The organism is Vreelandella sp. 2A-K22 (genome assembly GCF_054065485.1).
In genome coordinates this window covers 113,029-169,883 of the sequence record NZ_JBSUGC010000014.1, presented here as the reverse complement: position 1 = coordinate 169,883, position 56,855 = coordinate 113,029, and the positions used below count along the sequence as shown (strand labels likewise).

The window sequence follows — 56,855 nt, the reverse complement described above, 5'->3', positions numbered from 1 at the left end:
ACCATCGTCTAATATACTGATTTAAATAAGAAATATTCTGCCTTTCGCTACCCTGACACTGTTACCTTCCCACACAACGCCGCGCACAAACGGGCGCGAAAGGGGTAACACTTCTCGCGCCGTAAAGTTCCGCAGCGACTTAAAAAACTCCAACCTTCTGAAATTTATAATTTATTAAATAGGTGGCACAGGGTCTGCAGTATTACTGGGTAAGAAAAACAAACTGGGCATAGCGCCAGGTCACCAACAAAAACAACATGACCTCGCCACAACCTGAGCCACAACAAAAACAACAGGGTCAGGTAGAGATAACGGTACTAACAAGAACAACAGGCTTGAATCTCATTACTTGCTTGCGCAGGCAACACAGGCGCAGCGAACAACAACAAAAGTTAGCAAGTGGCCCGAAAGGACGCGACGTACAATGTGACTTGGCATCCTAACAACAACAATAGCTGTCAGTGTGTACACCCCGGCGCCAATAATAATACCCTGGGGGGAGAAAAGTTCGCGGTTGGATTATTGTTTTGAATACGAGGCGGTCGGAACCATCGTGATCCTTACGCCTACCGACTGCGGTGCGTATTCAGGGCGATGTGCCATCATGAAGAAAAATAGCAGCACGGACGCTGATTAATTGCTTGATAGGGGAGGCTCTTTTAGCCTCCCCTTTCCGTGTTTGGAGCCTGGGTTTAAAACCTGTGTTAGCCCCCGCCAGCGTCAAGTGCTTTGCAAGCCGCTACTTTGCAAGCCGCTCTTTGCAAGCCATGAAGGGTCGGCTACACTCAGCCACTCGTGGTTTATGTTCAGTACTCGTTTGAAGTGTTTTCTAACGACTATTTTTACGACCATTTTTTCGTACCTGCGAGTTGAAATCGTCGCATGTTTAAAGGATTTACCCGTTTCCTACACAGCCCGGGGGAGCAATTGAAAACCTTGCTTGATCCCCAAGAGAGCACCACCAGCGCCCTCACTCCGCGCAACATCCCTCGGTCAGAGCACCCTGTTTCTCGCCAGCATATTAGCGATGCCGCGTTAAAAGTGCTTTATCGCCTTAGCGGCGCGGGTTTCGACGCCTATTTGGTGGGCGGCTGCATTCGTGATGCGCTGCTGGGCAAGATGCCCAAAGATTTTGATGTCGCCACCAACGCCACGCCAGAGCAGGTTCGCGATCTATTTCGTAACTCGCGCCTGATCGGCCGCCGTTTTCGGATTGTCCATGTTCGCTTTGGCCGCGAGGTCATTGAGGTCACCACCTTCCGTGGCAAACCCCAAGACGAGCATGGCGACCACATTGCCCATCAGTCCGATGAAGGGTTACTGCTACGCGACAATGTATGGGGCAATATCGAAGAAGACGCGCTGCGCCGCGACTTTACCGTTAATGCGCTCTACTACAATATCGCCGACTTCAGCATCACCGATTTTGCCAATGGTGCCGAGGACATTAAGACCCGCACCCTGCGCCTGATTGGCGACCCGGCGACACGCTACCGCGAAGACCCGGTACGGATGCTGCGGGCGGTGCGTTTTGCGGCTAAGCTGGATTTCACGCTAGACCCCGCCACTGAAGCGCCGATGTACGATCAGGCGCCGCTGCTGCTGCAGATTCCCCCAGCGCGGCTATTCGATGAAGTGCTCAAGCTGTTTATGTCGGGCCACGGCTTGGTTACCTTCCGGCTGCTCAGCCACTACGGCCTGTTCGGTATGCTGTTCCCCGAGGCCGAAGAAGCCATGGCCGATGCCGCCTGGGCCGAAGAGCTGATTGAGCAGGCGCTGACCAATACCGATAAACGTATCGCCGAAGAGCGCCCCGTCACCCCCGCGTTTCTGCTGGCTGCGTTTTTATGGGCACCGGTCAAACATCGTCAGGAAGCGTTGGAGCAAGAAGGCATGCCGCCTATTCCCGCGCTTCAAGCAGCCGCCCAACAGGTGGTATCTCGTCAGTTAGAGTTCACATCGATTCCCAAGCGCTTTGGCATCCCGATGCGGGAAATTTGGGAATTACAGCAGCGCCTACCCCAGCGGCGCGGTAAAAAAGCCTTTCAAACCCGCGAACATTCGCGTTTCAGAGCTGGCTATGACCTGCTGCTGCTGCGCGAACAGGCGGGCGAGATACCGAGTGGTTTAGGCGAATGGTGGACGGCGTTTCAGCGCGGCGATGAGCACGAACAGCGTCGCCTGCTGCAAAAAGTTGGCGGCGACCCCGCCAGCCAGGGCGATCGTCGTCGCAAACGGCGCCGTAAGCCGAGCGCGCCAGAGTAGTGGGTGCTCCTCCCCAGCTCGCCTATATTGGCTTGGGTAGCAATCTAGAGTCACCTATCGTGCAGGTTCGCGAGGCCCTCAACGAGCTGGCAATGCTACCGCTAAGTCGATTAGTGGCAGCATCATCGCTTTACGCCAGCCACCCGGTGGGGCCGCAGGATCAGCCGGACTTTATCAACGCGGTGGCCGCGCTGGAGACACGGCTCTCCCCGCTGGCGCTACTCGACCAGCTTCAGGCGTTAGAGCAGCAGCATCGCCGCCGCCGCCAGCGCCACTGGGGGCCCCGCACGCTCGATCTTGACCTGCTGCTCTACGCTGATGACCATATCAACTCCCCGCGTTTACGAGTACCGCACCCGCAAATGACTGCCCGGGCCTTTGTACTGCTCCCCCTCGCAGAGATCGCCCCCTCTCTAGACCTTCTCCAACAGCCGCTATCCACCTGGCTTGAAGGTGTTGAGTCACAAGACTTGCTCAGGGTTTAGTGCGCTTATCCCATCTGACACTTAGAGCTTGAGGTTACTGCTTTCAGTACCTAGCCAGCGTTTCAAACTCATGACTGTAGAAGTGCAACTAAAGTGCGAAAAGGCACGTTTTCAGCCCTATGTTTAGGCTTATAGAACCTTTGCCCTTAGGTTCATCGCAGGCTAAGCTTACTTAAAGTAGCTGTGATTAATTTAGCGGGCTCTAGAGCTTGCTTAAACACCTCATGCTCACTAACTCATTAGCTACTTGATTTTCCAGAACAAATCAATTCATGAGGCATCAAGAAATGAGTGTATCAGGCATTAACAGCCAACTGTCATACGCGGTAACTGGAAACGTTAATTCATTCAAGGAGATGACACCCCACGCAAGAAAAATGACGGAATCTGAGATGGCGGAGATGAAGAATCTTCCTTCTATACATGAACACGCTGCTCAACAAGCTGGGCGTCCCGACAATTCGCCAGAGAATTTATTTGCTGAAATAACGGTTCACGGCAAGGTGGTAGCCAAAGTATGGGATACCGGATTGGCGCAAACGCCCAGAGACCTACAGCTAAATATGGATGGCGGGGGTTTGTCATTTGCTCAGGAACGTGCCGAGGAAATAGCAAAAAAGCTAGGTGGTGAGATAAATTACGCCACAAAGGCAAGTTCTGACACTACGCAGCCAAACTCTTATAGCTTTTCGGATTCACTAGCTCGCATTCTTAACAGCTACCGTTGAGAGATAAAAATCTTCACCCACAGATAACCGTGCATCACCTCTACTATGCTGGCATCGCTGGCAGAGTTTACACTCTCTAGCTCGTGGCCAGCATTCGCTGTCATTTGACGACAGACTAAAATACCCTCCCCAGACACCGAGTGTGCGGCTAACGCTACCATTTGACACAAATCTCGACACCGACACCCCATTCAGGTAACAATTGCCGGTTACGCCACTTCGCGTATGCAGGGATGCAGCATCAATAATGGTCGGCTGCCTATGTCGCAGCGGCCTCACGTAAAACATGAGAGCACGCCATGAAAACAGTCACCCTAAGCACGCTGCAGGCCTATAAGCAGGCTGGCGAGACGTTCAGTTGCCTAACCGCTTACGACGCCTCCTTTGCCCATGCGGCAAGCCAGGCAGGCATTGATGTCCTGCTCGTCGGTGATTCGCTGGGCATGGTGCTACAGGGCCATAACAGCACCCTACCCGTCACCATTGACGATATCGTTTACCACACCCGCTGCGCGGCGCGTGGTAAAGGCCATAGCCTGCTGATGGTAGACCTCCCCTTTATGAGCAACGCCACCACCGAGCGCCTGTTGGAAGATGCCGGTGCCGTGATGCGCGCGGGCGCGGAGCTGGTCAAACTGGAAGGCGAAGCGTGGATGGCCGATGGCATTCGTGAACTTACCCGCCGCGGCGTACCGGTATGTGCCCACCTGGGCTTAACCCCGCAAACTGTGCACCAGCTAGGTGGCTATAAAGTTCAAGGGCGCGACGCCGCTCAAGCGGAACGCATCATTAACGACGCAAAAGTACTTGTCGAGGCGGGCGCTTCGGTGATTCTGCTTGAGTGCGTCCCTGCCAGCCTGGGCAAAGCGGTCACCGCAGCGCTGGATGTGCCGGTGATTGGCATTGGCGCAGGACCGGATACCGATGGCCAGATTCTGGTGATGCACGATGTGCTGGGCGTCACCCACGGACGCACACCGCGCTTTGTGAAAAACTTTATGGTTGAGGCGGACAGTATTCAAACTGCGTTTCAGCGCTACCATGAAGCGGTCAAAACACGCACTTTCCCAGCCCAAGAGCACTGCTTTTAAAGATGACGGTTAAGACATCTAGTCTATCGACCACCTTTTGTCACTAATACGAAACGACTATGCGCACTTTGCGAGACATTGATCAGCTACGCAGCACGCTGCGAGATTACCGCCAACGCGGCCAGCGTATTGCCCTGGTACCCACCATGGGCAACCTACATGCCGGGCACCTAGCGCTGGTCGCCTGCGCGCGCCAGCACGCCGATATCGTGGTCGCAAGCCTGTTTGTCAATCCGATGCAGTTTGGCCCAGGCGAAGATTTAGACGGTTACCCGCGTACCTTTGATGCCGACCAAGCGCAGCTTATCGAGGCTGGCTGCGACGTGCTGTTCGCCCCGGCGGTGAGCTCGCTCTACCCCAACGGCTTGGACGCCCAGACCCGCGTGCATGTGCCCGTGGTGGGTGAGGGTCTGTGTGGTGGCTCACGCCCCGGCCATTTTGACGGTGTCTCCACCGTGGTTAGCATGCTGTTTAATTTGGTGCAGCCCGACGTCGCCTGCTTTGGGGAGAAGGATTACCAACAGCTTGCGGTGATTCGTAAGCTGGTGTGCGATCTGCACATGCCGATCGAGATTATCGGCGTGCCCATCGTGCGCGCAGAAGATGGCCTGGCACTGTCATCACGCAATGGCTATTTAAGTAGCGAGGAGCGTGCAATCGCCCCTGCGCTTTACCGCACGCTGTGTACGCTTCGCGATGCGCTAGAGCGCGGAGAACCTATCGAAAAGGTACTACACCAGGGCAACACCGCGCTGTATGATGCGGGCTTTACGCTGGACTATTTGGAACTGCGCGATGTCACGCTAGGCCCCATTAACCTAGCGACCCGCCATGCGGTACTGCTGGCCGCCGCCAAGCTGGGCCCGGCGCGATTAATCGACAACCTCACTGTTCAACTCCCGGCCAGCGCTGCCACTACTGGCAGAGAATAAACAAACAACGGGTAAAAATAGGAACTCACATGCATACTATTATGCTCAAAGCCAAGCTGCACATGGCTCGCGTCACTCACGCGGTGCTTAACTACGAAGGCTCCTGCGCCATCGACGGCGACCTGCTGGATATGGCGGGTATTCGTGAAAATGAGCAGATCCAGATTTACAACGTCGAGAATGGCGAACGCTTTACCACTTACGCCATTCGCGGTGAGGAAGGCTCCAAGCTCATTTCGATCAACGGCGCTGCGGCCCACCTCGCCGCCCCTGGCCACCGGATCATTATCTGCAGCTATGCCCACTACTCCGAAGCCGAACTGGAAAACCACCAGCCTGCTCTGGTGTATCTCCAGGAAGGCAACCACGTCAGCCACACCAGCAATATTATCCCGGTACAGTTGGCCTGATCACAACTGGCCTAATCTTAGCGCCTCTAATGCTTTCTTCTGACGGGCCACATGTTGGCCCGTTTTTATTTGCCCATAAAGGTTTATTGCCGCAACGCACCACCTTCCCCTATGCTGAAGAGACGGCTGACAGAGTACGAATAAAAGAGTACGGCTGACAGAGCACGCCTATCGGGCATCTGGTATCAGACTGTCTGTTAATTACTCCAGGAGTCATCTTATGCAAGAAGTAGTCATTGTTGCGGCACGCCGCACCGCTGTGGGCGCTTTCGGCGGCTCCCTCGCAGGTATTCCAGCGAGCGACCTAGGCGCTTTGGTGATCAAGGATATCCTTGCCTCAACCGGCGTTTCTCCCGATCAGGTTGACGAAGTACTGCTGGGCCAGGTGCTCACCGCGGGCGTTGGTCAAAACCCGGCGCGCCAAGCGGCTATCAAAGGCGGCCTACCGGACTCGGTACCGGCCATGACCATCAACAAAGTGTGTGGCTCAGGCCTTAAGGCACTGCATCTCGCTACGCAGGCCATTCGCTGCGGCGATGCCGAGCTGATTCTGGCCGGCGGCCAGGAGAATATGTCCGCTTCCCCCCATGTACTGCCCAATTCTCGCAACGGCCAGCGCATGGGCGATTGGAAGGCAATTGATTCCATGGTGCACGACGGCCTGTGGGATGCGTTCAACAACTACCATATGGGCATTACCGCCGAGAATTTAGCCGAGAAGTACGGCATCACTCGCGAAGCGATGGATGAGTTCGCCGCAGCCTCGCAGCAGAAAGCAGCTGCCGCCATCAAAGAAGGTAAGTTCAAAGGCCAAATCGTGCCGGTGGAAATTCCCCAGCGCAAAGGCGACCCGGTGGTGTTTGATACCGACGAGAATCCACGGGAAGTGACCGCGGAGAAGCTTGGCGGCATGCGCCCTGCGTTTAAGAAAGACGGCACCGTTACCGCCGGTAACGCCTCGGCGCTCAACGACGGCGCGGCGGTGGTTATGCTCTGCTCCGCCGAAAAAGCTAAGCAGTTGGGGCTAGAGCCACTGGCACGCATAGCGGCTTACTCCAACGCAGGCGTTGACCCTGCCATTATGGGTATCGGCCCCGCACCGGCCACTCGCCGCTGCTTGGAAAAAGCCGGCTGGAGCCTGGACGACCTGGACTTGGTCGAAGCCAACGAAGCGTTTGCCGCCCAGGCGCTATCCGTCAACAAAGAGCTCGGCTGGGATACGTCTAAAGTGAACGTCAACGGTGGTGCGATTGCCCTAGGCCACCCCATCGGTGCCTCCGGCTGCCGCGTACTGGTCACGCTGCTTCACGAAATGATCGCCCGCGACGCCAAGAAAGGCCTCGCGACGCTGTGTATCGGCGGCGGTCAGGGCGTAGCCTTGGCTATCGAGCGGCCTTAAAAACCTACCCTTCGCTCGCTTAGCTAAGAACTAATATAAGCCCTTGTCAATTGATGAGGGCTTTTTCCGTTCGGGATGCACAAACCTCTTTATCTTGTTCTACTAACATCATCATTACCGAGCTAAATGGCACTAGTCGCCATTGGCCTCTGACGCGACAAGAGAAAATCGTTGTTGAGTCACCCATCTCCCCTCAGTATTCACGATCAACGCAAAACTGTTGCAGTAACACTGAATCGCCCTCTGTTTCGCCATCAACAAACGCACCTCATCTTCTATTCGTTCGAGTGCCTCTGGCCCACTCTCTCTGGCGACGGTGAGGTGAGGTATGCTGCCCGTATGGAGACCACCGTAGGGTGGGTAGTCTGGGAAGGCATCGACGAATGCTTTAATCAGCGAGATAAAAGGAGCGCTAGGGCTTGGCTGAAGATACACCGTGTCCGTGAATCGTCCCACACCCGATAGCCAAAACTCAAAAGCCGTGGTTTGTTTAGCAATCGCTTTAAGCTTGCGAAGATCTTTCTCGACAATCTCGTTAGGTGATACAAAGGGATAAAGTAGCGTTATGTGCGCGGGCACGCCTATAGCCGCTGTGGCATCATAGCGCTGACGAAGCTCGCCAACCACGGGTTCGGCTTCGCGAACAGGAACGATCAAGGCCGCTTGCAGTGCCACTCGGGTCATGACTGCATCGTCCAGTTCGGCGCATCCGTGCCAGGTGGCATCGAGGGCCGTGCGTAGCCTGCTGGCGTGCGCAGCAGTTGCGCGCTGGGACGCACCGCGCGTAACAGGCCGAAGCCAGAAATATCACTTGTCAGCCAGGGCGCAAAGTCGGGCCTAGCAGAGTCAAGACCTCCCTCGACGCGCCCCAACCCGCGCAGCCAGTGACCAGTCTGCGCCAACGAAACCTGCACATGCCAGCTCCCCCCTTCGTGCTGCTGATGCCACAGGGCGGCAGCTACCCCGAAGGCCATCAGGAAGCCACTGGCCTGGTCGAGAATCTGCATCGGCAACGCGCGTGGCTTGCCGTCATCGGCCGCTTCACCCTCAGCATGATTGAATCCCATCGCCGTCTGCACCAGCGAGTCAAAACCGCGGCGATTGGCCCAGGGGCCCTGAGTACCGTAGGCGGTGAGCGACACGCTGACAATGCCGGGCCTACGAGCAGCCAGGGCCTCAGGAGAAAAACCGAGTGCGGCCAGCCCGCCAGGGCGGTAGCCCTGAGAGAATACCTGGGCATCCTCAATGAGCCGCCATAGTAACTTTCGCCCGGCAGCGGTGCGTAAATCGATATGCGCCGAGCGTTTGCCCCGGCTGGTCTCGGCGATGGCAGCGATATTGGGAAGGTTAGGTGAGTTCACCAGCATCACATCCGCACCCAATGAAGCTAACGCCCGCCCTCCCACCGGCCCAGCCAGGATGCGAGTGAGGTCGAGCACCCGCACTCCTGTGAGCGGACGGGCGTTATTTGCCAGAGTTGGCAGCGCGCGAGGCGGCGCATCGCCGATGCGGGTGATCGTCATCAGGGGCTGCGATGCGATGGCCTGGCCCTGGGGCGTTACATCCCACTCATCGAAGCGACGCAGCGCCGTGGCCACTAGGCCACGCTCAGTGCTCGCCTGCTCGAACGCCAGCGCCTGCCAGCTCAACAGTGCTTGCGCTGCATCTTCGCGTGTCGCCGATCTCTTATCCAGGCCCAGTAATCGGAGCGCGCCATCGCGATGGTGACGAAAGTTGGTGTGTACACGAACGTGCCCGTCGGCGCAGCGATATAAGCCGGAGAACGGATCCCAGAGGCTGGGTTCCTGGTCATCCAGGCTGAACCACCCCAAGCACTCAGCGGCAGCGTGCGCCATCTCCACCGCGACTGGCTGGCGGGAAGCCCCGCGTGAATGCCCCAGCTCGCAGGCGGCAAGCGCCGCGGCAGCGATCGTCGTTTGCGCGGCGGCGCCAACGGCAAACGACGATGGGAAAACGGGATCATGGCCGGTCAACGTGATCTTGTCCAAAGCCTCCGCCGGCAAACCACCCAGTGACCAGAGCGCAGTCAGTGCATCGCGTGCTGTCATCGTATGAAAACTCATGCTAATGCCTCCAACAACGCCCACCCCTGAGGCCACTCCCCCAACTGACTTGCGGCGTTGATATGCCCGCAGGCGCCCACGTCAACAAAGTCGGCTTGCCATGTCGCAGCCTGCTGCCGGGCATAGTCCGTCGTCGCATAGGGGTCGTCACTGCTGGCTACAACCAGCGCTGGAAATGGCAGAGGCCGAGCAGGAGCGTTGCGGAAATCGCTCGCTTCGGGTGGGAAAGCCTTTGCGCCAGGGTCAGGTACTGCCACCAGCAACGCGCCGCTTACCTGCGCCAATCGATGAGCTCTTTCATCGCTGCTATTGGCCTCCTGTACCCAGTGCGCCACCAGCAGGCACGCAAGACTGTGAGCAACGAGCAACACCGGTGCCTCAGCTTCATCAATGGCGGTATCCAATGCCTGCAGCCAATCGTTGAGATTCGGCTCATCCCAGGAGCCAGGCTGAAAACGGAGACTATTAGGCCGCTTTAGCCCCCATAGTGACTGCCAGTGGTCGGCATCAGAATTGCCGAGACCGGGCAGAAATAGCAGCTGGGTCGCTGGCTTGTTAGTTGTCATTGCAGGTCTCCTTACGCGGTCGATAGCGCAGCTCGCCAGGAAAAGTCGTGGGCGGATTACCGGTGCGCAGCCACTCCATGGCAAGTGGCCAGAGCACGTCGCGAAAGCGCTTATGGAAAAAAGCGAAATGACCGATGCTTGGCTGGCCCACCGCAGTTGGCGCTAGCCGCAGGTGATAGCGTTCGCTACTACTGTAATACTCTAGAAGGCGATCAAGCGCGGGACGAGTGCCGAAAGGGTCATCATCGATGCCCAGCGCCAAAATCGGTGCCTGCACACGCGTGAAGCCCCGCACCAGCATCTCAGCTTCGGGCTCACCCTCAGGTGTTTCACGTTTACGCCGCACGTTGTGCTCAAAGCGCGGCCCCATTCGCGCCCAATCCAGTGCTACGCCTTTGGGTGTATCTTCCATCCACCCCAGACGCTTGGCGGGTACGTAGCCGACCAAAAGTGCCAACAGTGGCATCGCTAGATGCCAACGCAAGAACATAGATCGCCGAGCCTCGGGTGCGTAGTCCCGCCAGTAGGCATACTGTGCGCCCATGGTGAAGATGCGACGCACGCGATGGGCGGACTGGGCAAAGCCAATCACGAAACCGCCCGCAGAGTGACCCACCACATCGACAGGCTGACCAGGAAAACGTCTGGCGACGTAGCGTAGAACGCCTTCAAAATCATGCTGCCCCCAGTCGATCCAGTCGGCCTTGAGTTTGCGCAGCGAATGGTGGCGCGAATCGCCGATTCCCCGGTAGTCGTAGGTCACTACGTCCCACCCTTGCTGATACAAATAATCAGCAAAGGGCATGTAATAGCGGCAGCGCACCGAGGTGGCGGTGTTAATGATCACCACGGGGCCAGGGTGAGACGACGAAACACAAGGTCGGCGCCATACCCACCCGCGCAGCGCATAACTATCCGCCGCGCTGATATAGACGGGCTCAGGCATCAATGTTCTGTCGCCTTGCAGCTATACCGTTCTTAGCCCCAGTGACCGTAGCATGAAAGTCCGCAATCAGTTGCTGGGTGACAGGGCCCACGGGCCATTCGGTCTTCGCCTTATCTTCCACCAATGCCACCACCGGCTGAAGCTCGACCGAGGTGCCGGCAGTCAACACTTCGGTTGCAGCACGCAGCTCCTCGAGTGTAACCGCTCGCTCCTCTACCGACAGGCCTCTCTGACGTGCCAAACCCAACACATGGCGCTTGGTGATGCCATCAAGAAAACAGGTCGGCAGTGGGGTTACCAGTACGCCATCACTGACCAAAAGCAGATTAGTGGCTGTCGTTTCAGCGACTAAGCCGTCGCTATCGAGCAGTAACGCATCATCACAGCCTACTGCCAAGGCCGCATGGCGGGCTAGCGTGCCGATCATATACAGTCCAGAACACTTAGAGGCAGTAGGCGCCGTATTAGGGGGCGGGCGTCGCCAGTTGGCCAACTGCAGCCGAATACCTACCTCTGCCCGCCCCTGGGACGCCGCCGTAGGCCAATCCCAAGCGGCAATCGCCACATGGACACGTGCTTGAGGCGCCGCGATAGACACACTATCCGCGCCACGCCAGGCGATAGGGCGGATATACGCATCGGTTAGCTGATTGGCCCATAGCACCGCGTCAATCGCTTGGCTGAGCTCGCGGTGCGACCAGGGCAGCCGATAGTCCAGTAGTGCGGCGGAACGCTCTAAACGCTCCAAATGCGCGTCACCCAGAAAAACACGCCGCCCGTAGGCACGCATGCCTTCGAATACCGCTCCCCCCATGTGTAACGCATGACTAAGCACGTGCAGGCGCGCCTCACGCCAAGGAAGCAGCTCACCATCGAGCCAGATCAACCCATCTCGGTCATCAAGAGCGTTTAGCATGGCACCCACCCAGTAGCAGATTATCGATATCGTCAGTCTGTCCTCTATATGTTTTAAAAACGAGTGAGTAAATCTCAAACTGGGCTGAATTTTGCTCAGCGATTTTTACAGCGTGGTCAGCGCGGCTTCTTGTATGATCTGTTTATCAACCTTCGAGGGTGGGGGTAGCGATTATGCGGATTCCTGTGCCATTAAATGCTCTACGCGCTTTTGAGGCGACGGCGCGGCATCTTTCAATCAAGGAAGCGGCCATGGAGCTTTCGGTCACTCCTTCGGCCGTCAGTCACCAACTGCGCATACTGGAGGAGTTGTTTGGCGTCGTGCTTCTGCGCCGAACAGGAACGCGTCTTGAGCTTACCGACGCGGGACACAAGCTAACACCTTACCTGCAACAAGGCTTTACGCAGATTGCCAAAGGGGTTGACTCACTTCGCCAAAAACGCCGTGACGGGCCGCTACGTCTCAACATGTTGCCTACTTTTGCAACCAACTGGCTGTCGCCACGGTTAAGCCTGTATCCCTTCGAGCGGCGTGGATTCTCGCTTGAGATATCCACTACGCAGGATGAGGTAGACCTTGCCGCGGGGGTGGCCGATGTGGGCATCTGGTACGGCAACGGGCATTGGCCGGAATTACAGGCCGATCTCCTCTTTGAAGCAACCATCGACCTTTATGCCCGTCCAGGCTTTGCTACCGGCTCCCATCGCGATCGCCTTGACCGTGTCAGCCAGGCCAATCTGTTTGTCTCCCGCCACTGCCTGACATGGCAACGCTGGATGGAGAGCCTTCCCGACGGCCCCTTCAAACCCGCTGTGGTCACGCAGGTGGATTCCGGAGGATTAACCCTGCAGGCCGCCGCCGATGGGGTGGGTGTATCGATAGTGGTCTGCGAGCTGGCCGATAGCGCCGTGCGATTGGGGCGGCTAACGTCGGTATTCGAACATCCAGTCAACGCAGACGTTGGTTTCTGGTTAGTCTACCCAGATGCACTGCGCGAGGATCGCCGTTTGGATAATTTGCGTAGTTGGCTGCGCGAGCAGCCAACATAGCCAGATACTTGCGCATTATTTATCGCTTACTTAACGACGCTTCTCCCCCACGATGCGTGACGGTGTTCGCCAGACCAACAGCGCCCCCAACAGGAATAATCCGGATGCGGCCCACATGGCAATGGGAAGGCTAGTGCCATCGACGATACGCCCACCCAACATGGCACCCAAACCAATCGACATATTGAAGGTAAACGCCATCAACGCTGTGGCGGCTTCGGTGTTGGGTGCTGTGCGTATAATCCAAGTTTGAATGCTGACTGATACGCTGCCAAACACCGCGCCCCACATCATAAGCAACATGACACCGCTGCTCGGCTGAACACCCAGCAGCGGGAACACGGCGACGACGATAAGCAACAGGCTGGGAATCGCCAGCACAGCGCGGTAGGGGTGGCGCCCGGCAAACATGCCTGCCGCAATATTGCCCACAATGCCTGCCGCCCCGTAAAGCAGCAGCAGACTGCTCACATGGCGCTGGGAAATACCGCTGATCTCTTGCAGGATGGGGCTAATAAAGGTGTAGGCGGCAAAGTGGCCAACCACTACAAAGGCGGTGGTTAACACCGCGACTCGCACACCGCGATTGCTAAACTGCTGCGCCAATACCCGCAAACGCACAGGTTCTCGCGGTGGTAGCGGCGGTAGCCAAAACCACAGCGCAGCTGCCGTTAACAGGCTTAGCCCTCCCAGCGCCCCAAAGGCGACCCGCCAGTTGCTTAGATCCCCCAGCAGCGTGCCCAGTGGCACACCCAGCACCGAGGCCGCCGCGACACCACCAAAAATCATCGTCATCGCTTTTGGCACCTGAGCCTCTGGCACTAGGCGTGGGGCAATGCTGCCCGCCACCGCCCAAAAGCCACCAATACTAAGCCCCACAAGCACGCGGGCGGCAAGCAACAGGATAAAGCTGCTGGCCAATGCCGATAGCACACTCCCGGCCACCATTACGGCCATCAATGCCGTGAGCATAATGCGCCTGTCCAAGCGCCCCACCGCTACCGGCAGCAGCGGGGCTGAAAAGGCAGCGACCACGCCGGGCACGGTGACCATTAAGCCCGCCATGCCGGGGGTAACGCCCATGCTAGATGCCACCTGGGAAAGCAACCCAATCGGCAGCTGCTCTGCGGTCACCAGTAAAAAAATGCCGATCATCACGGCCACCACCGCCCACCAGCGCGGCGTTTGTTCCAGCTCCATCTGCAGCTCCTTGATTTTCTCTAAATCCCGGCTAACAAATCTATATCTGATACAAAGCCGATACCCCGCAAAAACAACGCCCCCGTAGCCAGAGGCTACGAGGGCGTTCTCAGAAACCTAGCTAGCGATTTAAATCGCCGCTTCAGTTTCCGCTGCTTCCGCGGTAAAAGCGGCTTTCTCTTCTTCGCTGATCTCTTTCATCGACAGCTTCACGCGGTTGCGGTTGTCGATATCCAGCACCTTAACGACCACGTCATCGCCTTCGTTCAAGAAGTCGCGCACGTTGTTAACCCGCTCGGCAACGATTTGCGAGATGTGAACCAGGCCATCGGTGCCGGGCATGATGTTAACGAACGCACCGAAGTCAGCAATACGCACGACCTTGCCGTGATACAGCTTGCCGATTTCCGCTTCAGCGGTAATCGCCAGTACGGTGTCGATGGCGCGCTTGGCGGCGGCTTTATCTTCCGCGTAAATACGCACGGTGCCATCGTCGTCGAGATCAATAGAGGCGCCGGTGTCTTCGCAGATTTTGCGAATGGTTGCGCCACCTTTACCGATAACGTCACGGATCTTGTCCGGATCGATTTTGATCGTTGCCATGGACGGCGCGTTGTCGGAGACATCGCTACGGCTCTGGCTGATCACGACATTCATTTGCTCGAGAATACTCAGTCGCGCGGTCAGTGCTTGCTGCAGCGCGAGCTCCATAATCTCTTCGTTGATGCCTTCGATCTTGATGTCCATCTGCAGGGCGGTGACGCCCTCTTCGGAACCGGCAACTTTAAAGTCCATATCGCCAAGGTGATCTTCGTCACCCAGAATATCGGTCAATACCGCAAAACCGTCCGGGTCTTTTACCAAGCCCATGGCAATACCGGCGACCGGTGCTTTTAACGGCACGCCTGCGTCCATCAGGGCCAGCGAAGAGCCACATACAGAGGCCATGGAGCTGGAGCCGTTAGACTCGGTAATTTCAGACACCACACGAATGGTGTAGGGGAAGACGTCTTCTGACGGCAGCATTGCCTGCACACCACGACGCGCTAAGCGGCCATGGCCGATTTCGCGACGCTTCGGGCCACCCATAAAGCCAGCTTCACCCACCGAGTAGGGAGGGAAGTTGTAGTGCAGCATAAAGCGGTCTTTACGCTCACCTTCCAGTGATTCGATTAGCTGTGAATCACGCAGCGTGCCCAGTGTTGCTACGGCAATCGCCTGGGTCTCACCACGCGTAAAGATGGCAGAACCATGAGCTTTCGGCAGCACACCGACTTCAATCGCCAGCGGGCGAACGGTTTGATTGTCACGACCGTCAATACGCGGTTCACCTTTTACCACCCGTGAACGCACAACGCGTTTTTCCAGGCTAGCAAAGGCACCTTTGACGTCATCTTTACTGAACTTGTCGTTAACCGGTTCGCCTTCATCGGCTGCCAGTTGTTCAATCGCTTGGTCTTTCAACTCAGCCAATGCATCCTGACGCTGCATTTTGTCGGTGATGCGGTAAGCATCGCCCACTTTAGCTTCAAACGCATCGGCCATGGCGGCTTTGAGCGCCTGGTTCTCTTCGGCGGCCTGCCACTCCCAGCGCGGCTTGCCCGCTTCAGCAACCAGTTCGTTAATGGCACTGATCGCGACCTGCATTTCCTGGTGACCGAACAGAACGGCTCCCAGCATTTCGTCTTCGAGCAGCTCTTTGGCTTCAGACTCAACCATCAGCACGGCTTTTTCAGTACCGGCGACGACCATGTCGAGCTCAGAGGTGGCCAGTTCTTCAACCGTTGGGTTGAGGAAGTAGCCTTTCTCTTCGTTAAAACCAACGCGGGCTGCGCCAATCGGGCCACTAAACGGCACGCCAGAGATGCTCAGCGCTGCGGAAGTACCCAGCAGTGCGGCAATATCCGGATCGTGGTTACGGTCGGTGGAGAGAACGGTACAGACGACCTGCACTTCGTTCATAAAGCCTTTAGGGAACAGCGGACGGATTGGGCGATCAATCAGACGCGAGGTCAGCGTCTCTTTTTCAGTGGGACGACCTTCGCGCTTGAAGAAGCCGCCAGGAATCTTGCCCACTGCGTAGGTTTTCTCTTGGTAGTGTACCGAGAGAGGGAAAAAGGGTTGGCTCGGGTTTGCCTCTTTGCGAGCGACAACGGTACACAGCACGACGGTGTCATCCATGGTAACCATGACAGCGCCGGTAGCTTGGCGAGCAATACGCCCGGTTTCGAGCGTGACGGTGCTACGACCGTACTGGAACGTTTTCTTTACCGGATTCACAGCGACTTCCTTCAGCATTATCAATATCTACTTGTCTATTCGTTTAGGTCGTTTTGACTCGTTACCATTCTAGGCGCTGGAGCGCGATAGGGCTACCAGTTCCCTACTTGCCGTAAACACGAAACATAAAAAAACGGGCAGCTCACAAGGAGCTGCCCGTTTCTAATCGTTGTCGTTAACGTTTAACGACGCAGACCCAGACGCTGAATCAGGGACTGATAGCGTTCGAAATCTTTACGCTTTAGGTAGTCCAGCAGCTTACGACGCTGGTTAACCATGCGGATCAGACCACGACGCGAGTGGTGATCCTGTTTGTTGGTCTTGAAGTGATCCTGCAGGCCATTAATGTTGGCGCTCAGCAGTGCAACCTGCACTTCAGGGGAACCGGTATCGTTATCGCCGCGGCCGTATTCAGTGACGATCTCGGCCTTCTTCTCAGCGGTTAAAGCCATCTGTCTCTCCAGTAAGCAATATGCCTAAAAATGAATGGGTGAGACCACGCATATTTGCAGTCTCAAGCTACTGTTTTCTACGTACACGTTTCGACGTGTACGTCGGATCTTGCAATTTTCACGTAGACGGTCGCCTCCTTGCAACGCTGTTTACGAGATAGCGACAGTACTTAACAGTCGCTTAGGCGCCACTTCCTGAGCACCTTTCACTACGCCAAGGCCGATAAACGTCTCGGCGTAATAAAGTCGGGCTACTTCGTCCGCGGCTAATGCGCCGGTTTCGAGAGCAGCGGGCTGGCCATGGGCCAAACGAGAATGCGCGGTGTCGTCTACCGTCAGTAACGGTAAATGGTCCACCAACACATCCACGGGCATGAGCTCAGCTTCCAGTGCCGCTTGGTCGGCCAATGCTTCCAAGGCCTCTAGCGTCCACATCGCGTCGGCTAAAAAGGGCCCCGTTTTGAGCCTCCTTAGTTGACTGATGTGCGCACCACAGCCAAGCGCTTGGCCAATATCTTCGGCTAACGTGCGGATGTAAGTGCCTTTACTGCAGCTTACTTCCAGCTCAAAAGCAGTGCCTTCAAACGATAGCAGGCGCGCATCATACACGCTTACGCGCCGGGCTGCACGCTCTACCTGCTTGCCTTCACGGGCCAACTCGTAAAGTTTTTTGCCCTGATGCTTGAGGGCCGAATACATCGGCGGCACTTGGTCGATCTCACCGCGAAAACAGGTGAGCACAGCTTCCACGTCATCGACGCTTAGGCTGGGAACCTCATGCTGCTCAATAATCGTGCCTTCTGCATCGCCGGTATCGGTGATCACCCCTAGCTCTACCCGGGTGCGATACACCTTGTCGGCTTCCAGCAAGTGCGATGAAAACTTGGTCGCTTCACCTAGGCAAATCGGCAATAAGCCGGTTGCCATCGGGTCTAGCGTGCCGGTGTGCCCGGCTTTTTGAGCCTGGAACAGCCGACGTACACGCTGCAGCGCATGGTTGCTGGAAACGCCCTTGGGCTTATCCAGCAGCAGTACGCCATTAACCGGTAAACCGCGACGTTGACGCGCCACTAGCGAGTTTCCTCACTTTGCTGGGCGTCGCCGTCTGGGTCACTGTCTTGGCCAGCGTCTTGATAATCGTCATCATCGTTTTGATAGCGTGCACGATCCGTCGTCACCGCTTCATCAATCAATGAAGAAAGCTGCTGACCGCGCACCACGCTCTCATCGAAATGAAAACGCAGCTCCGGTACGTGACGTAGCTTGATGCGCTTGGCAATCTGGCTTCTTAGAAAACCAGCAGCACGCTTAAGCACCTGCAGATTCTCTTTAATACGCTCGGGCTCTTGCTCACCCAACAGAGTGACGTAGACGTCGGAGTAGCCAAGGTCACGGCTAACGGTGACACCGCTAACCGTGACCATGCCCAAACGCGGGTCTTTCACTTCTCGTTGGATCAGCACCGCCAGCTCCTTTTGGAGCTGGTCGGCTACCCGGTCGGTACGCTTAAATTCGCGCATGTTTAGCTCCTCGCAGCCTTACAGGCTACGCTCGACCTTCACTTGGTCGAAGACTTCGATCTTATCGCCGACTTGGACATCGTTGTAGTTCTTCACGCCGATGCCACACTCCATGCCGTTGCGCACTTCCTGCACATCGTCTTTGAAGCGGCGCAGCGATTCGAGCTCACCTTCGTAGATCACCACGTCATCACGCAACACGCGGATCTTCTTATTACGATGCACGCTGCCTTCAACCACCATACAGCCGGCGATGGCACCAATCTTCGGCGCACGGAAGACATCGCGCACTTCGGCAATACCGACGATTTCTTCTTTCCACTCAGGTGCGAGCATACCGCTCATCGCCTGTTTGACCTCGTCGATCAGCTGGTAAATAACGCTGTAGTAACGCAGATCCAAGCCTTCGCGCTCAACGATCTCGCGGGCAGCGGCGTCAGCACGGACGTTAAAGCCGACTACGATGGCTTCCGACGCAAGCGCCAGGTTGGCATCGGTACCGGTGATACCACCGACACCCGAAGAGACCACGGCGACTTCAACTTCACCGGTGGAGAGCTCTTCCAGGGCGCCTTTGATCGCTTCCAGAGAACCTTGAACGTCGGCTTTGAGGACGATGTTGACCTTGGCCACTTCGTCTTGGCCCATCTGGCTGAACATGTTCTCCAGCTTGGCCTTCTGCTGACGCGCCAGGCGCACTTCGCGGTATTTGCCTTGACGGAAGTTAGCCACTTCGCGGGCTTTCTTCTCGTCTGCAACGACCATAAAGTCATCACCGGCATCCGGCGTGCCGCCCAAGCCTTGAATCTCTACCGGCATGGCCGGGCCAACCGCATCGACTTGCTGGGCAAGTTCGTTGGTCAGCGCACGTACACGACCGTAGTGCAGACCAGCCAGGACGATATCGCCCTTTTTCAGCGTACCGTTCTGAACCAGTACGGTAGCGACTGGACCACGACCTTTATCAAGGCGCGATTCAACCACCACGCCTTTACCCGGCGCAGAAGGAACGGCTTTAAGCTCAAGCACTTCAGAGACCAGTTGGATTGCTTCCAACAGTTCTTCAATACCTTCACCGGTCTTGGCGGAAACGTGAACAAACTGAGTATCACCGCCCCATTCTTCGGAGATCACGCCGTGCTGCGAAAGCTCATTCTTGATGCGATCAAGATCGATACCATCTTTATCGATCTTGTTGACCGCTACCACCATGGGCACTTCAGCGGCTTTGGAATGTTCAATCGCCTCAATCGTCTGAGGCATCACGCCATCGTCGGCAGCCACAACCAGAATAACCACATCTGTCGCCTTGGCACCACGGGCACGCATGGCGGTAAACGCCGCGTGGCCTGGGGTATCCAGGAAGGTCACGCCACCGTGGTTATCTTCCACGTGGTAGGCACCGATATGCTGGGTAATACCACCGGCTTCACCGGTCGCCACTTTCGCTTTACGGATGTAATCCAGCAGCGAGGTTTTACCGTGGTCAACGTGGCCCATAACCGTAACAACGGGTGAACGCGTGATCTCTTCGCCTTCATAGGAGATGCCTTCTAGCATTTCCGTTTCCAGCGCGTCATCTTTAACCAGCTTCGGTGTATGGCCCATCTCTTCCACCACGATCGCAGCCGTATCCTGATCGATGGTTTGGTTGATGGTAACCGCCGCGCCCATGTTAAACATGGCCTTGATCACTTCATTGGCCTTGATCGACATCTTGTCGGCCAATTCCGCCACGCTGATCGATTCAGGGATCGATACTTCACGCACGATCGGCTGAGTCGGCTTCTGGAAAGCGTGCTTGCCATTGCCGGTCTGGTTGCCACCACGGCGACCACCACGACGCTGTTCGGCACGTTTTACCTTCTTACCGCCGCCACCGCGCTTGCGCTCTTCGCGATCACCACGATCTTCATCGTCACGGCGACCTTTGTTCTTCGCCGCCGTCTTCTTGGGCGGAGCGGTACGACGGTCAGTGCGGCCCTCTTTCGGTGGCGCTGGCGGCATATCCTCACCGGACGGCGTATCGTCGATTTCAAGATTCGGCACAGGAATGTCTGGCGTAGCCGGTGCTTTGGCTGCTGCAGACGCTTTCGGCTTGGCTTCAGTCTCTTTATTGCTACGCGCCGTGTTACTTTGCGCCGTCGCTTCAGCCTCTTTATTGCTACGCGCGGTGGCTTCCGCTACCTGTGCAGCGCGGGCTTTCTTAGCAGCGGCTTTTTCTTCGGCTTCACGCGCATCAGACACTTTGCGCTCAGCTTCGGCTTCCGCCATATCGCCCACTAGCTGGCGCGGGCCGGTATAGCTAGGCTCCGGCGCTTTCGGCTTCTCATCTTCAGCGCTTTTGACGTAGGTCTTTTTCTTACGTACCTGCACTTCAATGGTTTTGCCGCGCTCGCCGGTATTGATACGGCTACGGGTTTTGCGTGTCAGCGTGATGCGGTTTTTGCCCGCTTCAGGGGTGTCGCTACCGCCGTGGCTCTTCTTCAAGAAACTCAGTAGCTTCTGCTTGTCTTCTTCAGACACAGCATCGCTTTCAGAAGCGTGCTTTAAACCCGCTTCTTTCATTTGCTCTAGTAGGCGAGGCACATCACGGCCCACCTTTCCTGCGAAATCTTTAACTGTCATATCTGACATATTGACCCTCCTCAGCCCGTGACCTGTTTACTGTGTGTTCGAATCCGATGCGTCATCGACTTCAAACCAGGGCGCACGGGCAGTCATGATCAGTGCCGCTGCGCGCGCTTCGTCCAACTCCTCGATATCGACCAGATCGTCGACAGACTGCTCGGCGAGATCTTCCATGGTAACGATGCCGCGACTGGCCAGAATGAAGGCCAGGTGGCGCTCCATGCCATCCATCTCCAGCAGATCTGCTGCAGGCTGGGCACCGTCTAGCGCTTCTTCCGTGGCAATTGCCATCGTCAGCAGCTCGTCTTTCGCACGTGCACGAAGCGCTTCGACTAAATCTTCATCGAACTCTTCGATTTCGAGCATCTCTTCCATCGGCACGTAGGCGACTTCTTCCAGGGTAGTGAACCCCTCATCCACCAACAGGCGAGCGACATCTTCATCCACATCGAGGTGCTGGATAAAAGAGTCCACCAGGCTATCAATCTCTTGATCGCGCTTAGACTCCGCTTCCTCTTCGGTCATGACATTAATGCGCCAGCCGGTAAGTTCAGAAGCCAAACGCACGTTCTGACCGCTCCGGCCAATCGCCTGAGCAAGGTTATCCTGCGCCACGGCCACGTCCATTGCGTGGGCGTCCTCGTCCACAAGGATAGACCCAACATCGGCAGGTGCCATGGCGTTAATCACCAATTGGGCGGGATTGTCATCCCACAGCACGATATCAACGCGTTCGTTTTGCAGCTCCGAAGAGACCGCCTGAACGCGCGAACCGCGCATACCCACACAGGCACCGACCGGGTCGATGCGGCGATCATTGGTTTTTACCGCAATTTTGGCCCGTGAACCGGGGTCACGCGCAGCACCTTTGATCTCAATCAACTGCTCTGCGATCTCTGGCACTTCAATTTTGAACAGCTCGATGATCAGCTCGGGACACGTCCGCGATAGCTGAAGCTGGGCACCGCGTGCATCGGGATCCACTTTGACCAACAGGGCGCGCACCCGCTCGTTCATGCGGTAACGCTCGCCGTGAATCATTTCATTGCGCGGCAAAAACGCCTCAGCGTTTTCGCCCAAATCAATGATCAGGCCATCACGTGTGGTCTTTTTAACGATGCCCGCAACCAGTTCACCTTCGCGATCGGCATATTGGCGCACGACTTCAGCCCGCTCGGCTTCGCGTACTTTCTGTACGATCACCTGTTTGGCGGTTTGTGCAGCAATACGGCCAAACGACGCATTTTCGATGCTTTTTTCGACCACATCGCCTAATTTCAGCGGCGGATCGCGCTGCTCGGCGATGCTCTCTTTAATTTCATAATCTGGCGTTTCGAATTCGTCATCTTCCACAACGGTCCAGGTGCGGAAGGTTTCGTATTCACCAGTGCGGCGGTCAATATGCACGCGCACATTGGCTTCTTCTCTTTCAAAACGCTTGCGTGACGCACTCGCAAGAGCGGCTTCTACCGCCTCGAAGATGACATCACGTGGGACGCCCTTCTCATTGGAGATCGCGTCAACGACCATTAAAATTTCTTTACTCATGCGTATGCCTCGCCAGAAAACCTATCCTTATGTGCATCACCCCGGCAGCCTGCCGGCAGCGCCGCCACCCGGTCAATCGTCGAACTGCGGTACAATGTGAGCAGAATCAATACTCTCAATTGGAAAGCAGTACTCTTCGCCATCCAGTTGTAGCAGTACTTCATCCCCCTCAACACCGACCAAAAGCCCTTGATACTTGCGCCGCCCGTCAAAGGCAGTGCGCAATTTCAGCGCGACGTGATGACCTTGAAAGCGGGTAAACTGATCCAGGGAATACAAGGGACGTGCCATGCCTGGCGAGGAGACTTCCAACCGGTACTCACCGGGAATGGGGTCTTCTACATCCATAACGGCACTGACTTGGCGGCTAATATCTGCGCAGTCTTCCACGCTGACACCACTCTCGCGCTCGATATAGATCACCAGCCGCGAATTTTTGCCCTGGGAAAGATGGTCGATGCCCCATAGCTCAAAGCCCATGGCAGCAACAACAGGTTCGATCAGCGCGTGAAGCGCAGCGTGTTTAGTGGCCACAGACAAAGCTCCTATAGCCGTTGCATCAGGCACCTGGCCAGGAGTTATTAGAAAAGCTAGGTGGCTGATTGGCGTTACTCGGGAATGTGTCTCCGGTTTTCCGGACGACATCCGCTATTAAGATATTCGTGCTAACGATATTCTGGCTAACAAAGCGGGGGGCGCCAATAAAACAGCGACCAGGCGCGCTTGCTAGCCAAAAGCTGCTAACAAAAAGCCCCTTCACTGGAAGGGGCTTTTTGAAAGAAACCTTGTGTACCATTTCTTAAGTACTACTTCCAGTACCGTCTTAGCAACATGTAACAGGCTGTACCTGAAATGACCGTTATTTCCAATACGTCTTAAAAATAACAATCTAGAACATGCTACTAGAAAATGGTAGCGGGGACCGGATTTGAACCGATGACCTTCGGGTTATGAGCCCGACGAGCTACCAGACTGCTCCACCCCGCATCAATCTAGGTCGACGATAATAGACACTAAAGCCACTTACGTCAAGAACTACTTGCTTCAAGAACCACTTACTTAAAGCTGTCTTTTTCGCCTCAGGTGCCAATGGGCATTCTGGTAACAAAAGAAACGTTCTGGGAAGCTGGCGTGCCAGCAAAACAGATGGTGCCGAAGGCGGGACTTGAACCCGCACGACCATACGGTCACTACCCCCTCAAGATAGCGTGTCTACCAATTCCACCACTTCGGCATCAGGGGAGGCCAAAAAACAGCAGCTGCTTACTCGCTGCTTTCCTCTAGCACTGGCGCGGTATTATCCACGTCCGCAGGCCTGTCGTCAAGCGTCGGGACGCTTTGCTGCTGCTCGATCAAGCGCGAATCGGGAATACCTGCTTCCGGTGCCTGGCCCGCCTGGGTGGCAAAGTAAGCTAGCGCCATTGAGGTGACGAAGAAACCCGCCGCCAAAATAGCCGTTGTGCGCGACAGGAAGTTACCACTACCCCGCGAACCGAATACCGTTTGTGATGCACCGCCCCCGAAAGCTGCACCGGCTTCGGCACCTTTACCCTGCTGAAGCAGAATGAGTACCACCAGGGCGACCGCAATCACCACATGAATCATAAGAATTGCAACTTGCATGGCGTTATCCTGCTGACTGACAAATGGCATAAAAATCATCGATCTTGAGTGAGGCTCCGCCCACTAGACCGCCGTCGATATCTGGCTGAGCAAGCAGCTCAGCCGCATTGCTTGCGTTCATACTGCCGCCGTAAAGCAAACGCAGTTGCTCGGCGAGGCCCTTATCGAAACCCGCCTGGTAGGCACGGATGCCTGCCATAACGTCCTGGGCTTGCTCAGGCGTTGCCGTGCGCCCAGTGCCAATGGCCCAAACAGGCTCATAGGCAATCACGACCTGCTTACGCTGGTCGGGCTCTAAGCGGGACATTACATAGCCCACTTGACGAAGCACCACATCCATCGTGCGCCCTGCGTCGCGCTCCTCCAGGGACTCACCCACACAGAGGATCGGCGTGATATCCACGCTCAATGCTGCTAGCAGGCGTGCAAAGATCTGTTCATCGCTCTCTTTGTAGAGCTGACGTCGTTCAGAGTGCCCCACCAATACGTAAGAGACCGCAAACTCTTTTAGCATGCGGCCACTTACTTCGCCGGTATGCGCCCCAGAGTGAATAGGGTTCAACGTTTGCGCGCCCAATGAAAGCACCGTACCTTCAAACGCGTGGCGCGCCGCATCCAAATAGGGGAACGGCGGAATGATAACGACATCCACGCTCGTTGGCGATACGGCGGCGGAGAAGGCCTGGCCGAATTCATTGATCAACGCCACGGAACCGTTCATTTTCCAGTTACCGGCGATTAAAGGCGTACGCATCGACTCTCCTCACTCAAGGTGGAGCGAAATGGTATAGGAGCGGCCTTGTCAAGACAACCGCTGTTATAGCCACAAGCTGGGTTTACCAAACCAGTTTACTGAACCGGTTAGCTGAACACATTTAATTAAGTAGCGCCTGAACCTGATCGGCCAAGCTATGCGCCAATTGATCGACGTCTAAATGGGCGCGTCCTTCCACCATTACTCGAATAAGCGGCTCAGTACCTGAGGGACGTAGCAACACTCGCCCCTCATCGCCTAACTCATGCTCTAACGCAGCCACTGCCTGCTGAAGCGGCGCAGATGCCATCACCTCTTTGGCGCTGGCATGAGCGGGCAAACGTACATTAACCAGCGCCTGGGGCACTTTCTCCAACTCTTTTAACAGTGTCGGGAGGCTTTTTTGCTCGCGCATCATCAGCGCCAATACCTGCAACGCGGAGACAATGCCGTCGCCGGTGGTCTGCACGTGGGCGCACACAATATGCCCCGACGACTCACCGCCCAGCTCCCAACCATTGGCGGCCATACGCTCCATCACAAAGCGGTCACCCACCTTTGCGCGCTCAAAGGGGATTCCCAGCTTATCCAGCGCCATCGACAGGCCAAAGTTTGACATCAGGGTGCCCACCACGCCGCCTTGGAGCAAGCCACGCTCGTGGCGATCTCGGGCAATCAGATAGAGAATATCGTCGCCGTCGACTTCGCGCCCGTCGCCATCTACCAGCAGCACGCGGTCGCCATCGCCATCAAAGGCGATCCCCAAATCAGCATTTTGCTGAATCACGGAAGCACGCAGAGCCGCGGGGTGCGTTGAGCCCACCTGCTGATTAATGTTTAACCCGTCAGGCGCAGAGCCAATGGTGGTGACATCAGCCCCCAGCTCGCGGAACACATTGGGCGCGATATGGTAAGTAGCACCGTGAGCACAGTCTAAAACGATTTTAAGGCCGTGCAGGCTAAGCCGGTCAGGCAAGGTCGATTTACAAAACTCAATGTAACGGCCTGCGGCGTCGTCGATGCGCGTTGCCTTACCCAACTGCGCGGCCTCGGCCGTGGTCAGCGGCGCTTCCAGCATCGCTTCGATACGATCTTCCGTGTCATCGGGAAGTTTCTTACCCTCAGCGGAGAAGAACTTGATGCCGTTATCATCAAAAGGATTATGCGATGCCGAAATGACGATGCCTGCATCGGCACGAAATGTGCGCGTTAAATAGGCAATACCCGGCGTGGGCATTGGCCCCAGCAGCGAGACATCCACACCCGCCGCAGAAAGCCCAGCTTCTAGGGCGGATTCGAACATATAGCCAGAGATCCGGGTATCTTTGCCGATCAGTACCCGCGTTCGACCTTTATCACGGCGCAGCACCTGACCCGCCGCCCAGCCCAACTTAAGCATAAAATCAGCGGTAATCGGTGATTTACCCACCGTGCCGCGAATACCATCCGTCCCAAAATAGCGCCTTGTCATGCGTCAAACTCCTTATTTAGCGGCGGCTCGCAGCCTTCTTGTAGTACCGCCCACGCCATATTGACTGCATCGACCGTTGCAGCCACGTCATGCACGCGCAAAATATTTGCCCCACGCTCAACCGCCATGGCAGCGAGCGCCAAACCACCGGAGAGACGCTCCTCCACTGGTCGACCCAACACTTTACCAATCATGCTCTTGCGCGACATACCCACCAGCACTGGAAGCTCCAGCGATTGCAGAGACTCCATGTATTTGAGTAAGCGTAGATTGTGTTCGACGGTTTTGCCGAAGCCAAAACCAGGGTCGATCAGTAGACGGTTGCGGCGTAGCCCTGCAGCCTCGCATTCAGCAATCCGACGGGCCAAATAATCCGCCACCTCTTCCTCGACCGGGCGCTGATACGCGGGCGACTGCTGCATATCCTGCGGCTCGCCCTGGCGATGCATCAGGCAGACGGGCAACCCGCTACCCACCGCAGCCAGCAGGGCTCCTTCACGCTCTAAGGCGCGCACATCATTAATCATACCAGCGCCCAGTTCGCTCGCCTCGCGTATAACCGTCGGGCAACTGGTATCCACCGACACCAACGCATCCAGCTCGCGCACCAGGATTTCCACCACTGGCGCCACCCGGTCTAGCTCCTCCTGGGGGCTGACAGGGGTAGCTCCAGGGCGGGTCGATTCGCCGCCCACATCTATCATCGCCGCCCCTTCGGCCAGCATCCGCTCAGCGTGGCGCAAAGCGTCATCCAATGCCACGTGCTGGCCACCGTCAGAAAAAGAGTCTGGGGTCACATTAAGAATACCCATTACCCTGGGAAAGGAGAGATCCAACAGATGGCGCCCGCAACGCAGTTGGAGAGCATTTTCTGCGTTTCGTGAAGAGGACGTGTCCAGAATTGATTTCATGCTGCAGCCTGATCAAGAAATGAAACATTGCTGTTATGTATACAGCATATCAAAAAAGGCGCCCCATGACGGGGCGCCTTTGGCTCATACGGCAGTGCTGGCTTATGAGCCTGCAGGGCCACCTAGCGGGTCTGAGGGACGGCGACGCGGCCCGTCGTCATCTTCTTCGCTGTCACCACCGGACGCATCGCCTCCAGAAGCGTTTGAAGAAGCATCGTCTTCAGCCTTCGCTTGTGGCTTGTCATCGTTGACAGGCGTACCGCCACCGGATGAGTCACCGTCATCCCAACCTTCCGGCGGGCGCGGCTCACGACCTTCCATGATGTCCTTCAACTGCGTGGCATCAATGGTCTCGTACTTCATCAAGGCCTCGGCCATGGCGTCCAGCTTATCGCGATTATCGGTCAGGATTTGGCGTGCCTGCTCGTAGCAACCGTCGATGATTTTGCGGACTTCCTTATCAAGGCGCGTGGTGGTGTCACCAGACTTCATCTTGCCACCACCCTGACCCGGGCCACCGAGGAACTGATGGGACTCATCCTCGTCGTACATGATCGGGCCCATTTCGTCCGACAAACCCCACTTGGCAACCATGTTATGGGCCAGCTCAGTAGCACGCTTGATGTCGTTTGAGGCGCCGGTCGTTACACCGTTCGGGCCTAACGTCATCTCTTCGGCAATACGGCCACCAAACAGCGAGCAGATCTGCCCCAGAATTTGCTGACGGGAGAGGCTGTAGCGATCCTCTTCCGGCAGGAACATGGTGACCCCCAGCGCACGGCCACGGGGAATAATCGTTACCTTATAGACCGGATCATGGGAAGGCACAACCAGACCGATAATGGCGTGACCCGACTCATGGTAAGCGGTATTGAGCTTCTCTTTATCGGTCATGACCATCGATTTGCGCTCAGCGCCCATCATGATCTTGTCCTTCGCGAGTTCAAGCTCTTCCATGCTGACCAGACGCTTATTACGGCGCGCGGCAAACAGGGCGGCTTCGTTGACCAGGTTGGCCAAATCCGCACCAGAGAAACCAGGCGTACCACGTGCAATCAACTGCGGTTTTACGTCATCACCCAGCGGCACTTTACGCAGGTGAACGCCCAGAATGTGCTCACGGCCACGGATGTCCGGCAAACCGACCGTTACCTGGCGGTCAAAGCGGCCTGGGCGCATTAGCGCAGGGTCAAGTACGTCAGGACGGTTGGTCGCGGCGATAACAATGACGCCTTCGTTGGCTTCAAAGCCATCCATTTCAACTAGCAGTTGGTTCAACGTCTGCTCGCGCTCGTCGTTACCGCCACCCATACCGGTGCCACGTGAACGGCCTACCGCATCGATTTCGTCGATAAAGATAATGCACGGCGCTTGCTTCTTGGCCTGCTCGAACATGTCACGCACACGGGATGCACCGACACCAACAAACATTTCAACGAAGTCAGAACCCGAAATAGAGAAGAACGGCACTTTGGCTTCGCCCGCAATGGACTTTGCCAGCAGCGTTTTACCGGTACCCGGAGGGCCTACCATCAATACGCCGCGGGGAATCGTGCCGCCCAGGCGCTGGAATTTGGTTGGGTCACGCAGAAAGTCGACCAGCTCTTCTACTTCTTCCTTGGCTTCATCACAACCCGCCACGTCGGCAAAGGTTGTCTTGATCTGATCTTGTGAGAGCAGCTTGGCCTTCGATTTACCAAAGCTCATCGGGCCGCCTTTACCACCACCGGCTCCGCCCTGCATTTGGCGCATGAAGAACATAAAGATGCCCAAAATCAACAGAATCGGGAAGCTGGCGATCAGTAGCCGCGTCCAGATACTTTGCTGCTCTGGCTCTTTGCCCACCACCGTCACATTGTTGCTCAACAGGTCGTCCATCAGCTTCGGATCTTCCGCCGCTGGGCGGATGGTCTGGAACTGAGTGCCGTCCGTGCGCTCACCGCTGATGGTGTAACCATCAATCGTTACGCTACGTACCTGCTGATTTTGCACCTGCTGCACAAACTGGGAATAGTTTGTGTTTTGCGGTGCGCTTTCCGTACTGAAATTGTTGAACACTGTCAGTAGGACGGCCGCGATGACCAACCACAGAATCAGGTTCTTCGCCATATCATTCAAGGGGCTACCCTCATTACAAGAATCCGTCAGTTAAACCCTGGTGCTTCATAAAGTCTTTTACCAATAAGCTTAGTAATACGACATTACATCAGCATCAAGCGTTCAACCATTGCCAAAGCGTCTTATGCCTCGGGCCATCTGTGTCACGCGCACTTATGGCGACTAATGTGACACACGTTGCGCTTGCCTGTCTGGCAATCGCGCTGATAAATCTTGGCTATGAACCACACGGGCAGCCTCTCATGTTAAGGAGAGTCACCCGCGAAACCCTTCGGCCAGAAAATAGACTTCACGGGAACGCGCCCGGGAGGCGTCTGGCTTACGGGTTACTACCTTGTTAAAGCTGCCGCGCAATTCTTTCAAATAGGCGTCAAACCCTTCCCCCTGGAATACTTTAGCTAAAAACCGGCCACCAGGTGACAACGTTTCGCGGGCAAGTTCTAACGCTAGCTCCACTAAATACATCGCCTGGGGCTGATCAATCGCCGCCATACCACTCATATTGGGGGCCATATCCGACATCACAAGGTCTACACGGCGATTATCCAGGCATTTTAGTATCGCCTCCAGCACCGCCTCTTCAGTGAAATCACCTTGGATAAAATCCACCCCGGCCAGTGCATCCATCTCCAGAATATCAGAGGCAATCACCACACCTTCAGGCCCTACCCTTTCCGCTGCAATTTGACTCCACCCGCCGGGGGCGGCGCCCAGATCAATCACCGTCATACCGGGACGCAGCAGTTTATCTTTTTCATCCAACTCAATCAGCTTATAGCTGGCACGGGAACGGTAGCCATCTTGCCAGCTCTGCTTCACGTACTGGTCGTCAAAATGCTCCTTCTTCCAGTTATTGCTGGTCTTGCTAACGGAATGTTTTCGGTTCGGGGGCTTTTGCTGCATGTGGGAGTCTAACACTGGAATAAGAGATGGGCGCATTCACGCGATCGCTTTCACTCGGTGACGTTTCACCGTAAGATGGAGCGTTAAGCGCTAACCGGGATACCGCAAGATACCATGAGCTTGTCACAGGCACAAAAGAAAGCATTTCGTAGCATTGGCCACCATCTTAACCCAGTGGTCACCGTTTCTGAGAACGGCGTCTCCGAAAATTTGCTCGCAGAACTCAACCGCGCACTCACTGATCACGAACTGATCAAAGTGAAACTTGCCCTTCCTGAGCGGGATGATCGTGCTGCCATGATAGCCGAACTGATCGCCAACAGCCGTGCCGACTTGGTGCAAACCATTGGCAAAATGGCGCTGCTCTATCGCAGAAATCCGCAGGTGAACCCGAAGCTTTCTAACGTTACCCGCTTTGAGAACCACCACGGCCGCCATTAAGCGTTAAATTCAACGCGTGCAATAGAGAGTCGCCGTACGAAAGCGCCCCTTCAACTGACTCCAGAGTCAATCGAAGGGGCGTTTTTTGTCATACGTGTTCGACGCTACCTACTTCGTACTCCACGTCACCGCCGGGTGTTTTGACCACCACGACATCACCCTCTTCTTTGCCGATCAGGGCACGGGCAATCGGTGAGGTAACCGAGATACGGCCAGACTTAATATCCGCCTCATCTTCGCCGACGATACGGTAAGTGACTTCCGCATCAGTATCCAGATTCATTAGCGATACGGTTACGCCGAAAATCACTTTGCCAGTTTTCGGCAGCTTGGTGACGTCAATCACTTGAGCGACAGAGAGCTTACTTTCGATCTCCTGAATCCGCCCTTCGATAAACCCCTGCTGCTCGCGAGCGGCGTGATACTCGGCATTCTCTTTAAGATCACCGTGTTCACGCGCTTCGGCGATGGCCGCGATCACCTGCGGACGAGCTTCGCTTTTAAGGTGGTCGAGCTCTTCACGAAGGCTTCTTTCTCCCGCAACTGTCATCGGGACCTTGTTCATTGACTTGCTCCTGCATGCAGATCCTGAAGGCGCCGCACCGTAATCTCCCTACCGTACTCAAGCGCCATGCAAACAGCATTAGCGCCCGCCAAGGTGGTCGCATAGGGCACCTTGCGCGAGAGAGCAGTACGGCGAATGACCGAAGAGTCGTTAATAGCCTGACGACCTTCAGTAGTGTTCACAATGTAGGCGATTTCGTCGTTCTTAAGCAGATCGACGATATGGGGACGGCCTTCGTAGACTTTATTGACGTGTTCCACGGCAAGCCCGGCAGCTTCAAAAGCAGCCGCTGTTCCCCGTGTAGCACATAGCGTAAAGCCTAATGCTAACAGAGAACGCCCCACTTCGATAATCCCCGCCTTGTCCGGTTCGCGCACGGAAAGGAATGCCTTGCGCTCACCGGTAAGTCCAGGAATGGCCTCACCTGCCCCCAACTGCGCCTTGAAGAAGGCTTCTGCAAAGGTGTCGCCAGAGCCCATCACTTCGCCGGTGGACTTCATTTCCGGCGACAGAATCGGGTCGACACCGGGGAATTTATTGAACGGGAAAACCGCCTCTTTAACACTATAGAAGTGCGGCACGATCTCCTGCTCAAAGCCCTGCTCAGCCAGGGTTTTACCGGCCATGCAGCGGGCCGCAATCTGCGCCAGCGAGGTGCCAATGCACTTGGACACAAAGGGCACCGTACGCGAAGCGCGGGGATTCACCTCGATCACATAGATCTCGCCATCCTGCCAGGCCAACTGCACGTTCATTAAGCCTTTAACGCCCAGCTCAACCGCCATCTGCTTCACCTGATGGCGCATCTCGTCCTGCACATCCGCAGGCAGCGAGTAAGGCGGCAGCGCGCAGGCAGAGTCGCCGGAGTGAACGCCCGCTTGCTCTACGTGCTGCATGATGCCGCCGATCACCACCTGCTGGCCATCCGACACCGCATCGATATCGATCTCGATTGCAGCACTCAGGAAGTGATCCAGCAGTACCGGGGAGTCGTTTGAGACCTTCACCGCATGGGTCATGTAGTTTTCAAGCTCGGAGGCGTCGTAGACGATCTCCATCGCCCGGCCACCCAATACGTAGCTGGGGCGAACTACCAGCGGGTAACCAATCGCTTCGGCTTTATCGAAGGCTTCGGCAAAGCTGCGTGCGGTCGCGTTGGGCGGCTGCTTCAGGCCCAGCTTGTCGATCATCACCTGGAAGCGTTCACGGTCTTCTGCGCGGTCGATAGCATCCGGCGTGGTACCAATGATCGGCACACCGGCAGCTTCTAGCTCACGGGCCAGTTTCAGCGGCGTCTGACCACCGAACTGGACGATCACGCCTACCGGCTTCTCTTTATCGGCGATTTCCAGCACGTCTTCCAGCGTTACCGGCTCGAAGTAGAGACGATCAGAGGTGTCGTAATCGGTCGAGACGGTTTCCGGGTTGCAGTTGACCATGATGGTTTCATAGCCGTCGTCGCGCATGGCGAAGGCGGCATGAACACAGCAGTAGTCAAACTCGATACCCTGGCCGATCCGGTTAGGGCCACCGCCCAGTACCATGATCTTCTGACGGTCAGAGACATCCGCCTCGCACTCCTCTTCGTAAGTGGAGTACATATAGGCGGTATCAGAGGCGAACTCCGCGGCACAGGTATCAACGCGCTTATAAACCGGGCGAATACCGGCTGCTTGGCGGGTTTGACGGAACTCTTTTTCGCTGACATTCAGCAATTTGGCCAGGCGTGCATCGCCGAAACCTTTGCGCTTGAGCTGATAGAGCTCACGGGCAGAGAAGTCAGCCAGCGTACGTTTGGCGACGGCGTTTTCAGTCAGCACCAAATCTTCCAACTGCACCAGGAACCAAGGGTCGATATTGGTCAGGGCAAAGACGTCATCGACGCTCATGCCGGAACGCATGGCGTCCGCCACGTAGAAAATACGCTCGGCACCGGCGGCCTGCAGTTCGCCCTGGATAATCGCCATGTTGTCCGGCGTGAAATCGGTAATGATCGGATCAAGACCATCGTTACCGGTTTCCAGGCCACGCAGGGCTTTCTGCAGCGACTCCTGGAAAGTACGCCCAATCGCCATCACCTCACCCACCGACTTCATCTGGGTGGTCAGGCGGTCGTTGGCCTGGGGGAATTTCTCAAAGGTGAAGCGCGGAATTTTGGTGACCACGTAATCGATAGACGGCTCGAACGATGCCGGCGTTTGACCACCGGTAATATCGTTCTGCAGCTCGTCCAGGGTATAGCCAATCGCCAATTTCGCGGCGATTTTAGCAATCGGGAAACCGGTCGCCTTTGAGGCCAGCGCTGAAGAGCGTGACACCCGCGGGTTCATCTCGATAACAACCAAACGGCCGGTTTTGGGATCCATACCAAACTGGACGTTAGAGCCACCGGTCTCTACGCCAATCTCGCGCAGTACCGCGAGGCTGGCGTCACGCATGATCTGATACTCTTTATCGGTCAGCGTTTGCGCCGGTGCCACGGTGATGGAGTCACCGGTGTGCACGCCCATGGGGTCGAAGTTCTCAATCGCGCAGACGATGATGCAGTTGTCGTTTTTGTCACGAACAACTTCCATCTCGTACTCTTTCCAACCCAGCAGCGACTCATCGATGAGTAGCTCGTGGTTGTTGGAGAGCTCGAAACCGCGGGTACAGATTTCTTCGAACTCTTCCTTGTTGTACGCCACGCCGCCGCCGGAGCCGCCCATGGTGTAGGAAGGGCGAATAATGGTCGGGAAACCCAGCTCAGCCTGAATTTCCCAGGCTTCATCCATGGTGTGGGCGACTTTCGCTTTCGGGCACTCCAAGCCAATGCGCTTCATGGCCTGATCGAACAGATCGCGGTCTTCGGCCATGTTAATCGCATCGGCGTTGGCACCGATCATCTCCACGCCGAACTTCTCCAGCACGCCATGCTTTTCAAGCTCGAGGGCGCAATTCAGCGCCGTCTGACCCCCCATGGTCGGCAGAATGGCATCAGGGCGCTCGGCTTCGATGATCTTCTCCACCGCCTGCCAGGTAATTGGCTCGATGTAGGTGGCATCGGCCATGGCCGGGTCAGTCATGATGGTGGCGGGGTTGGAGTTAACCAAAATAACCCGGTAACCCTCCTCGCGCAGCGCTTTACACGCCTGGGCGCCGGAGTAGTCGAATTCGCAGGCCTGGCCGATCACAATCGGGCCAGCGCCAATGATCAAAATACTGTTGATGTCGGTACGCTTAGGCATAACGGTTCCCGCAAAAAATGGTGACGATGAGCGACAAAAGACGGCGATACGGTGATGCTAGGGGCGCGTTAACGGCGTGTCTGCATCATAGCCACGAAGCGATCAAACAACGGCGCCACATCACGCGGGCCGGGGCTCGCTTCCGGGTGGCCTTGAAAGCTGAACGCCGGTCGGTCGGTAAGCTCGATTCCCTGCAAGGTGCCGTCGAACAGCGAACGGTGCGTTGCGCGCACGTTAGCGGGCAGGGTCGCTTCATCCGCCGCAAAGCCGTGATTCTGGCTGGTGATCATTACCGTACCACTATCCAGATCCTGCACCGGGTGGTTGGCACCGTGGTGGCCGTGGCTCATTTTGACCGTTTTGGCACCGGCGGCGAGCGCCAGCAACTGGTGGCCCAGACAGATACCAAACACCGGAATATCGGTTTCCAGCACGTCCTGAATCGCCTTGATGGCGTAATCGCAGGGTTCCGGGTCGCCAGGGCCGTTGGCTAAAAACACGCCATCCGGATTCATCGCCAGCACCTCAGCAGCAGGCGTTTGCGCGGGCACGACTGTCAGGCGGCAGCCGCGAGCGGCCAGCATGCGCAGGATGTTGAATTTCACACCGTAGTCGTACGCCACCACATGGTAGGGGCGCTCGCTTTTGGAAGCATCAGCGTAGCCTTCACCCAGCGTCCACTCACCTTCCGACCACTCGTAGGCTTGTTTACACGACACCTCTTTGGCCAGATCCATCCCCTTCAGGCCTGGGAAAGCCTTGGCGGCTTCCAGCGCCCGTGTGACCGCCCCGTCGCCTTCCGCATCAACGCCTGCCAAAATCGCCCCGTTCTGCGCACCTTTATCTCGCAAAATGCGCGTTAGACGGCGGGTATCGATATCGGCAATACCCAGCACGTTCTGGCTTTTCAGGTAGTCCGACAGCGACTGCTCAGAGCGGAAGCTGCTGGCCATTAGCGGTAAATCGCGAATCACCAAACCTGCTGCGGCAATAGAAGCTGACTCAATGTCTTCAGCGTTAATGCCTGTATTGCCGATATGGGGATAGGTGAGGGTAACGATTTGGCGGGTGTAGGAAGGGTCGGTGAGGATTTCTTGATAGCCGGTCATGGCCGTATTGAACACCACCTCACCGCTTGTTAATCCGTCCGCGCCAATGGCAATGCCGTGGAACACGCTGCCATCTTCCAGGGCCAATATTGCGGGTTTGCTCAATGCGGGGTTATTCAAAACAAGATCCTCCCATGCTGGTGGGAGCCTGTGGGGCGCAGGCTCAGCAATTTCTTGATTATCCGCGACGTAACACTATCGCTAATAAAAACTATCATTAGTAAAACTGGGGTCGTAAAAAAGCGGGACGAAGCCGATAAAAAGAATCGGTTTCATCCCGCTTGTTGTTCGATGCCTTTCTGATTCGCTTAGCCTCTAGCGTTACGCTTAACAGCAGCACCGCTTTATAGCAGCAAACCCTGAGGAGGCAGGCTTTGGGTTGACCAACGCAACAAGCGCGCCGTTTAAGATTTCCAGGCCACCCGGCCAAAATTTTTGAAATGTTACAGGAATTCTTGATCGAAGACTACCCCTTGATGGCAGGACTGTTCTAGCGCCCTGCTCAAGCAGTGACAGGCAATCCCTTACTCTAGCCCCAATACATCCTGCATGTCGTAACGGCCGCTCTCTTTGCCAGCGACCCAGCGCGCCGCGCGAACTGCACCTTTGGCAAAGGTCATCCGGCTGGAGGCCTTGTGAGTGATTTCAATGCGCTCACCTTCGGTGGCAAACATTACCGTGTGCTCACCCACGATATCGCCCGCGCGCACGGTGGCAAAGCCGATCTCTTTGTCGGTGCGCGGACCGCACTGCCCGACTCGCTCAAACACGCCGTGCTCTTTAAGGTTACGCCCCAGGCTGTCGGCAATTACTTCGCCCATTTTGATCGCGGTGCCGGAAGGCGCATCAACCTTGTGACGGTGGTGAGACTCGATCACTTCAATATCGTAGCCTTCATCACCCAGCGCTTTGGCAGCGGTTTCGAGCAGTTTCAGGGTCAGATTAACCCCGACGCTCATATTGGGTGCGAACACCATGGCTACCTTGTCGCGGTAGCTATCGAGCTGAGCCAACTCATCATCGCTCATGCCAGTAGTACCAATCACGATACGTTTGCCGTGCTCTGCGCAGAACGCCAGATTAACAAGCGTGACCTGAGGGGCCGTGAAGTCGATCAGCACATCAAATTCATCGACAATCGACGTGAGCGAATCGACCGCGACAACACCGCGCTTCCCGACACCCGCAAGCTCGCCAATATCAGCGCCCGCCAAGGAGCTACCTGGCTCCACGATCCCGCCGGCTAGCGTCGCCTCAGCATCTTGCTCTACAGCATTTACCAACGTACGGCCCATGCGGCCAGCCACGCCTACAATGGCAATTCGGGTCATGCGAACTCCTGAGCTCTAGGTTTCAGTGCGTAAGACTTATGTTTCAAAATCAGCGCGATTATAGCAGACCCATCGATGCCTTCGACGCTCTCCGTTTATGGCTGACCAGTCGTTATCTAGTTCTCCCACACAATCGCCAACTCTTCATCACCGGCCATACGCATTAGGTGGCGCTCGACGACCCCCTCCAACTCATCCAGATGCTCCTCTTCAAGGGTTTCGAGGGCCACCACCAGTTTATCGGCCTCAGCAACCATTAAGCAGGTGCCAGTGGCAAACGTAATGGTGGCCTGCTGATCGCTTTGCTCGACCTCCAGCTTATGCGCCCAGTGTTTACAGAGCCGATTAATTAAACGCTCGGCGGAAGGCGTGGCAACTTCGACACGAGATAAAGGCATAGCGGCCTCTCCAAAAAATGTAAGTACTTACAAACCAAGTAATCCTTCAACAATGTCTTGCCGTTAGAGCCAAATATGTGAAGCCATCACCGTAGGATAAATGCTCAGTGTAAAGCGTAGCATGTTGACCATTAAGCGCGGCACCCCAATAATGCCGCCCAAACGCTAATCAGTTACAATAGCAATTGCATCTCTGTGCTATCACCGTTAATGCGCATCAGCGATGCCGCCCTGTTAACCAATATCGACCAACGAGTTAAAAAATGCTCAATTCTCCGCGCTTAAAAATCCTGCTTGGTACGCTTATCACGTTTGCTTGCGGCGCCACTGCTATGGCTGACGCTATCACCGTCACCGATGTCGCTGGCCGCGAAATCACTCTGGATGGCCCTGCCGAGCGGGTTATTTTAGGCGAAGGGCGGCAAATTTATCTGCTCGGTTTACTCGAACCTGAAGCTCCTTTTGCCCACGTGGTCGGTTGGCGCGAAGACTTTTCTCAGGCGGATCCCGACAACTATGCCCGTTACGCCGAACGCTTCCCTGAGATTGAAGCGATCCCCACCTTTGGCGGCTTTAAAGACGGCACTTTTGATGTAGAGCAGGCCGCTTCGCTTAATCCTGACGTAGTGCTGATGAACATCGAGGCCAAAGCCGCCACAGAAGACGCCGCCTACGACGACAAGCTGGCACAACTCGGCATTCCCATCGTCTATGTGGATTTTCGCGAAGACCCGATTGAACACACCATTCCCTCCATGCGCATCATCGGCCAGATCATGGACGATGAAGAAGCGGCGGAAGAGTTCATCGAGTTTGCCGAGACACAGTTGGCACGGGTAACCGATGTCATCGCCGAAGCGAACCCAGAGCGCCCCAGCGTGTTTATTGACCGGGCCGGTGGCTACTCCGACGAGTGCTGCATGAGCTTTGGCCCTGCCAACTTTGGCGACTATGTCACCCTGGCTGGCGGTAGCAATATTGCCGAGGGCATCATTCCTAACAGTTTCGGCAACCTGAACCCTGAACAGATTATTGCTGCCAATCCTGATCATGTGGTTGTCACCGGCGGCAACTGGGATGCCTACGTGCCGGGCGGCAACTGGGTCGGCGTAGGCCCAGGGTCTGATATGCAAAACGCTCGCGCTAAGCTTGAAGCACTGACCGAGCGCACCGCGATGACCGGCATCAAGGCGGTGGAATCCGGTAACTTCCACGCCATTTGGCACCAGTTTTACAATAGCCCCTACTACTTTGTGGCCGTGCAGCAGTTAGCCAAATGGCTACACCCAGAGCTGTTTGAAGACCTGGATCCCAACGCCACGATGGAAGAGCTACACGAGCGTTTCTTGCCCATCGATTATGAACCCGGCTATTGGATCTCGCTCCATGACGACTGAAACGAAGTTCACTGAAGCCAGTCTTTCAGAGACCAGGCACCCAGAAACTGCGTTAGCAGAGCATGTTTCACAGGGTCGCGCCTTCTACCATAGCCAGGTTTTCCGCCGCCAGATGATACTGGTGGCACTGGTTTTAGCGCTGTTTTTTAGCCTCTGTGTTGACCTGGCGCTGGGGCCTGCCCGCTATAGCCTGGGTGAAGTCATCGCAGCGCTGTTTACGCCAGACAGCGTTAGCCAGCAGGCGCGAGTCATTCTGTGGGAAATTCGTATGCCAGTGGCGCTGATGGCGCTAGTAGTGGGCGCCAGCTTGTCGGTGGCCGGGGCACAGATGCAAACCATTCTGAGCAACCCGCTAGCCAGCCCATTCACCCTGGGGATCTCCGCCGGGGCCAGTTTTGGCGCCGCGTTGGGGCTTGCTTTTGGTGTCGCCATTGTTCCCGCAGCCATTGAGTTTGTGGTGCCCATCAATGCCTTCGTGATGGCCATGTTCACCGCGTTCTTAATTCATGCTTTAAGCCTTAAGCGCGGCGTGACGGTAGAGACGATTGTGCTGCTCGGCATCGCCATGGTGTTTATCTTCAACTCGCTGATGGCGCTGATTCAGTTCTTTGCCAGCCAGGAAGCGGTCTCCGCGGTGGTGTTTTGGACGATGGGCAGCTTAACCAAAGCCACCTGGCCCAAGTTCTGGATCGCCCTTAGCATTCTTGCCTTATCCATGCCGCTGCTTGCCCGGCATGGTTGGGCGCTGACGGCCATGCGCCTGGGCGACGCCAAAGCCGAGAGCATGGGCGTCAATCCCCGCGCGCTGCGTTTGGAAGTGCTGGTGCTGGTGTCACTACTTGCCGCCATCGCGGTGGCGTTCGTGGGCACCATTGGGTTTATTGGCTTGGTGGGGCCGCATATCGCGCGCATTTTACTGGGCGAGGATCAGCGTTTCTTCCTACCAGGCTCGGCCCTGTGCGGCGCACTGATCCTCTCCGTTGGCTCGGTCATCTCCAAGATTATTATTCCTGGCACCATTATTCCCATTGGCATTATCACCTCGCTGGTGGGCATTCCCTTCTTTCTGTTTCTGGTGCTTAACCACAAGAAGGCCTCATGGTAACCCTACAACTGAACCGTGTATCCGCCCGCTATGGGCGTCGCCCTATTCTGGAAGAGATCACCACGCCCTGCTTTCAAGGGGGGCAAGTCGTCGCTCTGCTAGGGCCCAACGCAGCAGGTAAATCGACGCTTTTTCGCCGCGTATTAGGACTATTGAAAGGCGAAGGCGAAGTGATTATCAGCGGCACCAGCGCCGCACGTCCCGTGGGCTATATGCCCCAGGACACCGGTGCCAAGGCCGTACTGACGGTCTATGAATCAGTGCTTTTGGCACGTATGCAGGGGCGCGGATTAAAAGTGCAGCCTGAGGATTTAGCGCAGGTTGATCGCGCGCTGGAGGAACTCAGCATTACGGCTCTTGGCGAACGGGATATTGGCGACCTTAGCGGCGGCCAGCGCCAGTTGGTCAGCGCTGCCCAGGCCCTGGTGCAAGAGCCCGAGATTCTGATGCTGGATGAGCCCACCTCGGCACTCGATTTGAACCGCCAGATCAGCCTGCTGACGGTGCTGCGCCGGTTAGCCGATGAGCGCCAGATGCTGATTCTGGTGGCGCTCCATGACCTGGGGCATGCACTACGTTTCGCCGATGCCGCCATGATGCTCGAAAATGGCCGCTTGATCGCCTGCGGCTCCACTGCCGAAGTGATTACCCCTGCGCTGCTACGTCAGGTTTATCGGGTATCTACGCGTATCGAGTCCTGCTCGAAAGGCCAGCCGCAGCTTATCGTCGAAGCCGCTATCTAGCCCTTTGCCTAAGCCGCCGCCCTTCCATCGCCGCTAGCGCTACCCCACTTAACATCAGCGGTAGCGCTAGCAGGAAGCCGCTGGAGACCGGTATTCCAAACAGCACCCAATCGGCGAGCACAGGCCACACCAGGGCAATATATTCAAAAGGTGCCAAACGCGACGCCTCGGCGTAGCGTAGAGCTAATGTCATCGCGATATGCGCAGCACCGCCAAACAGACCCGAGAGCACCAACAACGAAAACTCTACCCGGTTGAGTGCTGCCCAGCCCAGTGGGAGCGTTGCCAGCCCGGCTAGCGCGGCCACTAAAATAAAGTAGAAGGCGATTGAAGCCGCTGTCTCGGTGCGTGAAATACGCCTGACGGTTAATAAAGCACCTGCCGTTAGCAGCGCACCCAACGCCCCTAGCGCATACCCGGCCACTTGGCCGTTACTGGAACTGGCATTGAGCCCAGGCAAAATCAGCACGGCCACCCCGGCAAGCGCTAGCACCACGCCACCCACGCGATTAAGCGAGCAGCGCTCCCCCAGCAGCAGAACACCACCAATCGCCATAAAGACCGGGGTAAGCTGAGCGAGCAATGTTGCCTCGGCCACTGGCAACAGCGCCACCGCAGCAAAGGAGGCAAACATCGCCGCCGCCCCCAACCCAGAGCGCAGCGCATGACCCAGCGGGCGGCGCGTAGCCAACCCACGTGGAAACTCCCGCCGCAGCAAAAGGAAAACGACGATAGGCAGCAGCGCAAACAGCGAGCGGTAAAATACCGACTGCCCCACAGGCACTTCGTCACTGACTGCCTTAATACACACCAGCATCCCAGTAAACAGGGCGCCTGACAGTATCCGCAGCAAAATACCCATGGTGGGCCGTTCTTCAAGGTGATTCATTGCGTGCAGTATTTCCTAAACAGCAAAAACCCCCGGTGAACCGAGGGTTTTTGGACTAAACACCTAACTGCTTACTATTATCTCAGACTTACGGCTTCATATCTTCAAAGAAGCTTTTCACGCTGTCGAAGAAGCCGGTTTTCTTCGGCGAGTGGTTGTGGCTATTGCTGTCGTCGAAGCTTTGTTGCAGCTTGCGCAACAGATCGCGCTGCTCGTCGTTAAGCTTCACCGGTGTTTCCACTACCACCTTGCACAGCAGGTCGCCGGGCATACCACCGCGCACGGGCTTCACGCCTTTACCGCGCAGGCGGAACAGCTTGCCTGTTTGGGTTTCCGGCGGAATCTTCAGCTTCACACGGCCATCTAGCGTCGGCACTTCAAGCTCGCCACCTAGCGCTGCATCAACAAAGTTGATCGGCACATCGCACTGCAGGTGCTTGCCGTCACGCTGGAAGATGTGGTGCGGCTTGATAGCCACCTGCACATACAGATCCCCAGGCGGGCCACCGTTAACACCGCTTTCGCCTTCGCCGTTCAAGCGAATACGGTCGCCGGTATCCACACCGGGCGGAATCTTAACGGACAGCGTGCGTGTCTCACGTACACGGCCTTCGCCATTACACTTATGGCACGGCACTTTAATGTGCTGGCCAGAGCCATGACAGGTCGGGCAAGTCTGCTGCACGGCAAAGAAGCCTTGCTGCATACGTACTTGACCGTGACCGTGGCAGGTAGGGCACGTCTCTTTAGAAGAGCCGGGCTCAGCGCCGCCGCCATCACAACGATCACACTCGATATGCCGCGGCACACGAATGTCCACCGTGGTGCCTGAAACGGCGTTTTCCAGATCCAGCTCTAGGTTATAACGCAGGTCGGAACCGCGTGCCGGGGCATTGGGGCCACGGCGGCGACCGCCACCTCCGCCAAAAATATCGCCAAACACATCGCCGAAAATGTCGCTGAAATCACCAGCGCCAGCACCGCCGAAACCGCCGCCACCTTGGCCATCAACGCCCGCATGGCCGAACTGGTCATAGGCAGCGCGTTTTTCACCGTCGCTAAGCACTTCATACGCTTCGGACACTTCGCGGAATTTTTCCGCGGAGGTGGTATCGTCCGGGTTTCGATCAGGGTGGAATTTTTGCGCCAGACGGCGATAGGCCTTCTTGATCTCTTTCTGATCGGCCCCTTTTTCGACACCCAGGACTTCGTAATAATCGCGTTTGGACATAGGCCCTACGCCTCCTGGTTAGCTACGCACTCAACTGCACATTTAGCTATGTATTCAACTGTATATTTAACTACGTGATACTTAACTACGTGCGTCTTGGCCGCGGAAACAGCAACGCGGGAGTAAGCTCCCGCGTCACCGCTTTCCTTGGCAGAAAGAGGATGTTACTGCTTTTTCTGATCGTCGTTGACTTCTTCGTACTCGGCGTCAACCACGTCTTCTTCCGGCTTGGTGCCCGCGTTCTCGGCACCTTCACCGCCCTCTTGCTGCGCCGCTTCGGCCTGCTCGGCGTACATCTTCTGGGCTAGCTGGCCAGAGGCTTCGGTCAGTGCATCCAGTTTCTTCTGAATGTTATCGACGTCGTCACCTTTAACCGCTTCTTCCAGCTCGCTGATGGCCGTTTCAATCGCCTGCTTCTCGTCGTCAGTCGCTTTGTCGCCAGCTTCTTCCAACGTTTTGCGCGTAGCGTGAATCATGCCGTCAGCTTGGTTACGCAGCTGCACCAGCTCTTCGAACTTTTTGTCCTCTTCGGCGTGAGCTTCAGCATCACGTACCATCTGCTCGACTTCTTCCTCGGACAGACCGCTAGACGCCTTGATGACAATCGACTGCTCTTTGCCAGTGGCCTTGTCTTTTGCCGATACGTTCAGAATACCGTTGGCATCCAAGTCGAAGGCGACTTCGATCTGCGGCACGCCGCGTGGTGCAGGCGGAATGTCAGCAAGATCAAAACGACCCAGCGACTTATTCTGCGACACTTGCTTGCGCTCACCCTGCACGGCGTGAATGGTCACCGCCGTTTGGTTGTCATCCGCCGTTGAGAAGGTTTGTGTCTTCTTGGTCGGGATGGTGGTGTTCTTTTCGATCAGCGGCGTCATCACGCCACCCAGGGTTTCGATACCCAGGGTAAGCGGGGTAACGTCGAGCAGCAGAACGTCTTTAACGTCGCCACCGAGTACGCCGCCCTGAATCGCGGCACCAACAGCAACTGCTTCGTCCGGGTTAACGTCTTTACGTGCTTCTTTGCCGAAGAAGTCAGCGGCTTTCTTCTGCACCATCGGCATACGTGTCTGGCCACCGACCAGGATCACTTCGTCGATTTCAGAGGCAGACAGGCCTGCATCTTTCAGGGCCATTTTGCACGGCTCGAGCGAGCGCTGAACCAGCTCTTCGACCAGCGACTCCAGCTTGGCACGAGTCACCTTAACGTTAAGGTGTTTCGGGCCAGTGTTGTCGGCGGTGATGTAAGGCAGGTTCACATCGGTCTGCTGAGCGCTAGACAGCTCAATTTTGGCTTTTTCGGCAGCTTCTTTCAGACGCTGCATGGCCAGGTTGTCGCCAGACAGATCAATGCCGCTGTCAGACTTGAACTGGTCTACCAGGTAGTTGATCAGCGCCAAGTCAAAGTCTTCGCCGCCCAGGAAGGTATCACCGTTGGTGGCCAACACTTCAAACTGGGTTTCGCCGTCGACATCGGCAATTTCGATGATCGAGATATCGAAGGTGCCGCCACCCAGGTCGTAGACCGCGATGGTTTTGTCGCCGCGGGATTTGTCCATACCGTAGGCCAGTGCGGCAGCGGTCGGCTCGTTAATAATGCGCTTAACGTCCAGACCGGCAATGCGGCCGGCGTCTTTGGTCGCCTGACGCTGGCTGTCGTTGAAGTAGGCCGGTACGGTAATGACCGCTTCGGTGACTGCTTCGCCCAGGTAGTCTTCGGCAGTCTTCTTCATTTTCTTCAGCACTTCCGCGCTTACCTGCGGCGGTGCCATTTTTTTGCCTTTTACTTCAACCCAAGCGTCACCGTTATCAGCTTCGCTGATTTTGTACGGCACCATCTTGATGTCTTTCTGGACAACGTCGTCTTTAAAGCGACGGCCAATGAGACGCTTGATGGCGTACAGGGTGTTTTCTGGGTTAGTAACGGCCTGACGTTTAGCCGCCTGACCTACCAGCGTTTCACCATCATCGGTGTAGGCGATAATAGAAGGCGTCGTACGACCGCCTTCGGCGTTTTCGATAACTTTAGCGCTGTCACCATCGAGCACGGCCACACAAGAGTTAGTGGTGCCCAGGTCGATACCAATTATACGTCCCATAGCAATACCTCGAATTCGGTTGTTACAAAACTGAAAATTTAGTTTTTAAAGCTTGTCTGCGGGTTTCCCCGCGGGGTTGCCCTTTATTTGGGGGCCGCCGCTGACATTTCAAGGGCTTTTTTTCACACACTTTTTTCAAACTCTGTGCCGCCAGTGGCTTAATCGGCTTTTTTACTCACTACAACCATCGCTGGGCGCACCAAGCGTCCATTGAGTAAATAGCCTTTCTGCATAACGTCCATCACGGTGTTCGGTTCGAGATCCGGGTTAGGCACCATGGTCATGGCTTCGTGCACTTGCGGGTCGAAGGGTTCACCATGGGGTTCAATGCTTTCAACGCCGAACTTGTTGAGTACATCCAGCTGCATTTTCAAGGTCATGGAAACACCTTCACGATGAACTTCCGATGCACCCTCTTCCATGGTCTCAAGCGCTTTTTCCAGGCTATCTACCACTGGCAGCAGCTCTTTAACGAACTTCTCCAGGGCAAACTTGCGGGCTTTTTCCGCTTCCTGCTCCGCACGACGGCGCACGTTTTGCGCTTCAGCGGCGGCGCGAAGGGCTTGATCCTTGGCTTCGGCCAAGCTCTGCTCTAACTCACCTACTTGGGCTGCCAGCATTTCCGCTTCCGGGTTGTCGACGCTGTCTTCTAGCGCCTCTTCGTCATTGATCAATCCTTCCAGTTCGCCCTCCATCAAGCGCTCTTCAGCAACCTTCTCAGCTGCTTGCTCGGCGCCATCGGCGTCTTGCTCGTGGCGGGCCAGCTCATCGTCCATTGGTGTTTGCGGTTCTTTCGCCATGTTGTGCTCCTAAAAAGTAGAGCGCGGCCACGCGGGCGGCGCGCAAAGAAGTAAGCTTTAAGTCACTAGCTTTGACTGATCATGCACGCTATATGGGGGCCATAAATTCCATCTCAAGAGGTGCATTGAAGTGAGTTATTAACTACTGTATAAATCAACAACTATTGGATAAGTATCCAGCTTCTATGCTGTACCGCCTCAGGAGGCGCCATGCTTACTCAGCTAGCTATTCAAGATTTCGCCATTGTCGATCACTTGGAACTCGACTTGACCGGCGGTATGACCGCGATTACCGGGGAAACCGGCGCGGGCAAATCGATCCTGTTAGGCGCCCTTGGGCTCTGCCTGGGCGAGCGTGCCGACGCCGGAAGCGTGCGTCACGGCCGCGAGCGTACGGACCTCTCCGCACGCTTCGACATTCAACACCTGCCCGCCGCCATCGAGTGGCTAACGGCGCGGGAGCTCCCCGCTGAGGAATGCTTGCTGCGCCGTGTGGTCACCGCCAACGGCCGTTCCAAAGCCTGGATTAACGGCCAACCCGCGACTATCTCGGATCTAAAATCCCTCGGCGAGCAGCTGATTCAAATTCATGGACAGCATGCTCACCATGCGCTGATGCGCGAAGAGACCCACCTTGCCCTGCTGGACGATTACGCAGGCCTAAACGATGCCACCACTCAATTAGCTGAAACGTTCCGCGAGTGGCGCAGTGCGCGTCGGCAGCTGAAGAAGCTAAGCGAAGAAGGCAGTGAAGTTGAGGCCAAACGGCAGTTGCTGCGTTACCAAGTAGAAGAGCTGGATCAGCTCGGTTTAGCGGAAGGTGAATTAGCCACGTTAGAGGAAGAGCAGCACACCCTGGCTCACGCGGAAGAGACCCTGCGCGAAACCCAGTTTGCCGCCGACTGCTGCGCCAGTGACGAGGGCGGCGCGCTCTCCTTACTCAACCAAGCGTTTACCCACTTAAGCGCACTGCCAGGTAGCGACAAAGGCACCCTGGCGAACACGCTTGCCATGCTGAGCGATGCGCGCATTCAAGTGGAAGAGGCCTCCAGCGAGCTTAACCGCCTCGCCAGCACCACCGAATTAGACCCTGAGCGGCTCGCCTGGGTTGAAGAACGAATGACCGACGTACACCGGATTGCCCGCAAGCATCACGTTGCTCCTGATGAGCTATGCGCCCTGCATGCTGACCTACAGCGGGAAGTCGCGCAGTTAGAAGGGGGTGGCAATGACCTGGAGGCACTCAGTGCGCGGGTCGTCGAGCTACGCGAAGACTATCGCCAAGAGGCAAAAAAACTCAGCGAGAGCCGTCAAAAAGCCGCACTTCGCTTGGGTAAAGAGGTGCAGCAGCAACTGGGCTTTTTGGCCATGGGCAAAGCCCGTTTTGAAGTGGAGGTCACCGCTAAAGACGCGCCCTCCCCTGAAGGCCTTGATCGCGTGCAGTTTTTGATTAGCGCCAACCCTGGCCAGCCCGCTCGCCCATTGACCAAAGTCGCCTCCGGCGGTGAATTATCGCGGATTAGCCTGGCGATTCAAGTGGTCGCGGCGACGCACTCAACCGTGCCCAGTCTGGTGTTTGACGAAGTGGATGTGGGTATCTCGGGGGCCACCGCAGAGATCGTTGGCCAACTACTGCGCAAACTGGGCGAAAACGGCCAGGTCATGACCGTGACCCACCTACCCCAGGTGGCAGCACAGGCGCACCAGCACCTGCATATCGAGAAACAGGCGAAGCGCGATACAACGCTGACCCAGATGGCGCTACTCGACGAACAGGGCCGCATCAGCGAACTGGCGCGCATGCTGGGCGGTGTCACGCTTTCTGACCAAACCCTCGCCCACGCTCGGGAGATGCTGCACGCCAGCCAACGCCCGCCGCACTGATTGAGCGGGCGCCCTGCGCCGTTTCTGTGCATTTCTATAGCGCACAGCTATACAGCACATCTGCACACAGCAAAACAAACGCCCCTGATCCACTTGGCGAATTCAGTTAACCAGGAATTCGGCCAAATGGCTCAGGGGCGCTTATATTTCGAACCGCGATTAACGGTCTGCGACTAACAGCGACCTACGAACACTATTTCTTGTTCGTCGGCCCGCTGTCCTGGCGCGTCACGTCGGAACCGCGCGGACGTACATAGAGCACCAGAGCATGATCCACTAGTTCGTAGCCGTGCTCTTCAGCGATTTCTTGCTGACGGCGTTCAATGATTTCATCAACGAACTCAATGATTTCACCGCTTTCTAGGCACACCATGTGGTCATGGTGATCCTCTTGGGTCATCTCGAATACCGCATGGCCTCCGTCGAAATTATGACGAATTACCAAGCCCGCTGACTCGAACTGAGTCAATACGCGGTATACGGTTGCCAAGCCAACATCTTCGCCCGCATCAATCAGTGTTTTGTACACTTCTTCCGCGCTAAGGTGGTGCTGACCCGAAACATTTTCGAGAATTTGAAGTATCTTGACGCGCGGCAGGGTCACTTTTAGACCGGCTTTGCGCAATTCATGGTTCTGATCGGCCATGGTCGCTCTTCGCAGTAACTGGTTAGGTCGGGTATGATCAACCGAAACCACGATAGTGAAGAATAGGCCCAAATGCAAAAATTGACTCAAATCATCACGCTCTCCGTTGCCCTTACTGTCATTAGCGGCTGCAGCTACGTAGGCGTGTACAAGCGCGATATTCCCCAGGGCAACCTGGTCACTCAGGAAATGGTCAGCCAGCTTCAGCCAGGCATGACCCAAGAGCAGGTGACTTACGTAATGGGCAGGCCATTGCTGGAAGCGCCCTTTGACGCCAGCCAGTGGGATTATGTGTTTCGTTTAGATAAAGCGTATGGCGATGTAGAGCAGCGTCGCGTAACGCTCACCTTCGATCCCCAGGGCCGCCTGGTGAACATTGAGCAAGAAGGGGATCTATCCAAAGAGCTACCGCTTGAAGGCGATAGCAGCATGGGGCCTGCAACGGAAGGCGTTGATCCAATGGATGCCCTCCCTACAGAGAGCACCCAGACGCGGCCACCTGAGGGCACACAGCCTGTTCAACAGCCTTAAAAGCGGTTAACGCTTCGGGTCGCTCGCTTGGCGCTTAGCGCGCTCTAGGCGAGCGGCCTTGGGGTCGATCGCCAATGGCCGGTAGACTTCGACCCGATCCCCGTCGCGTAATAGATGGGTATCGGGTTCGCGTAGCGCTTTACCGAAGATGCCCAGCGGCGCCTGAGCAAAGGTTTCGCCGGGCACATCAGGAAAGAGCGTGGGCAAATCGGCTAAGGCAACGGCCTGACGTGCAGTAGTGCCCTCAGGCACGCGCAGAGCCACTATGCGCTGTTTGGACGGCAACGCGAAGGCCACCTCAACCGTAAGCGCTTCAGCGCCCATACAGCTCGTTTGCGCGCTTGGTAAAGGCATCGACTAGCTGGCCAGCGATTTGCTGAAAGAGTTTGCCGAACGCCATACTGAGCAGCCGGTTGGCGAACTCAAACTCCATCTCAAGGCTCACCTTGCAGGCATCCTCCCCCATGGGGATAAACAGCCAGCGACCTTTAAGCCGCTTGAACGGCCCTTTTACCAGCGATAGTTCAATACGCTCGGGCGCAAAAAGTTCGTTGCGCGTGGTGATGGTTTGCTCAACACCGGCGCGACCCAGGGTCATTTCGCCGATCAGATGCACATCATCATGTTCGAGCAAACGCGCCTGGCGGCAGCCTGGCAAAAACTCCGGGTAGCGTTCGAAGTCGTTAACCAGATCGAACATTTTCTGGGGGGTGTGCCGCACTAAGGCGGAACGATTGACGGTTGGCATTGACCTCTCCGCTGACTTCACAGTGCCCAAAGCGTATCATGGGAAACATTTTTCAGACCCTAAATGGTATCACGCCTCCCCAAATAACGAAGGGGAAGCCACTGACAGATTAATTATGAGGTTCCATGGCCACTAAGAAAGGTAACAGTAAGGGCCCCGGTAGCAGCGTTATTGCCCAAAACAAGAAGGCACGGTTTGAGTACCATATCGATGAGACCTTCGAGGCGGGGCTATCGCTCGCTGGCTGGGAAGTGAAGAGCCTGCGCGCCGGTAAGGCTCAGCTCACCGATACCTATATTTTGGTTCGTAACGGCGAAGCGTTTCTGCTGGGTAGTCATATCATGCCGCTGAATACTGCGAGCACACACGAGATTGCTGACCCGACGCGCACCCGCAAACTGCTGCTGCATCGCAAAGAGATCGCCAAAATCTTTTCGATCACCCAGGACAAAGGCCACACCTGTGTGCCCCTCAAGCTTTACTGGAAACGCAATAAAGTGAAGTGCGAGCTGGCGCTAGTGACCGGTAAACAGCTGCATGACAAACGCGCAACAGAAAAAGATCGCGACTGGAGCCGCCAAAAAGGTCGAATTATGCGGGAACATAACAAGGCATAACTGGTCAATCAGGTGTGAGCACGTTAGAATGCTCAACTGAAATAAGGGGGCGACATGGTTTCGACGCCGGTGACAACCCTTGCGGTGCATGCCGAGAGCGTGATGTATCTCGTAAATCCCACATCACGAAAAATAGTCGCAAATGACGAAAACTACGCTCAAGGCGCGCTAGCAGCTTAAACACTGTTAGCTTCTTGTCTGGCCCCAAGGTGATGTGCCTATTCATCGCTGAGGGGATACGAGCTAAAGCTGATAGGATCGCGTTTGGTGGTGTCTTCTCGCCAAGCGCTAAACTTTAGAAGACTCGCGTGGCTGAATCCTGATCGTCGGAGTCAGTTGCGTTAAATCAAATGACGAAATCTAAGCATGTAGAGCCAATAGGCGCGTGCTGGCGGACGCGGGTTCAATTCCCGCCGCCTCCACCACCTTACTATGCAAATCAAGCACCTACGGGTGCTTTTTTTGTTTTCCCATCCCAAATACCATCCAAAGTAAAACCGGTGCCTTCCTGCTGGATTCCTATTATCTCAGTACGAAAAATACGGATGCGTAGCGTTACGGGGTGTCACGACCCACTGTTTGGCGTTGGTCCTCGGAAGGAAGACTGCCAAAGCCAATTCGCTTAAGCCCTGGCTGCACCCGCTTCGGCCAAAAGAAGACTTTCAGTTTTTTCGCATATAAGCCTAAATATTATTAATTCAGATAACCCATTAATTACTATCTCACCTAATTTTGTAAACGCTTACCCATCATTTTAACAACGCTGATGGGAGGAAAACCTCTAGCCCTCAGGAGAGCGCTAGAGGCCACTGCTTTAGAAAACCTTATTCAGCTCCCCATAGTCCCCTCTAACACGCAACACCACGGTCACGTCGTTATCATTGCGATTATGAAAGAACCAACCTTGGTTACCGGTGAAGTCAGCTTCACGTGCGCCTTCGTCTTTGGGCAAACCACGCCCTTTCTCATCGCTGATCGAGTTGCCATTTCCGTCACAGTGGGTGTCGAAATTAAGTGGCCCACCAACGGAGGTCCAAGCGAATGTCGCGACAGCGCCTTCTTCCATTGTCAGTTTGTACTCGGTGCCCTCACCCGGCGTGAGGTGAAGTTCACTTCATCACCAAGGCTTATTGCGGGCCATGGTAGCTGCGCATGCTTCCCCTCATCTGTTCACGCTGCTCATCGGTTAGTAAGTCCTGCATCTGATTATGCATGCGCACATTATCAGCCATCATATCGCCATGAAGGTTGGCCATTTGGGCATGCAGCGCCTTTACTTCCTCTGGCTCTGGTCGCTCAGCCTGCATGATTTGCACCATGTCGTCGCGAAGGTTCATCATTTCGCCCATCCGCTCAAATTGGGCCGCGCGGTGTTCCTGACGCATCTCACGCATGGTACTCATCTGCTGCTCGTCGAGCATACCGACCATGCCGGACATAGTCCCCATGCCTCCCATCATTGGACAAGGCATCATCCCACTTTGCCCTCCCATCATCATTCCTGGGTACATGCCTTCTTGACTGCCCATCATCATGCCCGAACCCATACCGCCTTGGCCGCCCATCATATTGCCTTGACCTTGGGCGCCTTGGTTCATACCTTGAGCGAAGATGACGCTGCTTGTGACACTGAGGCTTGCAGCCAGACCAAGGGCAAAAATCACCTTGTGCTTAACCATGATATTTCCTCTCATGTTGCTGGTCGAGACATCGCCTTTTCCTACAGAAGAAGGCGGAGTTAGCTTACGTTATAAGCCTACAACCTATAGGTAGCCCAAAGGTAAAGGGGAAACCAATCCCAATACCTAAATGTTGTCACAAGTCATTTTTCCCGCCGTTTTCAGCCCTGTTTCAGGTTGGCACGTTATAAAACTGAGCCACTTCCATGAAGAAGAGCGCGTCCAAATGCCTGCTCAAATACCTCACCGCCCAAGAGGCGGAAACCCCTGAAGCCAAAGTGTTCCTGGACGCTCTCTTAGCTCCCAAAGGGCACGAAGCTATGTGCCTTGTTCGCCAAACAGGACGAATGAACGGCCTCTGAAGGCTCAACCGAATCAGTTTTAGCGCCTCCGCGATGAAGAAACGGCATCCATTCAACCCTGAAAAAACATATAAGGAATCGGCATGCAAAAGAAGACGAGATCTCTCCCGATCGTTCACGCTACCTTAGCAACACTGTTGATTTCGCTAGCAATCCCGGCACTCGCCCATGAAGGCCGTACAAGCACTTCGCCTAAGGATGGTGACACCGTTCAGGACTCCCCTGCGAAAATTGGCATTGAGTTTGGTGACGTGATGCGCATCACCCAGTTTGAGGTGACAGGCCCGAATGGCTCAGTTCCCCTTGATGGTCAGCCAGGTAGTGAACAGGTCGAACGCTACTTCGTAAAGCCCGGTGAAGTTCTTTCGGCTGGGAACTATCAGGTGCGTTGGCGAGGCCTATCGGATGACGGGCACATGATGTCCGACGGTTTTAACTTCTCGATCGAGCCCTGACCCGTGGCCTGGTGGCTCTCCGTAAATAGCCTCGACGTCTGGATCGTCACGATGATCCTCGTGGCGGCCGGGGTTTATCTTAGCGCCCTAGTCGCAACGGGAGCCGTGCTGTTTCGCCTAGCGTTTCCGCAACTCCCTGATCACGACCGGAGGCGCGTTGTCCGCATGGGTGTCTTCGCTGCTTGGTCGGGGGTTACCCTGGTTCTGTTCCAGTGGCCTTTGCAAGCCGGATACCTTAGGGGCGGCAATGTGGCTGCTGCAACCAACCCGATGCTGCTCGGGATCGGGTTCGAGGGTGCGCCCGGGACGCGGCTGATACTGGCCGTTACTGGCTTGCTGCTGGTCCAGGCGATTCAGCTCAATAACTTACTACTCTCGAAAACAGCCAATAGCTTGAGCCTAGTAGGCGTGTTACTGGTGATGTTAGCGTTCGTGCAGGTGGGACATACAGTGAACACCCCACGCCTCGTCCTGTCTGGTTTGCTGATCTTTCACTTGATGGCAGCGGCATTCTGGGTGGCCTCACTGTGGCCGCTGTTCCACTTAGTGGGGCGACGTCACAACCAGGGCAATAGCGCCCGCATTCTGACTCGTTTCGGGCAAATCGCCATGGGCGGGGTTGGCTTGTTGGTGCTGACGGGCGTCACTTTGGCCACGCTGCTTACGGGCGGTCTCACGCCGCTGCTCACCACGGCATATGGACAGCTCTTGATCGGCAAGGTATTGATTGTCGCGGTGCTACTGTTATTTGCTGCCGCGAACAAGTGCCGACTTGTACCGGCCTTTGAGAGCGGCGACGCTACAGCCCCACGACGTTTACAGCGCAGTATTGCTCTGGAGATGGTACTGGTCGCAGTTATACTGCTGATCACTGCGGTGCTGACAAGGGTCACATCACCGAATGGTTAAGGAAAGGACATCCCCCTGGTTAGTTAAGCGTCCAGCTTAATAGCTATAAGCAACGCTCTCCGGAAGGCAAGGCCGATACCATCCGCGCGCTGCAAGCGATGCACGACAGGTCATTGAGGCGATGGACGTGACACTAATCCGCAGCGAGCTCACCGCTGTAGTGAAGGTGTCCTAAGGCAACTAACACTCAATGACATGAGGTTCAGGCTCATTTCAGGTTGGTACGCTATAACGCTTAGGTACACCACTAAGAGGTAAACATGATGCGCAAGACCTACCTGACCTACAGTCTACTGACAATATCACTCTGTGTTATGGGGTCCACCTCTTGGGCAGCGGGCGAACATGATGGTTCTCTCAATGACGCGAGCTCTGCCGATGTTGATCGCACTATTAGCTTTGAAGCAGGCGATATGTGGTTTGATCCTGAAGACATCCAAGTTACCGCCGGTGAGACCATTAAATTTGAAATTTCCAACACCGGTAATCTTGAGCATGAGTTCGTGATAGGTGATAAAGCCGCCCAGGAAGAGCACCGTAAGATGATGCAAGAAATGAGTGGTGGTCATGGTGAAGGTCATGGCGGACACGACATGGCGGAAGGTGCGCATGGCGGGCAAATGCCGTCTATCACCATCGGGGGAGGTGAAACCAAAACGCTGGTATGGACGGCTTCCTCAGATGTTGACAGTCTGGAGTACGCCTGCAATATCCCTGGTCATTATGAATCAGGAATGTATGGTGATATTAACTTTTAACGCGATATCAGCTTATGAAACTGTTGCTTCTGGAAGATGATGACCTGTTAGCCGAGAGCCTAGCTGAAAGTCTGAAAGACAACGGTTACCTCGTCGATGTAGCCGCCTCTGTCAAGGCGGCTGCGTCGTTTATGGCAACCGAAGAGTACGAGCTTGTCATCCTAGATATTGGGTTACCCGATGGCTCGGGGCTTGAACTACTCACCCAGTGGCGTAAACAAAAACGTACTACTCCTGTTTTGATACTCACCGCGCGCGATACGTGGGAAGACAAGGTAGTTGGCTTGGAAACCGGGGCCGACGACTACCTCACTAAACCCTTTCACGAAGCCGAACTGATGGCACGCCTAAAGGCACTACTGCGCAGGCGGTCTGGCCAGCTATCCCAAGTCATCACTCTCAACGGTGTCTCCTTGGATGAAGCGAGCCAACGTGTTTGCAGCGAAGAATCAGCATGGCGTTCGCTTACTGCCACCGAGTTTCGGCTACTGCGTTACCTGATGCTTCACCCCGATCGCATTCACTCCAAGGAGCGACTGCTAGAACAGCTTTACGCGTTGGAGCAAGACGCCGCCGCACCTAACCTTGTTGAGGTATACGTGGCGCGTCTGCGCCGTTACCTTGGCAAGTCGATCATCCAGACGCGCCGCGGCCAGGGGTATATTTTTGTTTCACGTTGATAAACGCAGCTTACGGTTTCGTCTACTAGCTTGGCTGGGCGGCGTCGCGTTGCTGGTTGTTGGCTTGACATGGTTGCTGCACGGCGTGTTTCTGCAAAAGCTTGCTAAGGATTTTCTTGGTGAACGCCTCAAGCGTGAAGCCGTACATGCTGTATCACAGTTAGAAAATGACCGGTTGGCAATGCCCATATCGCTCGTCTCGACTAGCAAAACTTACCAAGTATTTCATCACCTTTACGTACTACGTCTCAATGGTGAGACCAGCGCCTCAGACCCAGAGTGGCAGAGACAGCTCGCAATGTTACTGAACGAAGAAGGTAATGCGCTCATCGAGGTCAAGCGTGGCAAGCGCCATTTGCTGGTGTATCGCCAGCATTTCGAGTGGCAGGACAGCACCGGCGTATTGCTGATTGGTGAGGATTTTTCTCAGGTAGAAAATGGGCTAGCCACGTTGCACTGGTGGGTAGGCGGTATTGCTGCAGGCTTACTTTCGGTTCTGGTCGCGCTCAACATGTTGGCCGTTAACCGTGGTTTGCAGCCCCTGTGGCAGTTGCGTGATCAGCTTGAAGCCCTGCAAGCAGGCGAGCGTCAGCGACTCTCTCTGAACGCGCCCGCCGAGCTAGATGGCTTGGTCGCGCAGCTCAATCGCTTTATGGATGACATCGACCTACGTTTGCAACGCTCACGGGAGTCAGTTGCCAACCTTTCTCATGCGCTTAAAACACCGTTGGCGGCGATCACCCAAGTGCTCAGGGGCAGCCGGCCAATTGACGACAGCCGCCGCCATAAGCTTCTGATGCGGCTAGAAGATATCAACGTACAATTGGATGCCGAGCTTCGCCGTGCGCGTATCGCAGGCCCTCATGCGGGGCGTTTGACCCACCTCATCCGCGACAGTCAACGCCTAATGAGCATGTTCCGTAGTCTCTACCCTCAGCAGGCGTTCGAACTAACGCAGGCAATTAATCAGCGTGACCAGGTCCCTATTGATGCCCACGATTACTCCGAAATATTGGGCATTGTGCTGGATAACGCTGGCAAATGGGCCAAACAAGAGATTTGTTGCCATATCAACGTTACGCCACAAACGCTCATGCTAACTGTTGATGATGACGGTCCCGGCGTCGCGGAAAGCGACATACCTCGTTTAGGTGAGCGTGGCACTCGGCTGGATGAACGCCATCCCGGTTACGGCCTGGGGCTTGCTATTTTGACGCAGCTGGTAGAACGCTATCACGGTCACTGCCAGTTTGAGCGCAGCCCACTGGGTGGTCTGCGGGTTATCACCACGCTCCCATTAACGGCAGTGACATCCGCTTAACTGTTTTTCAGCGTTGATTCAGCTTGCTCCCCCAAGATGATGATATTCATCAGCGATGGGAGCTTTATATGACGCGTTCGAACATCATCACCCACCCACTCTCACGTCGCCAGGTGTTGAAAGGCGGCGCGGCGCTAGGGTTAGGTTCCGCCGCAGCAATGGGCTTAAGCCCCGTCTGGGCCAACCCCTGGGGGCGTACAAACGTCTATTCCAAAGGCGTGGAAGAAGGCCCGGTGGTATCGCTGGCCATCCGGCGTGAATCCATTCCGATTGATGGCCAGGAAGCGAGCACTTTTAGTATCAACGGCACCAGCCCCGGCCCGTTGATTCGCCTGAAGGAAGGCCAGGACGCAGTGCTGCGCGTCACCAATCTGCTCGATGAGTCCACCTCCATTCACTGGCACGGCTTAATTCTGCCCCCGGAAATGGATGGGGTACCAGGGGTAAGCTTTGCTGGCATTGCGCCCGGTGAAACCTTCACCTACCGTTTCCCTGTGCGCCAGAATGGCACCTACTGGTATCACAGCCACTCCGGCATGCAGGAGCAGCTAGGCCACGTGGGGCCGCTGATTATCGACGCCGCCGAGCGCGAAACCTTCCGCTATGACCGCGAGCACGTGATACTGCTCACCGACTGGACCTTTGAAG

General features: G+C 55.9%; 54 protein-coding genes, 2 tRNA genes and 1 other RNA gene (1 of these 57 running past the window's edge). 22 read left to right on the top strand and 35 right to left on the bottom strand.

Translation table 11 applies throughout. The annotated features are described in order from the left end of the window. Positions 1-882: 882 nt before the first annotated feature. From pcnB to ACW17M_RS18820, 7 genes are all read left to right on the top strand, one after another. Positions 883-2,265 carry a polynucleotide adenylyltransferase PcnB gene (gene pcnB / locus ACW17M_RS18850; protein ID WP_009287938.1) on the top strand — a complete coding sequence of 461 codons (1,383 nt, stop codon included), beginning with the start codon at positions 883-885 and terminating at the stop codon, positions 2,263-2,265. Then, positions 2,265-2,750, top strand: coding sequence for a 2-amino-4-hydroxy-6-hydroxymethyldihydropteridine diphosphokinase (folK, locus tag ACW17M_RS18845; protein ID WP_009287937.1), 486 nt, complete (start codon positions 2,265-2,267; stop codon positions 2,748-2,750). Before pcnB ends, folK begins: the two co-directional genes overlap by 1 nt. Positions 2,751-3,037: 287 nt before the next feature. Next, the gene (locus ACW17M_RS18840) at positions 3,038-3,478 is read left to right on the top strand and encodes a hypothetical protein (RefSeq protein WP_155705670.1); all 441 of its coding nucleotides are present in this window, start codon (positions 3,038-3,040) and stop codon (positions 3,476-3,478) included. A gap of 299 nt (positions 3,479-3,777) precedes the next feature. Continuing rightward, entirely contained in the window at positions 3,778-4,569 is a 792-nt protein-coding gene (gene panB, locus ACW17M_RS18835; protein WP_144814291.1) for a 3-methyl-2-oxobutanoate hydroxymethyltransferase, read from the top strand. A 59-nt stretch (positions 4,570-4,628) separates the two neighbouring features. Further along, the gene (gene panC / locus ACW17M_RS18830; protein ID WP_027958255.1) at positions 4,629-5,501 is read left to right on the top strand and encodes a pantoate--beta-alanine ligase; all 873 of its coding nucleotides are present in this window, start codon (positions 4,629-4,631) and stop codon (positions 5,499-5,501) included. A 29-nt stretch (positions 5,502-5,530) separates the two neighbouring features. Next, positions 5,531-5,911, top strand: coding sequence for an aspartate 1-decarboxylase (panD, locus tag ACW17M_RS18825; protein WP_007111819.1), 381 nt, complete (start codon positions 5,531-5,533; stop codon positions 5,909-5,911). Positions 5,912-6,131: 220 nt separating this feature from the next. Beyond that, on the top strand, positions 6,132-7,310 hold the full coding sequence (locus ACW17M_RS18820) for an acetyl-CoA C-acetyltransferase (protein ID WP_022520696.1): 1,179 nt from the start codon (positions 6,132-6,134) through the stop codon (positions 7,308-7,310). 132 nt (positions 7,311-7,442) lie between these two features. Here ACW17M_RS18820 and ACW17M_RS18815 read toward each other — a convergent pair whose 3' ends face one another. From ACW17M_RS18815 to ACW17M_RS18795, 5 genes are read right to left on the bottom strand one after another with little or no spacing between them, the layout of a single operon-like run. Next, on the bottom strand, positions 7,443-7,994 hold the full coding sequence (locus ACW17M_RS18815; RefSeq protein WP_457547939.1) for a 2'-5' RNA ligase family protein: 552 nt from the start codon (positions 7,992-7,994) through the stop codon (positions 7,443-7,445). Then, positions 7,991-9,394: a CoA transferase gene (locus ACW17M_RS18810; protein WP_457547938.1), complete on the bottom strand. Its 1,404-nt coding sequence runs from the start codon at positions 9,392-9,394 to the stop codon at positions 7,991-7,993. Before ACW17M_RS18810 ends, ACW17M_RS18815 begins: the two co-directional genes overlap by 4 nt. Next, a complete protein-coding gene (locus tag ACW17M_RS18805; RefSeq protein ID WP_027958253.1) occupies positions 9,391-9,960 on the bottom strand; it encodes an RBBP9/YdeN family alpha/beta hydrolase in 570 nt (189 codons plus the stop codon). Before ACW17M_RS18805 ends, ACW17M_RS18810 begins: the two co-directional genes overlap by 4 nt. Then, positions 9,950-10,906 (bottom strand): alpha/beta hydrolase family protein, encoded by a 957-nt coding sequence (locus tag ACW17M_RS18800; RefSeq protein ID WP_039860012.1) that lies wholly within the window; start codon positions 10,904-10,906, stop codon positions 9,950-9,952. Before ACW17M_RS18800 ends, ACW17M_RS18805 begins: the two co-directional genes overlap by 11 nt. Then, positions 10,899-11,822, bottom strand: coding sequence for an aminotransferase class IV (locus ACW17M_RS18795; protein WP_400672759.1), 924 nt, complete (start codon positions 11,820-11,822; stop codon positions 10,899-10,901). The genes ACW17M_RS18800 and ACW17M_RS18795 overlap by 8 nt, the downstream gene beginning before the upstream one ends. A gap of 173 nt (positions 11,823-11,995) precedes the next feature. On the opposite strand from ACW17M_RS18795, the gene ACW17M_RS18790 reads away from it, so the two are divergent. Next, positions 11,996-12,871, top strand: a complete 876-nt coding sequence (locus ACW17M_RS18790; RefSeq protein WP_159175961.1) for a LysR substrate-binding domain-containing protein — start codon at positions 11,996-11,998, stop codon at positions 12,869-12,871. Positions 12,872-12,901: 30 nt separating this feature from the next. Here the strand turns inward: ACW17M_RS18790 and ACW17M_RS18785 are convergent, their stop codons facing one another. The 16 genes from ACW17M_RS18785 to rlmE form a co-directional block, all read right to left on the bottom strand. Beyond that, positions 12,902-14,071 carry an MFS transporter gene (locus tag ACW17M_RS18785; RefSeq protein ID WP_009287930.1) on the bottom strand — a complete coding sequence of 390 codons (1,170 nt, stop codon included), beginning with the start codon at positions 14,069-14,071 and terminating at the stop codon, positions 12,902-12,904. A gap of 129 nt (positions 14,072-14,200) precedes the next feature. Beyond that, complete coding sequence (pnp, locus tag ACW17M_RS18780) at positions 14,201-16,369, bottom strand: polyribonucleotide nucleotidyltransferase (RefSeq protein WP_022520704.1); 2,169 nt, start codon at positions 16,367-16,369, stop codon at positions 14,201-14,203. 164 nt (positions 16,370-16,533) lie between these two features. After that, on the bottom strand, positions 16,534-16,803 hold the full coding sequence (rpsO, locus tag ACW17M_RS18775) for a 30S ribosomal protein S15 (protein ID WP_007111823.1): 270 nt from the start codon (positions 16,801-16,803) through the stop codon (positions 16,534-16,536). Between the two features lie 150 nt (positions 16,804-16,953). Next, complete coding sequence (gene truB / locus ACW17M_RS18770; RefSeq protein WP_457547937.1) at positions 16,954-17,874, bottom strand: tRNA pseudouridine(55) synthase TruB; 921 nt, start codon at positions 17,872-17,874, stop codon at positions 16,954-16,956. After that, complete coding sequence (gene rbfA, locus ACW17M_RS18765) at positions 17,874-18,323, bottom strand: 30S ribosome-binding factor RbfA (RefSeq protein WP_027958247.1); 450 nt, start codon at positions 18,321-18,323, stop codon at positions 17,874-17,876. The genes truB and rbfA overlap by 1 nt, the downstream gene beginning before the upstream one ends. 18 nt (positions 18,324-18,341) lie before the next feature. Further along, positions 18,342-20,960 carry a translation initiation factor IF-2 gene (gene infB / locus ACW17M_RS18760; RefSeq protein ID WP_027958246.1) on the bottom strand — a complete coding sequence of 873 codons (2,619 nt, stop codon included), beginning with the start codon at positions 20,958-20,960 and terminating at the stop codon, positions 18,342-18,344. Between the two features lie 27 nt (positions 20,961-20,987). Further along, positions 20,988-22,502 (bottom strand): transcription termination factor NusA, encoded by a 1,515-nt coding sequence (gene nusA, locus ACW17M_RS18755; RefSeq protein ID WP_009287927.1) that lies wholly within the window; start codon positions 22,500-22,502, stop codon positions 20,988-20,990. A gap of 72 nt (positions 22,503-22,574) precedes the next feature. Beyond that, positions 22,575-23,036, bottom strand: coding sequence for a ribosome maturation factor RimP (gene rimP, locus ACW17M_RS18750; protein WP_022520707.1), 462 nt, complete (start codon positions 23,034-23,036; stop codon positions 22,575-22,577). Positions 23,037-23,412: 376 nt separating this feature from the next. Continuing rightward, a tRNA-Met gene (locus ACW17M_RS18745) sits at positions 23,413-23,489 on the bottom strand. Positions 23,490-23,649: 160 nt separating this feature from the next. Next, positions 23,650-23,736: transfer RNA gene (locus tag ACW17M_RS18740), tRNA-Leu, on the bottom strand. 29 nt (positions 23,737-23,765) lie between these two features. After that, positions 23,766-24,125: a preprotein translocase subunit SecG gene (gene secG / locus ACW17M_RS18735; protein ID WP_022520708.1), complete on the bottom strand. Its 360-nt coding sequence runs from the start codon at positions 24,123-24,125 to the stop codon at positions 23,766-23,768. 4 nt (positions 24,126-24,129) lie between these two features. Beyond that, entirely contained in the window at positions 24,130-24,879 is a 750-nt protein-coding gene (gene tpiA, locus ACW17M_RS18730) for a triose-phosphate isomerase (protein ID WP_009287925.1), read from the bottom strand. A 121-nt stretch (positions 24,880-25,000) separates the two neighbouring features. Beyond that, on the bottom strand, positions 25,001-26,350 hold the full coding sequence (gene glmM, locus ACW17M_RS18725) for a phosphoglucosamine mutase (protein WP_009287924.1): 1,350 nt from the start codon (positions 26,348-26,350) through the stop codon (positions 25,001-25,003). Next, entirely contained in the window at positions 26,347-27,261 is a 915-nt protein-coding gene (folP, locus tag ACW17M_RS18720) for a dihydropteroate synthase (protein WP_400672738.1), read from the bottom strand. The genes glmM and folP overlap by 4 nt, the downstream gene beginning before the upstream one ends. Before the next feature lie 102 nt (positions 27,262-27,363). After that, positions 27,364-29,379: an ATP-dependent zinc metalloprotease FtsH gene (gene ftsH, locus ACW17M_RS18715; protein ID WP_009287922.1), complete on the bottom strand. Its 2,016-nt coding sequence runs from the start codon at positions 29,377-29,379 to the stop codon at positions 27,364-27,366. Positions 29,380-29,634: 255 nt separating this feature from the next. Then, positions 29,635-30,282 (bottom strand): 23S rRNA (uridine(2552)-2'-O)-methyltransferase RlmE, encoded by a 648-nt coding sequence (gene rlmE / locus ACW17M_RS18710; protein ID WP_027958245.1) that lies wholly within the window; start codon positions 30,280-30,282, stop codon positions 29,635-29,637. Between the two features lie 114 nt (positions 30,283-30,396). On the opposite strand from rlmE, the gene yhbY reads away from it, so the two are divergent. After that, complete coding sequence (gene yhbY / locus ACW17M_RS18705; RefSeq protein WP_022520713.1) at positions 30,397-30,723, top strand: ribosome assembly RNA-binding protein YhbY; 327 nt, start codon at positions 30,397-30,399, stop codon at positions 30,721-30,723. A gap of 88 nt (positions 30,724-30,811) precedes the next feature. Here the strand turns inward: yhbY and greA are convergent, their stop codons facing one another. From greA to ACW17M_RS18680, 5 genes are all read right to left on the bottom strand, one after another. Further along, entirely contained in the window at positions 30,812-31,288 is a 477-nt protein-coding gene (gene greA, locus ACW17M_RS18700; protein ID WP_009287920.1) for a transcription elongation factor GreA, read from the bottom strand. Next, positions 31,285-34,515: a carbamoyl-phosphate synthase large subunit gene (carB, locus tag ACW17M_RS18695; RefSeq protein WP_400672733.1), complete on the bottom strand. Its 3,231-nt coding sequence runs from the start codon at positions 34,513-34,515 to the stop codon at positions 31,285-31,287. Before carB ends, greA begins: the two co-directional genes overlap by 4 nt. A 68-nt stretch (positions 34,516-34,583) precedes the next feature. Further along, positions 34,584-35,729, bottom strand: a complete 1,146-nt coding sequence (gene carA, locus ACW17M_RS18690) for a glutamine-hydrolyzing carbamoyl-phosphate synthase small subunit (protein ID WP_400672808.1) — start codon at positions 35,727-35,729, stop codon at positions 34,584-34,586. Between the two features lie 419 nt (positions 35,730-36,148). Next, the gene (gene dapB / locus ACW17M_RS18685; protein WP_457547936.1) at positions 36,149-36,955 is read right to left on the bottom strand and encodes a 4-hydroxy-tetrahydrodipicolinate reductase; all 807 of its coding nucleotides are present in this window, start codon (positions 36,953-36,955) and stop codon (positions 36,149-36,151) included. Between the two features lie 116 nt (positions 36,956-37,071). Next, entirely contained in the window at positions 37,072-37,353 is a 282-nt protein-coding gene (locus tag ACW17M_RS18680; RefSeq protein ID WP_022520719.1) for a DUF2218 domain-containing protein, read from the bottom strand. A 263-nt stretch (positions 37,354-37,616) separates the two neighbouring features. Between ACW17M_RS18680 and ACW17M_RS18675 the strand changes: the two genes are divergently transcribed. The 3 genes from ACW17M_RS18675 to ACW17M_RS18665 are packed head-to-tail and all read left to right on the top strand — an operon-like array spanning position 37,617 to position 40,598. Next, on the top strand, positions 37,617-38,750 hold the full coding sequence (locus tag ACW17M_RS18675; RefSeq protein WP_427770296.1) for an ABC transporter substrate-binding protein: 1,134 nt from the start codon (positions 37,617-37,619) through the stop codon (positions 38,748-38,750). After that, complete coding sequence (locus tag ACW17M_RS18670; RefSeq protein ID WP_051052127.1) at positions 38,740-39,855, top strand: FecCD family ABC transporter permease; 1,116 nt, start codon at positions 38,740-38,742, stop codon at positions 39,853-39,855. Before ACW17M_RS18675 ends, ACW17M_RS18670 begins: the two co-directional genes overlap by 11 nt. After that, positions 39,849-40,598, top strand: a complete 750-nt coding sequence (locus tag ACW17M_RS18665) for an ABC transporter ATP-binding protein (protein ID WP_039859997.1) — start codon at positions 39,849-39,851, stop codon at positions 40,596-40,598. The genes ACW17M_RS18670 and ACW17M_RS18665 overlap by 7 nt, the downstream gene beginning before the upstream one ends. Here the strand turns inward: ACW17M_RS18665 and ACW17M_RS18660 are convergent. The 4 genes from ACW17M_RS18660 to grpE all read right to left on the bottom strand — a co-directional run bounded on the left by ACW17M_RS18660 (position 40,591) and on the right by grpE (position 45,617). Further along, positions 40,591-41,487 (bottom strand): DMT family transporter, encoded by an 897-nt coding sequence (locus tag ACW17M_RS18660; protein WP_457547935.1) that lies wholly within the window; start codon positions 41,485-41,487, stop codon positions 40,591-40,593. The genes ACW17M_RS18665 and ACW17M_RS18660 overlap by 8 nt on opposite strands. Positions 41,488-41,575: 88 nt before the next feature. Next, positions 41,576-42,718, bottom strand: coding sequence for a molecular chaperone DnaJ (dnaJ, locus tag ACW17M_RS18655; protein WP_022520724.1), 1,143 nt, complete (start codon positions 42,716-42,718; stop codon positions 41,576-41,578). 164 nt (positions 42,719-42,882) lie between these two features. Further along, positions 42,883-44,817, bottom strand: coding sequence for a molecular chaperone DnaK (dnaK, locus tag ACW17M_RS18650; protein WP_009287914.1), 1,935 nt, complete (start codon positions 44,815-44,817; stop codon positions 42,883-42,885). Positions 44,818-44,975: 158 nt separating this feature from the next. Then, positions 44,976-45,617: a nucleotide exchange factor GrpE gene (grpE, locus tag ACW17M_RS18645; protein ID WP_027958234.1), complete on the bottom strand. Its 642-nt coding sequence runs from the start codon at positions 45,615-45,617 to the stop codon at positions 44,976-44,978. 210 nt (positions 45,618-45,827) lie between these two features. Between grpE and recN the strand changes: the two genes are divergently transcribed. Further along, on the top strand, positions 45,828-47,501 hold the full coding sequence (recN, locus tag ACW17M_RS18640) for a DNA repair protein RecN (RefSeq protein WP_141440096.1): 1,674 nt from the start codon (positions 45,828-45,830) through the stop codon (positions 47,499-47,501). Positions 47,502-47,694: 193 nt separating this feature from the next. On the opposite strand, the gene fur is transcribed toward recN, so the two are convergent. Beyond that, positions 47,695-48,147 carry a ferric iron uptake transcriptional regulator gene (gene fur, locus ACW17M_RS18635; RefSeq protein WP_007111850.1) on the bottom strand — a complete coding sequence of 151 codons (453 nt, stop codon included), beginning with the start codon at positions 48,145-48,147 and terminating at the stop codon, positions 47,695-47,697. Between the two features lie 72 nt (positions 48,148-48,219). Here fur and bamE point away from each other — a divergent pair, with 72 nt between their 5' ends. Then, positions 48,220-48,678, top strand: a complete 459-nt coding sequence (gene bamE / locus ACW17M_RS18630; protein WP_027958232.1) for an outer membrane protein assembly factor BamE — start codon at positions 48,220-48,222, stop codon at positions 48,676-48,678. Between the two features lie 6 nt (positions 48,679-48,684). On the opposite strand, the gene ACW17M_RS18625 is transcribed toward bamE, so the two are convergent. Beyond that, entirely contained in the window at positions 48,685-49,002 is a 318-nt protein-coding gene (locus ACW17M_RS18625) for an RnfH family protein (protein ID WP_133731610.1), read from the bottom strand. Continuing rightward, positions 48,992-49,426 (bottom strand): type II toxin-antitoxin system RatA family toxin, encoded by a 435-nt coding sequence (locus ACW17M_RS18620; RefSeq protein ID WP_022520728.1) that lies wholly within the window; start codon positions 49,424-49,426, stop codon positions 48,992-48,994. The genes ACW17M_RS18625 and ACW17M_RS18620 overlap by 11 nt, the downstream gene beginning before the upstream one ends. Positions 49,427-49,551: 125 nt before the next feature. Here ACW17M_RS18620 and smpB point away from each other — a divergent pair, with 125 nt between their 5' ends. Together smpB and ssrA are read left to right on the top strand one after the other, a co-directional pair. Next, the gene (gene smpB, locus ACW17M_RS18615; protein ID WP_008958772.1) at positions 49,552-50,043 is read left to right on the top strand and encodes an SsrA-binding protein SmpB; all 492 of its coding nucleotides are present in this window, start codon (positions 49,552-49,554) and stop codon (positions 50,041-50,043) included. 45 nt (positions 50,044-50,088) lie between these two features. Next, positions 50,089-50,468, top strand: a transfer-messenger RNA (tmRNA) gene (ssrA, locus tag ACW17M_RS18610). Between the two features lie 389 nt (positions 50,469-50,857). Here the strand turns inward: ssrA and ACW17M_RS18605 are convergent. Beyond that, positions 50,858-51,109 (bottom strand): hypothetical protein, encoded by a 252-nt coding sequence (locus ACW17M_RS18605; protein ID WP_052475748.1) that lies wholly within the window; start codon positions 51,107-51,109, stop codon positions 50,858-50,860. A gap of 61 nt (positions 51,110-51,170) precedes the next feature. Then, positions 51,171-51,722: a Spy/CpxP family protein refolding chaperone gene (locus ACW17M_RS18600; protein WP_051430633.1), complete on the bottom strand. Its 552-nt coding sequence runs from the start codon at positions 51,720-51,722 to the stop codon at positions 51,171-51,173. Between the two features lie 445 nt (positions 51,723-52,167). Between ACW17M_RS18600 and ACW17M_RS18595 the strand changes: the two genes are divergently transcribed. From ACW17M_RS18595 to ACW17M_RS18570, 6 genes are all read left to right on the top strand, one after another. Further along, positions 52,168-52,539 carry a copper resistance CopC family protein gene (locus tag ACW17M_RS18595; protein ID WP_035539357.1) on the top strand — a complete coding sequence of 124 codons (372 nt, stop codon included), beginning with the start codon at positions 52,168-52,170 and terminating at the stop codon, positions 52,537-52,539. 51 nt (positions 52,540-52,590) lie between these two features. After that, positions 52,591-53,448, top strand: coding sequence for a copper resistance D family protein (locus ACW17M_RS18590; RefSeq protein WP_457547934.1), 858 nt, complete (start codon positions 52,591-52,593; stop codon positions 53,446-53,448). 260 nt (positions 53,449-53,708) lie between these two features. Continuing rightward, a complete protein-coding gene (locus ACW17M_RS18585) occupies positions 53,709-54,206 on the top strand; it encodes a cupredoxin domain-containing protein (RefSeq protein ID WP_027958229.1) in 498 nt (165 codons plus the stop codon). A gap of 14 nt (positions 54,207-54,220) precedes the next feature. Further along, positions 54,221-54,886: a response regulator transcription factor gene (locus ACW17M_RS18580; RefSeq protein ID WP_027958228.1), complete on the top strand. Its 666-nt coding sequence runs from the start codon at positions 54,221-54,223 to the stop codon at positions 54,884-54,886. Next, the gene (locus tag ACW17M_RS18575; protein WP_027958227.1) at positions 54,873-56,207 is read left to right on the top strand and encodes an ATP-binding protein; all 1,335 of its coding nucleotides are present in this window, start codon (positions 54,873-54,875) and stop codon (positions 56,205-56,207) included. The genes ACW17M_RS18580 and ACW17M_RS18575 overlap by 14 nt, the downstream gene beginning before the upstream one ends. Positions 56,208-56,275: 68 nt before the next feature. Continuing rightward, positions 56,276-56,855: the beginning of a copper resistance system multicopper oxidase gene (locus tag ACW17M_RS18570; protein ID WP_342584984.1), read on the top strand. The gene runs 1,295 nt beyond the window's last position; 580 of the gene's 1,875 nt are visible here — the first part of the coding sequence; the start codon lies at positions 56,276-56,278; the stop codon falls past the right edge of the window.

What these genes read in the sequence shown, in the direction of transcription:
- infB (WP_027958246.1), bottom strand. Translation starts at nt 20,960, where the DNA reads ATGTCAGATATGACAGTTAAAGATTTCGCAGGAAAGGTGGGCCGTGAT.
- rlmE (WP_027958245.1), bottom strand. Translation starts at nt 30,282, where the DNA reads ATGCAGCAAAAGCCCCCGAACCGAAAACATTCCGTTAGCAAGACCAGC.
- ACW17M_RS18785 (WP_009287930.1), bottom strand. Translation starts at nt 14,071, where the DNA reads ATGGAGCTGGAACAAACGCCGCGCTGGTGGGCGGTGGTGGCCGTGATG.
- ACW17M_RS18585 (WP_027958229.1), top strand. Translation starts at nt 53,709, where the DNA reads ATGATGCGCAAGACCTACCTGACCTACAGTCTACTGACAATATCACTC.
- ACW17M_RS18805 (WP_027958253.1), bottom strand. Translation starts at nt 9,960, where the DNA reads ATGACAACTAACAAGCCAGCGACCCAGCTGCTATTTCTGCCCGGTCTC.
- ACW17M_RS18810 (WP_457547938.1), bottom strand. Translation starts at nt 9,394, where the DNA reads ATGAGTTTTCATACGATGACAGCACGCGATGCACTGACTGCGCTCTGG.
- ACW17M_RS18625 (WP_133731610.1), bottom strand. Translation starts at nt 49,002, where the DNA reads ATGGGCGCTGAAGCGCTTACGGTTGAGGTGGCCTTCGCGTTGCCGTCC.
- pnp (WP_022520704.1), bottom strand. Translation starts at nt 16,369, where the DNA reads ATGCTGAAGGAAGTCGCTGTGAATCCGGTAAAGAAAACGTTCCAGTAC.
- secG (WP_022520708.1), bottom strand. Translation starts at nt 24,125, where the DNA reads ATGCAAGTTGCAATTCTTATGATTCATGTGGTGATTGCGGTCGCCCTG.
- tpiA (WP_009287925.1), bottom strand. Translation starts at nt 24,879, where the DNA reads ATGCGTACGCCTTTAATCGCCGGTAACTGGAAAATGAACGGTTCCGTG.
- dnaK (WP_009287914.1), bottom strand. Translation starts at nt 44,817, where the DNA reads ATGGGACGTATAATTGGTATCGACCTGGGCACCACTAACTCTTGTGTG.
- recN (WP_141440096.1), top strand. Translation starts at nt 45,828, where the DNA reads ATGCTTACTCAGCTAGCTATTCAAGATTTCGCCATTGTCGATCACTTG.
- glmM (WP_009287924.1), bottom strand. Translation starts at nt 26,350, where the DNA reads ATGACAAGGCGCTATTTTGGGACGGATGGTATTCGCGGCACGGTGGGT.
- panB (WP_144814291.1), top strand. Translation starts at nt 3,778, where the DNA reads ATGAAAACAGTCACCCTAAGCACGCTGCAGGCCTATAAGCAGGCTGGC.
- ACW17M_RS18590 (WP_457547934.1), top strand. Translation starts at nt 52,591, where the DNA reads ATGATCCTCGTGGCGGCCGGGGTTTATCTTAGCGCCCTAGTCGCAACG.
- dapB (WP_457547936.1), bottom strand. Translation starts at nt 36,955, where the DNA reads ATGACCCGAATTGCCATTGTAGGCGTGGCTGGCCGCATGGGCCGTACG.
- ACW17M_RS18815 (WP_457547939.1), bottom strand. Translation starts at nt 7,994, where the DNA reads ATGACCCGAGTGGCACTGCAAGCGGCCTTGATCGTTCCTGTTCGCGAA.
- rpsO (WP_007111823.1), bottom strand. Translation starts at nt 16,803, where the DNA reads ATGGCTTTAACCGCTGAGAAGAAGGCCGAGATCGTCACTGAATACGGC.
- ACW17M_RS18675 (WP_427770296.1), top strand. Translation starts at nt 37,617, where the DNA reads ATGCTCAATTCTCCGCGCTTAAAAATCCTGCTTGGTACGCTTATCACG.
- folP (WP_400672738.1), bottom strand. Translation starts at nt 27,261, where the DNA reads ATGAAATCAATTCTGGACACGTCCTCTTCACGAAACGCAGAAAATGCT.
- ACW17M_RS18600 (WP_051430633.1), bottom strand. Translation starts at nt 51,722, where the DNA reads ATGGTTAAGCACAAGGTGATTTTTGCCCTTGGTCTGGCTGCAAGCCTC.
- ACW17M_RS18820 (WP_022520696.1), top strand. Translation starts at nt 6,132, where the DNA reads ATGCAAGAAGTAGTCATTGTTGCGGCACGCCGCACCGCTGTGGGCGCT.
- nusA (WP_009287927.1), bottom strand. Translation starts at nt 22,502, where the DNA reads ATGAGTAAAGAAATTTTAATGGTCGTTGACGCGATCTCCAATGAGAAG.
- bamE (WP_027958232.1), top strand. Translation starts at nt 48,220, where the DNA reads ATGCAAAAATTGACTCAAATCATCACGCTCTCCGTTGCCCTTACTGTC.
- ACW17M_RS18595 (WP_035539357.1), top strand. Translation starts at nt 52,168, where the DNA reads ATGCAAAAGAAGACGAGATCTCTCCCGATCGTTCACGCTACCTTAGCA.
- smpB (WP_008958772.1), top strand. Translation starts at nt 49,552, where the DNA reads ATGGCCACTAAGAAAGGTAACAGTAAGGGCCCCGGTAGCAGCGTTATT.
- ACW17M_RS18620 (WP_022520728.1), bottom strand. Translation starts at nt 49,426, where the DNA reads ATGCCAACCGTCAATCGTTCCGCCTTAGTGCGGCACACCCCCCAGAAA.
- greA (WP_009287920.1), bottom strand. Translation starts at nt 31,288, where the DNA reads ATGAACAAGGTCCCGATGACAGTTGCGGGAGAAAGAAGCCTTCGTGAA.
- carB (WP_400672733.1), bottom strand. Translation starts at nt 34,515, where the DNA reads ATGCCTAAGCGTACCGACATCAACAGTATTTTGATCATTGGCGCTGGC.
- dnaJ (WP_022520724.1), bottom strand. Translation starts at nt 42,718, where the DNA reads ATGTCCAAACGCGATTATTACGAAGTCCTGGGTGTCGAAAAAGGGGCC.
- ACW17M_RS18800 (WP_039860012.1), bottom strand. Translation starts at nt 10,906, where the DNA reads ATGCCTGAGCCCGTCTATATCAGCGCGGCGGATAGTTATGCGCTGCGC.
- ACW17M_RS18580 (WP_027958228.1), top strand. Translation starts at nt 54,221, where the DNA reads ATGAAACTGTTGCTTCTGGAAGATGATGACCTGTTAGCCGAGAGCCTA.
- ACW17M_RS18790 (WP_159175961.1), top strand. Translation starts at nt 11,996, where the DNA reads ATGCGGATTCCTGTGCCATTAAATGCTCTACGCGCTTTTGAGGCGACG.
- grpE (WP_027958234.1), bottom strand. Translation starts at nt 45,617, where the DNA reads ATGGCGAAAGAACCGCAAACACCAATGGACGATGAGCTGGCCCGCCAC.
- rbfA (WP_027958247.1), bottom strand. Translation starts at nt 18,323, where the DNA reads ATGCGCGAATTTAAGCGTACCGACCGGGTAGCCGACCAGCTCCAAAAG.
- ACW17M_RS18795 (WP_400672759.1), bottom strand. Translation starts at nt 11,822, where the DNA reads ATGCTAAACGCTCTTGATGACCGAGATGGGTTGATCTGGCTCGATGGT.
- ACW17M_RS18840 (WP_155705670.1), top strand. Translation starts at nt 3,038, where the DNA reads ATGAGTGTATCAGGCATTAACAGCCAACTGTCATACGCGGTAACTGGA.
- panD (WP_007111819.1), top strand. Translation starts at nt 5,531, where the DNA reads ATGCATACTATTATGCTCAAAGCCAAGCTGCACATGGCTCGCGTCACT.
- ACW17M_RS18670 (WP_051052127.1), top strand. Translation starts at nt 38,740, where the DNA reads ATGACGACTGAAACGAAGTTCACTGAAGCCAGTCTTTCAGAGACCAGG.
- pcnB (WP_009287938.1), top strand. Translation starts at nt 883, where the DNA reads ATGTTTAAAGGATTTACCCGTTTCCTACACAGCCCGGGGGAGCAATTG.
- ACW17M_RS18665 (WP_039859997.1), top strand. Translation starts at nt 39,849, where the DNA reads ATGGTAACCCTACAACTGAACCGTGTATCCGCCCGCTATGGGCGTCGC.
- ACW17M_RS18605 (WP_052475748.1), bottom strand. Translation starts at nt 51,109, where the DNA reads ATGGAAGAAGGCGCTGTCGCGACATTCGCTTGGACCTCCGTTGGTGGG.
- fur (WP_007111850.1), bottom strand. Translation starts at nt 48,147, where the DNA reads ATGGCCGATCAGAACCATGAATTGCGCAAAGCCGGTCTAAAAGTGACC.
- ACW17M_RS18680 (WP_022520719.1), bottom strand. Translation starts at nt 37,353, where the DNA reads ATGCCTTTATCTCGTGTCGAAGTTGCCACGCCTTCCGCCGAGCGTTTA.
- ACW17M_RS18660 (WP_457547935.1), bottom strand. Translation starts at nt 41,487, where the DNA reads ATGAATCACCTTGAAGAACGGCCCACCATGGGTATTTTGCTGCGGATA.
- yhbY (WP_022520713.1), top strand. Translation starts at nt 30,397, where the DNA reads ATGAGCTTGTCACAGGCACAAAAGAAAGCATTTCGTAGCATTGGCCAC.
- panC (WP_027958255.1), top strand. Translation starts at nt 4,629, where the DNA reads ATGCGCACTTTGCGAGACATTGATCAGCTACGCAGCACGCTGCGAGAT.